Here is a 57,175-nt window from a genome sequence, read left to right on the forward strand (position 1 = left end):
TTCGTGAACAGCAGGCCCTTTATGTCAACGTCCTTTCTAGAAATTGTCGAATTGCCTGATGGCCGGATCGAACTGCGCCGTGCCGAGGACGAGGGTTCGCTGGTTACCCTGGATTTCTCCGAAGATGCCAAGGCATTTCTTCAGGGGCAGCATGTAGAAGTGGCCAAAGCCATGCTCAGCGTTGGTGTGCAGATGGCAGGTAAGCTGGTCGAAGGTGACTTCGAGCGAGATGAAGGGCCGCGGGTTTTGCACTGAACACGCCAGTTGGGCCATCACTGCAGTGCGTCACAGGCAAAGCCTGGACATCAGCCGAGGCGGATGTTCAGGCTTTGTGCATTTCCGCAGGTGGCGGCACGAACGAGCTGTTGGCGGATGCTGGCATTGACGTTGCCGAGCCAGCTGACCACCGTGTGGCTATGACCCAGGCGCAGCGCTTCGCAGGCCAGTTGCAGGGCGCTCTGGTTGCTTCCGGGTTGCAGTAGCAGGATGCGTTCGCGATTAAGGCCGGCGTCACGTAGCCAGGTTTGCGTGAGGCTCGCCGGCGGCGCGATCAGTGTCAGCCAGCGTGCGTCATCTTCTTCGCTCAGCTCGCGCAGGATAGGGGCCAACAGGCTCTGGCAGTGCCCTGGCGCGCCGCGCAGGGACAATTCACTGAACAGTTCTGGTTGGCCGGGCTTGCGCGACTGCTCGCGACTTTTCAGGCCTGGCAGTACCGGCTGTGCGAGAAAGGCTTCGAACAATGGCAATTGTGCGGGCTGCGATAAATGGGCGGACTGCTGCATGACGCCTCCTGGATCAGCGGCGAATGACGCCGACGCTCAAGCCCTCGATCACCAGTTCCTGATCTTTCAGGTCGACTTCGATGGGGGCGAATTCGGGGTTTTCGGCAATCAGCCAGACCTTGCTGCCCTCGCGCTTGAAGCGCTTGACGGTCACTTCGTCACCGATGCGGGCGACCACGATCTGGCCGTTGCGGGCTTCGCGGCAGGTGTGCACGGCGAGCAGGTCGCCGTCGACGATGCCGATATCCTTCATGCTCATGCCGTGAACGCGCAACAGGTAGTCGGCGCGAGGATGGAAGAAGGCTGGATTGATATTGCAGGATTCCTCGATGTGCTGCTCGGCGAGGATCGGGGCACCTGCTGCAACACGGCCGATGATCGGCAGGCCGCTGTCGTCAGGCTTGGCTTCGAGACCAGGGATGCGAATGCCGCGGGAGGCGCCTGGTGTCATCTCGATGGCGCCCTTGCGCGCCAAGGCCTTGAGGTGCTCTTCGGCGGCATTGGGCGATTTGAACCCTAGCTCTTGTGCGATTTCTGCGCGGGTAGGCGGGAAGCCGTTGTCTTCAAGGCAACGTTTGATGAAGGCCAGGATCTCGGCTTGGCGTGGCGTCAGTTTCAGCATGGCGAGTGGCTCTGTCTTTTTATACAGTGACTGGGATTATATACAGTACAAGGCCTGCTGCAAGCACCACGCTTGAAGAAAATCGCCTCGGTCTTCCGAGCGTCGTGCCCAGCCCTTGATATTTGTGGCTTGCAGCTTGAGCCCCAGCGCTTTAAAAAGGGCGACCGTCGGGTCACCGAACCTTGACATGCGCGTGCTTGAAACGTATGTTTCAAACAACTGTTTGTCAGGCGGATAAGTCATGGCCCAATCGGAAACCGTTGAACGCATTCTCGATGCTGCCGAGCAGCTGTTCGCGGAAAGAGGTTTCGCGGAAACTTCGTTGCGTTTGATCACCAGCAAGGCCGGGGTCAACCTGGCGGCGGTGAACTACCATTTCGGCTCCAAAAAGGCGCTTATCCAGGCGGTCTTCTCGCGCTTCCTCGGTCCGTTCTGTGCCAGCCTGGAGCGTGAGCTCGAGCGCCGTCAGGCGCGCCCCGAGCAGAAGCCGACGCTCGAAGAACTGCTGGAGATGCTGGTGGAGCAGGCCTTGGCCGTGCAGCCGCGCAGCAACAACGACCTCTCGATCTTCATGCGCCTGCTGGGCTTGGCCTTCAGTCAGAGTCAGGGCCACCTGCGCCGCTATCTTGAAGACATGTACGGCAAGGTGTTCAGGCGCTACATGCTGTTGGTCAACGAAGCGGCGCCGCGTATTCCCCCCATCGAGTTGTTCTGGCGCGTGCATTTCATGCTGGGTGCCGCGGCGTTCAGCATGTCCGGTATCAAGGCGCTGCGCGCCATCGCTGAAACCGATTTCGGCATCAACACTTCGATCGAGCAGGTCATGCGTCTGATGGTGCCGTTCCTCGCCGCCGGCATGCGTGCCGATAGCGGGGTAACCGACGAGGCCATGGCGGCCGCGCAACTGCGGCCACGCAGCAAGAGCGCAGTCACCGGCGCGCCAGCCAAGGCCTGAACACTGGGCGGGGCAGGGCGCTTCGGCTAAGCTAGCGCCCATGCCCGACCTTGATTTCCTGCACATCTCCCTCGCTGACCAACGCCTTTACGGATTTTCCCGGGGGACGTTGTGCGTGCGCCTGCACGTTTCCACTGCGCGTCTGGGGGCGGGTGAACTCAAGGGTTCTGGCTGCACGCCGCGTGGCCTGCATCAGGTCAGGGCGAAGATCGGCGCTGGATTGCCGCAAGGGGCTGTGCTCAGCAGCCGACGCTGGACCGGTGAAGTCTGGTCGCCCGCCTTGCACGCGCAATCTCCAGGCCGTGACTGGATCCTCACCCGCATCCTCTGGCTCAGTGGCTGTGAGCCAGGCGTCAACCGCCTGGGACGGGTCGATACCTTTCGTCGCTACATTTATCTGCACGGCACGCCGGACAGCGAACCGCTGGGCGTGCCGTTGTCCCATGGCTGCGTGCGCCTGCGCAACCGCGAGCTGTTGGACCTGTTCGAGCGCGTGCCGGTCCATTGCCCGGTGCGCATAAGCGAGGCTGCCTGCCCGCAATGGGCCTCTCTGGATATTCAATGAAGGACACCCTATGACTGCCAGCCTGCAAGGCTCCCTGATGGTGGATATCGCCGGTCAATGGTTGACCGCCGAGGATCGTCACCTCCTGCGCCAGCCCGAAGTGGCCGGTCTGATCATCTTTGCCCGTAACATCGACAGCCCACGCCAGGTGCGCGAGCTGTGCGCCTCGATCCGTGCTATTCGTCCTGACCTGATCCTGGCGGTCGATCAGGAAGGTGGTCGGGTCCAGCGTCTGCGTCAGGGCTTCGTGCGTTTGCCGGCCATGCGTGCCATTGCCGACAATGCCAACGCTGATTACCTGGCCGAACAATGCGGTTGGCTGATGGCCACCGAAGTTCTGGCGGTCGGTCTGGACCTGAGTTTCGCACCGGTACTGGACCTTGATCACCAGCGCAGCGCGGTCGTTGGCAGCCGTGCCTTCGAAGGGGATCCGCAGCGTGCCACGCAACTGGCCGGTGCCTTCATTCGTGGCATGAACACGGCTGGCATGGCGGCTTGCGGCAAGCACTTCCCTGGGCATGGCTGGGCGGAAGCCGATTCGCACGTGGCGATCCCCACCGATGAGCGCAGCCTGGAGCAGCTACGCCAGGCTGATCTGGTACCGTTCACTCGTCTCAGCGGCCAACTGGCAGCGGTGATGCCGGCGCATGTGATCTATCCGCAGATCGACAACCAGCCGGCGGGCTTCTCGCGGCGCTGGCTGCAGGACATCCTGCGCGGCGAGCTGGGCTTTGAGGGGGTGATCTTCAGTGACGACTTGTCCATGGCTGGCGCGCATGTGGTGGGCGATGCCGCCAGTCGCATCGAGGCAGCGCTGAGTGCCGGTTGCGACATGGGGCTGGTGTGCAATGACCGAGCTGCGGCGGAACTCGCGCTGAGTGCGGCGCAGCGCTTGAAGGTGCGGCCGTCGCCGCGCATCGCCGGAATGCGTGGGCAAGGCTTCGCACGCACCGACTATCGCCAGCAGCCGCGCTGGCTTGAGGCGCTGGGGGCGTTGAAGGACGCGCAGCTGGTGGATTGACCGCGGTGTTCCCTTCGCGGGCAAGTCGGGACGCGAAGGGGACGCCCCGGATTCAGCGCCCTCGCTTGCCCGGCAGCGGGGCGAACAGTGCCTCGATTTCTTCATCCCCCAGCCGCCACTGACCGGCCTGCCCGCCATCGAGCAGACCGGCCGCCAAGGCGGCTTTCTCTTGCTGCAACTGCTGGATCTTCTCTTCCACCGTGCCGCGGGTGATCAGCTTGTAGACGAACACTGGCTTGTCCTGGCCGATACGGTACGCGCGGTCGGTGGCCTGGTTCTCGCTGGCCGGGTTCCACCAGGGGTCGTAGTGAATCACCGTATCGGCAGCGGTCAGGTTCAGGCCTGTACCACCGGCCTTGAGGCTGATCAGGAACACTTCGCTGTCGCCGTTCTGGAACTGTTGAACCGGCGCGCGGCGATCGCGGGTGTCGCCGGTCAGCAGGCTGTAGCGAATGTCGCGCTTTTCCAGTTCCTGCTCGATCAGTGCGAGCATCGAAGTGAACTGGGAGAACAGCAGCACTCGGCGACCTTCGCTGAGCAGTTCCTCGAGCATTTCCATCAAGCTGCCCAGCTTGCCCTTGTCGGCTTGATTGCCCTTGGCTTCCACACCCTTGACCAGACGCAGGTCACAGCACACCTGGCGCAGCTTGAGCAAGGCATCGAGGATGACGATCTGGCTGCGTGAGGCGCCATTGCGGGCGATTTCATCGCGCACCTTCTTGTCCATGGCCACGCGCACCGTTTCGTAGGTGTCGCGCTGTGCATCGCTGAGGTCCACCCAGTGAACCATCTCGCTCTTGGCCGGCAGCTCTCGGGCCACCTGCTCCTTGCTGCGGCGCAGCAGGAAAGGGCGTACTCGGCTGGCCAGGTGGGCCAGCCGCTCGCGGTCGCCATGACGTTCGATGGGGGTGCGGTAATCCTGGTTGAAGCGTTTCTGATCGCCCAGCCAGCCGGGCATCAGGAAGTGAAAGATCGACCATAGCTCACCCAAGTTGTTCTCCATGGGGGTGCCTGTCAGGCAAAGGCGCTGGTTGGCCTGCAGCTCCCGGGCGGCCTGGGCGGCCTTGCTGGTACTGCTCTTGATGTTCTGTGCTTCGTCCAGCACCAGCACGTGCCAGGGTTGGGCCTGCAATGGCTCGAGGTCGCGTGGCAGCAGGGCGTATGTGGTCAGGATCAGGTCGTATTCGTGCAGTGCACCAAAGAACCGGGTGCGTCCGGGGCCGTGCAGGGCCAGAACGCGCAGATTGGGTGCGAAGCGCTGTGCTTCGTCCAGCCAGTTGGGCACAAGGCTGGTGGGCATCACTGCCAGGGCTGGATGGTTCAGGCGCCCGGCTTCTTTTTCCAGCAGCAGATGGGCAAGGGTCTGCAGGGTCTTGCCCAGACCCATGTCGTCGCCGAGGATGCCACCGGTGCCCATCTCGCGCAGGGCTTGCAGCCAGTTCAGGCCCTGCTGCTGGTAGGGGCGCAAGGTCGCGGCCAGCCCCCTGGGTGGCTCGACCTCCAGGTCACGCGCATCGCGCAGGCGCCGGCCGAGATCGCGCAGTTGTTCGCCACCTTCCCATTGCAGGGGCAGGTGCTCGATATCGTTCAGGCGTGCCGCATCGGCGCGCTCCATGCGCAACGTCGGCCCGCTGGCATCCTCGTGCAGATACAGCTCGCCGAGGGTGCCCATCACTGCCTTGATCCGGCCGTAGGGCAGGGCGACCCGCATGGCCGGGCTGTCCAGGCGACCACGGTTGAGGTCGATCAACAGGTGTTCATCGTCGCCGCGCCGCGCAAGTTCGCTGGGGCGCAGCAGTTCGGGGCTGCTGCGCAGCAACTGCAGGACGATCGGCAGCAGGCTGTGGCGCTGGCCGTCGACGACGATGCCCAGTTCCAGATCGAACCATTCGTGGCCGGGGGCTTCCTGAATGTTGGCGTACCAGTCTTCCACGTCGTGAAGGTTGAAGGCGAAGTCACGGTGGACGTCCACCTTCCAGCCTGCCTCGCGCAGTCGCAGCAGGTCTTCGCGGGCGAAGCGCAGCCAGGTCTCGTCGTCGGGCAGTTGGAACATTTCGCCGGCGCTGTCGGGCAGGGCCTTGCTCTGACGTGTGGCAGGCTTGAAACCGAGCTTGTGCAGGGTGTCGCGCAGGCGCTTTTCATGCTGTGGCTGGCGGCGAATATGCTGGCTGGTACTGTCCACCAGGCGGCTCAGCGGCTTGTCTTCGGGGCCGCTGGCGCGCAGCCCGTCGTAGTCGAACGACAGCGCCGCGCGATGCTGCATCTGGCGCTGCATGCGTCCGGTCTTGGGCGTGTAGGCGCTGAATTCCAGGCTGCCAAGGGTGAGGTGTGGTGTGGGCTCGATGTTGTCGAGCAGTTCCTGCTTGACCGTTGTCGGGGTCGGCAGTTGGTGGTTCAGGGCGTTGAGCTTGTGGCTGAGTGGCACGATCAGGTGTTCCGGTACATCGGGTGCGAGCGAGAGCTGGATGGCGGTGTGCGGGTCGAGACTGTGGGCGACGGTACCGACTTCTCTGGTCATGACGTCGAAGTAAAACAACGGCACCAGCGGCAGGACGCAGAGCAGCGGTTTGTCGGCGTTGTACCACATGCCGCGGTATTCGCCGCTGTCCAGGCGCACCCAGCGAAATTCCGCCTGGCGCTCCTGGCCGCGGCGCAGCAGCGGCAACTCGTCCATGTACATCAGGCGTCCGGTTTCCAGCACCCGTTGCAGTAGCTCGCCGCCTTCCTGGCCTTTTAGCACGTAGCCGCGCTCCTGGCCGTAGGGGGCGTTCTGTGCGGACAACTGGCGCAGGATGCGCAGGTCTTCTTCCTTGACGAACTTGGGCGGCTCGTAGAGCAGTTCATACAGCGATTGCACCCGGCTGTAGCGTATGTCGCCATCGGTGCGAGTGCCCTTGCGCACGCGCAGGGCGCAACCTTGATCGCCCAGCAGCATGAGCTGGTAGCAGACCATGCGGCCGCGTTTGTCTTCGTCAGGCTGGCGTGGGGTGGCGCGTTGCTCGAGGCCCTGCAGCCAGTGTTGCAGGTGGTGCGGCAGGTGATCGCTGGCCGCCGGTTGTGCCGCATGGCGGTGGGCTAGCGTGTAGAGCACGGCGGCGCAGTGCTTGCAGTTCTCGCCGACCGGGCAGGTGCACTGGCCGCGAACATGACAGTGTCCGGCGGAGTTGAAGGTGATGGTGATCCGCTGACGATAACGGTTGTCGCCGTTGCCGCTGCAGGTTGCCTCGATGCGTGCGTCGCCGTGGGAGAGAATCTCTACCCTGCCTTGCTCGGCATAGCGCTCACCGCGCTGCAGAGCGCCGGCGTCGAATTCGCGCTTCCAGCTCGGGTTTTCCGCAACCTGCTTCTGCACGTCACTCACGTGTCACTGCTCCATCATCTCCGGGTCCATCGTTGGCAGCTTGCGCATGCCAGCCGGTGCGACCCTGATCAGCAGCGCCAGGTGGCCCCCGTCGAGGAAGGTCAGCTGGCCGTTTTTCACGTTGCTGTTGCTTTGCTTGAATTGCTCGCTGCGCAGCACGCTGCCATTGCCGTCCAGGTCGTTGACCCAGAAGTTGGCCTCGATGCGGATGAAGCGGCCCTCGGCGATGCTCAGGTTGCCCTCGATGGGGAAGTGCCCGAACTGCTCGTCACCGGCGCCCACGGCGATGCGGCTGGGCTCGCTGCCCACCTGCTGCTGCCAAGCCTTGTGCAGCAGCACAGTGTAGTCGGCAGTGGCTTGCAGGCGGGTGGCTTCGTCGACCAGTGCCGGTGGGCGTTCGGCATCCTTGGCCAGGCGTGGGGCGCCGGCGCTCCAGTTCTCGGGGGCGAACGGGCTGGTCACGGCAGGCACTGCATTCTGCCGCAGGAGGAGGATTTCCACCTGATAAGGGCCTTCGGCGAAGGCCGTCACTGGCGCGATGAGCGACAGCAACAAGGTCAGGCAACGAATGGCACGCATGGAGCTTCCTTAATTTGACTGTGGGGCCAGGCGCTCGAACAGCGCCTCGAGGGTGTTGAAGCGTTCTTCCGGGCGTTCCATCGGCACCAGGAAGCGGAACTGGGTCGCGCCTTCGAACTTGTAGCGCTTGGGCTGGCCCTGGATCAGCTTGATCAGGGTCAGTGGTTCGACCGGCGTTTCGGCCTCGAACTCGAGCTTGCCGCCATTGGGGCCGGCATCGACCTTCTTGATGCCAAGCTTCTCGGCCTGCAGCTTGAGCAGCGTCAGGCGCATGAGGTTCTTGGTCGGCTCGGGCAGCAGGCCGAAGCGGTCGATCATCTCCACCTGCAGGTCCTTGAGGCCTTCCTCGTCGGCCGCCGAAGCGATGCGTTTGTACAGGATCAGGCGGGCGTGCACATCGGGCAGGTAGTCCTCGGGGATCAGCGCCGGCAGGCGCAGGTTGATCTCCGGGCCGCCGCCCAGTGGTTGCTCGAGATTGGGTTGGGTGCCCTTGCGGATCGCCTTGACCGCACGTTCGAGCATCTCCATGTAGAGGGTGAAACCCACTGCCTGGATCTGCCCGCTCTGGCCTTCGCCGAGCAACTCGCCGGCGCCGCGGATCTCCAGGTCGTTGGTGGCCAGCACGAAGCCTGCGCCCAGGTCCTGGGTGTTGGCGATCGCCTCCAGGCGTTTCTCGGCATCGCCGCTGATCTGTTGGCGTGGCGGGGTGAGCAGGTAGGCGTAGGCCTGGTGGTGGCTGCGTCCGACCCGGCCGCGCAATTGGTGCAACTGGGCCAGGCCGAACTTGTCGGCACGTTCGATGACGATGGTGTTGGCACTGGGCACGTCGATGCCGGTCTCGATGATGGTCGAGGCAATCAGCACGTTGAAGCGCTTGTGGTAGAAGTCGCTCATCACCTGTTCGAGCTCGCGCTCGCGCATCTGCCCGTGGCCAATGCCAATGCGCGCTTCGGGCACCAGCTCGGCGAGATCGGCGGCGCATTTCTCGATGGTCTTCACGTCGTTGTGCAGGTAATAGACCTGGCCGCCACGCAGCAGCTCGCGCAGCAGTGCTTCCTTGACCGTGCTCTTGTTCTGCTCCATGACGAAGGTGCGCACCGACAGGCGTCGAGCCGGCGGGGTGGCGATGATCGACAGGTCGCGCATGCCGGCCACGGCCATGTTAAGGGTGCGCGGGATTGGCGTGGCGGTGAGGGTGAGGATGTCCACCTCGCTGCGTAGCGCCTTGAGCTGTTCTTTCTGGCGTACGCCGAAACGGTGCTCTTCGTCGATGATCGCCAGGCCCAGGTCCTTGAAGCGCACATCGTCCTGCAGCAGCTTGTGGGTGCCGATGAGGATGTCGATCTTGCCTTCGGCAAGGTCTGCGGCGGCGGCGGCCACTTCCTTGGCGGACTTGAAGCGGCTCATCACCTCGACCGTCACGGGCCAGTCGGCAAAGCGATCGCGGAAGCTGTTGTAGTGCTGCTGGGCGAGCAGGGTGGTAGGTACCAGGACCGCGACCTGGCGGCCGCTGTGCACCGCGATGAAGGCTGCGCGCATGGCCACTTCGGTCTTGCCGAAGCCGACATCGCCACACACCAGTCGATCCATGGGCTTGGCGGCGAGCATGTCGAGGCGCACGGCCTCGATGGCAGCCTGCTGGTCGGGCGTCTCTTCGAAGGGGAAGCCGGCGCTGAAGGTGGCGTAGTCGGCGGCCGGGTCGGCGAAGGCGTAGCCCTTGCGCGCAGCACGGCGGGCATAGATGTCGAGCAGCTCGGCGGCCACGTCGCGCACCTGTTCGGCGGCCTTGCGCTTGGCTTTCTGCCAGGCTTCGGAGCCGAGTCGGTGCAGCGGCGCCAGGGCGTCGTCGCTGCCGGTGTAGCGGGCGATCAGGTGCAGGTTGGCCACCGGCACATAGAGCTTGGCGCCCTCGGCGTATTCCAGGGTGAGGAACTCGGCGGCCTGGCCGTCGATCTCCAGGGTGGCCAGGCCCAGGTAGCGGCCCACGCCGTGATCGATGTGCACCACAGGGGCGCCTTCGCGCAGCTCGGTGAGGTTCTTGATGACTGCATCGTTGGCCGCTTCGCCGCGCTTGTCGCGACGTCGGCGCTGCATCACGCGCTGGCCGAACAGCGGGCTTTCGGCCACAAGGGCCAGGCTCGGGTCATCCAGCAGCAGGCCGTCATCGAGCGGGGCGATGGTGATCGCCAGGCGCTCGCTGCCCGTGATGAAGTCGGCCCAGCCTTCGACGGTGTGCGGGCGCAGCTTCAGGCGTTCGAGCAGCTCCAGCAGCACTTCGCGGCGGCCTGCCGATTCGGCGGTGAACAGCACCCGGCCGGGGAACTGGTCGAGAAAGTTCGACAGCTCTGCCAGCGGCTGGTTGGCCTTGGCCTCGATGGCCAGGTTGGGCAAGGCGCGGGCCGGGAAGCGCTCGCGGCCTGCGCCCTGTTCGAGTTCGTCGGCGCTGACCACAACGCGCGGCCATTGCTTGAGGCGGGCGAAGCAGTCCTCGACCGGCATGAACAGCTCGGCCGGTGGCAGCAAGGGGCGGCTGAGGTCGCCGCGGCGCTCTTCGTAGCGCCCGCGTACGTCGTTCCAGAAGTGTTCGGCGGCCTGCTCGACGCCGGGCAGGGAGAATACCTGGGTGTCTTCCGGCAGGTAGTCGAAGAGTGTCGCGGTCTCTTCGAAGAACAGCGGCAGGTAGTATTCGATGCCGGCCGGAATGATGCCGCTGGTCAGGTCCTGGAAGATCGCGCTGCGCCGGAAGTCGACGTCGAAGCGCTCTCGGAAGCGGGCTTTGAAGCGTGTCACCTCATCCTTGTGCATGGGGAATTCGCGGGCCGGCAGCAGGCGGATCGAGTCGACCTTGTCGATCGAGCGCTGGGTCTCCGGGTCGAAGGTGCGCAGGGTTTCGATCTCGTCGTCGAACAGGTCGATGCGATACGGCGCCTTGCTGCCCATGGGGAACAAATCGATCAGCGCGCCGCGCACGGCGAATTCACCATGCTCGTAGACCGTGTCGACGCAGCGGTAGCCGCTGGCTTCCAGGCGGGTGCGCATCTGCTCGACGTCGATCTTCTGGCCCACGTCCAGCACCAGGCTGCTGCCCAGCAGGAAGCGGGTCGGGGCCAAGCGGTGCAGGGCGGTGGTGATCGGCACCACGAGAATGCCGTGGTCCAGCTGTGGCAGTCGGTAGAGGCTGGCAATGCGCTGGGAGATGATGTCCTGGTGCGGCGAGAACAGGTCGTAGGGCAGGGTTTCCCAGTCTGGGAACGGCAGCACCGGAAGCTGCGGGGCGAAGAAACGCAGCTCCTGTTCCAGGCGATCGGCGGCCTGGCTATCGGCAGTCAGCAGCAGGGTGAAGCGCCCGGCGCTGCTGGCGGCCTCGGCGATGGCGAGACTGAGGGCGGCACCTGGCAGGTTGCCCCAGGTTTGTTTGCCGGCCGTGGCCGACAGTTGCGGAAGGCGCAGAACTGACACGGAAGATCCGACTCCAAGCGTTGCGGCAAAGAGGTCAAGTGTACCGGCGACGCTGCTCGCTGTCAGGCTCGAAAGGGCATGACGGCTGGCTTTGCGGGTAGCGACAGGCGCTCATTGCCCGATACGCATCGGGGCGTCATAATGTAGCCCCTTTTTTCTGTCCCTACATGTGGAAGGTTCCCGTGACTCAGAAGCCCGACCAGTGTCTTGGTGAGTGGATCGATCGTGAAGCCCTGGCTGAAGCGATGATCCCGCTTATCGGTCAGCTCTACCGCAACAACAACGTGGTGAGCTCGATCTATGGCCGCAGCCTGATCAACCGTTCGGTTATCTCGATCCTCAAAGCCCATCGCTTTGCACGTCACCGTCAGACCGACGAGACCGAACTGTCCGTACACGAGACATTCCCCCTGCTCAAAGCCATGAGCGAGCTGAAACTGGGCGCCGCTTCGGTCGACCTGGGCAAGCTGGCCAACAAGTTCAAGCAGGAAGGCAACGGTCGCACTGCGGAGCAGTTCGTCCGTGAAGAGCTGGCTGAGGTGGTTGGCCAGCAGAACGCTTCGGCGCGCAAGGGCACCGACGTCGTCCTGTACGGCTTCGGCCGCATCGGCCGCCTGCTGGCGCGCATCCTGATCGAGAAGACCGGTGGTGGCGACGGCCTGCGCCTGCGCGCCATCGTCGTGCGCAAGGGCGCCGAAAACGACCTGGTCAAGCGCGCCAGCCTGCTGCGCCGCGACTCGGTTCACGGCCCGTTCGACGGCACCATCACCATCGATGAAGCCAACAACACCATCACTGCCAACGGCAACCTGATCCAGGTCATCTACGCCAAGAGCCCGAGCGAAGTCGACTACACCCAGTACGGCATCGACAACGCACTGATCGTCGACAACACCGGCGTCTGGCGCGATGCCGACGGCCTGGGCCAGCACCTGGCCTGCCCGGGCGCTGCCCGTGTCATCCTCACCGCACCTGGCAAGGGCGCGCTGAAGAACATCGTGCACGGCATCAACCATGGCGATATCGCTGCCGATGACAAGATCATCTCCGCGGCATCCTGCACCACCAACGCCATCGTGCCGGTGCTCAAGGCCATCAACGATCAGTACGGCATCGTCAACGGCCACGTCGAAACCGTTCACTCGTTCACCAACGACCAGAACCTGATCGACAACTTCCACAAGGGCAGCCGTCGCGGTCGTGCCGCGCCGCTGAACATGGTCATCACCGAAACCGGCGCCGCCACTGCCGCTGCCAAGGCACTGCCAGTGCTCAAGGGCAAGCTGACCGGCAACGCCATTCGCGTACCGACGCCGAACGTGTCGATGGCCATCCTGAACCTGAACCTGGAAAAGGCGACCAACCGCGAGGAGCTCAACGAGTACCTGCGCCAGACCGCCATGCACTCGGAACTGCACAAGCAGATCGACTACGTCAGCTCTCAGGAAGTGGTTTCGACCGACTTCGTCGGCTCGCGCCACGCCGGTGTGGTCGATGCCGAAGCGACCATCTGCAACGATAATCGTGTTGTCCTGTACGTCTGGTACGACAACGAATTCGGTTACAGCTGTCAGGTCGTTCGCGTGATGGAAGAGATGGCCGGTGTGAACCCGCCAGCGTTTCCACGCTGATAGGCTTGTAAGGCCATGAAAAAACGGGAACCTTCGGGTTCCCGTTTTTTTATGTCGTGTCTGTGCCGGCACTGCCACGGTAAACGCTGGTCCCACGGTAGACGCGGCACAGGCAACCGAGAGTCTGAATCTTGCGCAAAGCCTTACTGTTTATCCTGATGCTGCTATCGGCCTGTGACCAGCAACCCACGCTGGAGCGCCTGGGCGGTCCGACCATGGGCAGCAGCTACAGCATCCAGTATGTTCGCAACCCCGGCGGCCCGGCGCCGGACCAGGTGCGCGAAGCTGTCGAAACCATCCTGCACGGTATCGACGCGTATTACTCCACCTACCGTGACGACTCTGTCGTCAGTCGCTTCAACCAGTTGCCGGCCAATCAATGCCTGACCATCCCGCAGGACATGCTCGAGCTGGTCACCTTCGGCCAGCACCTGGCGGATGTGAGCGAGGGGGCTTTCGACCTCAGTGTCGAGCCACTGCTCAACCTGTGGGGCTTCGGCCCGCAGGCGCGTCAGGAGCAGGTGCCCGATCCTCAGGCCCTGGCCTTGGCCCGTCAGCGCGTAGGTTATCGTCACCTGCACATCGATGGCGGTCGCCTGTGCAAGGATGTCGCGCTGGAGCTGGACTTCAACAGCATCGCTGCCGGTCACGCCGTTGACCTGATCGCCGAGCGCCTGCGGGCGATGGGTGTCGACAGCTTTGTCGCCGAAGCCACCGGGGAGTTGCAGGCCGCAGGCCGCAAGCCTGATGGCAGCCCCTGGCGCATTGCACTGGAACTGCCGCGCGAGGATCGCCAGATCGCCCGCCAGGTAATTGCCATCGATGGCCTGTCGGTGTCGACCTCGGGTGACTACCGCAACTATTTCGAGGACAATGGCCGGCGCTATTCGCACACCTTCGATGCCCGTCTGGGGCGTCCGGTCGCCCACGGTCTGGCTGCAGTCACCGTGCTTGACCGCTCGGCACTGATCGCTGACGGTTACTCGACGTTGCTGCTGATTCTCGGGCCCGAGCGCGGCTGGGATTTTGCTGTGGCCCACGGCATCGCTGCCGTACTGGTGACCCGGGTCGAGGGTGGTTTCGTCTCCCGTTCCACACCCGGTTTCCAGCGGGTGTTGAAAGGCGGGTGAAAGGCAGGGCACGGATGATCGCGGCCAGGGAAGCGGCGAAATGACATGTAGTGCAGGCAAAGATGGCCTACGACGCGACCAAGGGTTAATGTGCGCGGCGTTCACGCTTGATTAGACTGCACCCGAATTTTTTCATGGCGCCCCGGCGACATGATGAGCCCCGCGGCCAGCCGGCCGGCGGGCCAGTTCTGAAGGAGTACGCATGGCTGTCTACAACTACGACGTAGTGGTGCTGGGTTCCGGCCCAGCCGGAGAAGGCGCGGCAATGAACGCCGCCAAAGCGGGGCGCAAGGTCGCGATGGTCGACAGCCGTCGCCAGGTCGGCGGCAACTGCACCCACTTGGGCACCATTCCGTCCAAGGCACTGCGTCACTCGGTGCGGCAGATCATGCAGTTCAACACCAACCCGATGTTCCGTGCCATTGGTGAGCCGCGCTGGTTCTCCTTCCCTGACGTGCTCAAGAGCGCCGAGAAGGTGATTTCCAAGCAGGTTGCCTCGCGCACCGGCTACTACGCGCGCAACCGCGTCGACGTGTTCGTCGGCACCGGCAGCTTCGCCGATGAGCAGACCGTCGAAGTGGTCTGCCCCAACGGCGTGGTCGAGAAGCTCAACGCCAAGCACATCATCATCGCCACCGGCTCGCGTCCTTATCGCCCGGCCGACATCGACTTCCACCACCCGCGCGTCTACGACAGCGACACCATCCTCAGCCTGAGCCACACGCCGCGCAAGCTGATCGTCTATGGTGCCGGGGTGATCGGTTGCGAATACGCCTCGATCTTCAGTGGCCTGGGTGTGCTGGTCGAATTGGTCGACAACCGAGGCCAATTGCTGAGCTTCCTGGATTCGGAAATCTCCCAGGCGCTGAGCTACCACTTCAGCAACAACAACATCACCGTACGCCATAACGAGGAGTACGAGCGTGTCGAGGGGCTGGACAACGGGGTGATCCTGCACCTGAAGTCGGGCAAGAAGATCAAGGCCGACGCCTTGCTGTGGTGCAACGGCCGTACCGGCAACACCGACAAGCTGGGCCTTGAGAACATCGGCATCAAGGTCAACAGCCGCGGCCAGATCGAGGTCGACGAGAACTACAGCACCAGTGTGCCGAACATCTATGGTGCCGGTGACGTGATCGGTTGGCCGAGCCTGGCCAGCGCCGCCCACGACCAGGGCCGTTCGGCGGCCGGCAGCATCGTCGACAACGGCAGCTGGCGCTTCGTCAACGACGTGCCGACCGGCATCTACACCATTCCGGAGATCAGTTCGATCGGCAAGAACGAGCAGGAGCTGACCCAGGCCAAGGTGCCGTATGAAGTGGGCAAGGCGTTCTTCAAGAGCATGGCCCGTGCGCAGATCGCCGGCGAGCCTCAGGGCATGCTGAAAATCCTGTTCCACCGCGAAACTCTGGAAATCCTTGGCGTGCATTGCTTCGGCTACCAGGCTTCGGAGATTGTCCACATCGGCCAGGCGATCATGAACCAGCCGGGTGAGCTGAACAATCTCAAGTACTTCGTCAACACCACCTTCAACTACCCGACCATGGCCGAAGCCTATCGGGTAGCTGCCTACGACGGTCTGAACCGGCTTTTTTGAGCGGCTCCGACCGGTGGCCTGAGCCGGTCGGGGAGACCGATTTCAGCCCTACCCGAGGGTGGTCTTGGCCAAACCGGGAAAGTCTGTAATCAGGCTGTCCACGCCAAAATCGGCGAGTCGGCGCATCAGCGCCGGCTCGTTGACCGTCCACACCGACACATGCAAACCCTGCTTCTGCGCCTTCAGCAGGCGTTCGGGGGTGCACAGCGTCCAGTTCAGCGCGAGCATCTCGCAGCCGTAGTTCTGTGCCACTTTCAGTGGGTCGAGCCAGGCGTATTCGGCAACCAGCCCACGCGCGATGTCGGGCACCAGTTCCTGCGCTGCTCCCAGCACTTCCCGCGAGCTCGAGGTGATGGTCACCTTGTCGAGCAGGCCGTATTGTTGTGCCAGCTCGCGAATGGCCAGCACCGTGCTTGCTGCACGGGTGCGCGAAGCACTCTTGACCTCCAGCTGCCAGTGGGCAAAGGCGCACTTCTCGAACAGTTCTTCAAGGCGCGGGATAGGGCAGGGCTGCACATGTCCGGGGCCGCCCTTGCGCGCGTCGTAGGTAACCAGGTCCGCTGCCGAGTGTTCGACGACCTTGCCGCGTCGGCCGGTGGTGCGCTTGAGGGTCGGGTCATGGATCACCATCAGCTCGTTGTCGGCCGACAGGTGCAGGTCCAGCTCGCAACGGTCGACGCCGTGCGACAGGCACTGGCGGAAGCTGGTCAGGGTGTTCTCGGGCGCTTCGCCCTTGGCGCCGCGATGGCCGTAGATCAGGGTCACGTTCGTTCCTTCAGGTCTAAAGGGAAAAGGCTCAGGATGCCGGGTCGTCGTGTTCGAGTTGCTGGCGCCGCTGTTGTTGCTGACGCTGCAGGATATAGCGGGCCAGGAGCTGGCGCTGGGCATCGGTCATGTCGATGAATTCGGTGCCAACCTCGAAGTCGCCTTCGGGACGTGGGTCGCAGTGGGTGACGCGGCCACGCAGCAGCAGGCCGTGGGCGCGAGGCATCAGTACCATCTTCACCTTGACCCGGGTGCCGGGCGCGATCTGCTGCGCCTGGGCGAATTCGACACCGCCTTCGGAGATGATCACCCGCTGCGGCTGGCCGATCTCGCCGATCAGCGTTTGTGCGACCACCGCGCTGAGCAGGTCGAGGCGTTTGTTCTGGGCGCGCAGGAAGGCGGCCAGGGTGCGGTCCTTGTCGCTGAGCTGGCGCAACAGGTGCTGGGATTCGAAGTCCGACAGGTGCAGCTCGCTGAGCAGGTTGAACAGTGGTGAATCATCCTGCAACAGTTCTGGTTCAAGGGCTTCGGCCGCGCTCAGGGGGCTGATTTCCAGTGCGATCCTGTCTTCGATGCGGTAGTATTCCCGGCGATCTTCTTCGTCTAATGTCGTCATGGCGAACCCATGGTTGCGGCGGTGGTCCGAGTGTAAAGCCGCCGTAGGCGCCTCGCCACCAGGACGTTCCCTTTCATCCGAACAAGCCCCGACATGTTCAGACCTCTCTTCGTATTCATCGGTACGCGTTACACCCGTGCCAAGCGACGCAACCATTTCGTCTCGTTCATTTCCCTGACCTCGATGATCGGCCTCGCCCTGGGCGTGGTGGTGATGATCGTGGTGCTGTCGGTGATGAATGGCTTCGATCACGAGATGCGCACCCGCGTCCTTGGCATGGTCCCTCACGCCACCATCGAGGGCGACCAGCCCATCGGCGACTGGCAGGCCCTTGCTCAACAAGTAAAGCAGAATCCGCACGTGCAGGCGGTCGCGCCCTTCACGCAGATGCAGGGGCTGCTTACCCATGACGGCAAGGTGCAGAAGATGCTGCTCAACGGCATCCAGCCGGACCGCGAGCGCGAGGTGTCGATCATCGACAACTTCCTGCAGCAGGGCAGCCTCGACCAACTGGCGCCCGGCGAGTGGGGCATCCTCATCGGTGACAAGGCCGCCACCAAGCTGGGCGTCAAGGTCGGTGACAAGGTCACCTTCGTCGCGCCCGAGGTGAGCATCACCCCGGCCGGGATGTTCCCGCGCATGAAGCGCTTTACCGTGGTCGGCACCTTCCACGTCGGCGCAGGCGAGATCGATGGCTTCCTGGGCCTGACCAACCTCTCCGACCTTTCGCGCCTGCACCGCTGGAAGGCCGACCAAGTGCAAGGCCTGCGCCTGAAGTTCGACGACCTTTTCAAGGCTCCGCGCGAGGCCTGGAGCATCGTCCAGCAGTTGGGCGAGCACCAGTACTACGCCCGCGACTGGACCCGCACCCAGGGCAACCTGTACCAGGCGATTCGCATGGAGAAATCGATCATCGGTCTGCTGCTGCTGCTGATCGTCGCGGTGGCCGCGTTCAACATCATTTCCACCCTGGTGATGGTGGTCAATGACAAGCGCGGCGACATCGCCATCCTGCGTACGCTCGGCGCCACGCCCCGGCAGATCATGGCGATCTTCATGGTCCAGGGCACGGTGATCGGCGTGGTCGGCACGCTGATCGGCGCAGTGGTCGGGATCATCGCCGCGCTCAACGTCAGTGCGGCGATCGCTGGCGTCGAGACCCTGATCGGGCACAAGTTCCTCAATGCCGATGTGTACTTCATCGATTACCTGCCGTCGCAGATCATCGCCCAGGACGTGTGGATGGTCTGCGGTGCGGCGCTGGTCCTGAGTTTCCTCGCCACCCTGTATCCGGCCTGGCGTGCAGCGCGCACCCAGCCTGCAGAGGCGCTACGTTATGAGTGAGTCGCGCATGAGTGATAAAGCCGTACTGAGTTGCCGCAACCTGGGCAAGTCCTATGACGAGGGGCCGGAGTCGGTGCAGGTGCTGTCGGGCCTGAGCCTGGAGCTGCACCCAGGGGAGCGGGTGGCCATCGTCGGTAGCTCCGGCTCGGGCAAGAGCACGCTGCTCAACCTGCTTGGCGGCCTCGACACGCCAACCCAGGGCAGCGTCTGGCTGGCCGGGGAAGAGCTTTCGGCGCTCGGCGAGCGTGATCGCGGCCTGCTGCGCAACCGCGCCCTGGGTTTTGTCTACCAGTTCCACCACCTGCTGGCAGAATTCACGGCCCTGGAAAACGTCTGCATGCCGCTGCTGATCGGTCGTACACCCATCCCGGAGGCGCGCCAGCGCGCAGAGGCGCTGCTCAAGCGTGTAGGCCTCAGCCATCGCCTGAATCACAAGCCTGCCGAACTGTCTGGCGGCGAGCGCCAGCGCGTGGCGATTGCCCGTGCGCTGGTCAATCAGCCAGGCCTGGTGATGCTCGACGAGCCTACCGGCAACCTTGATCACCATACCGCGCTGGGTATCCAGGAACTGATGCAGGAGCTGTCGACGGCGTCGCGCACGGCGTTCCTGGTGGTGACCCACGACCTGAGCCTGGCACGCAAGATGGACCGTGTGCTGAGCCTGGAAGACGGTCGTCTGATCTCGATCTGATTGCATGGGGCCGCCTGCGCGGCCCCAATCTACTGTTCAACTGGGTGTTCGCGTACATGTTCAGACCCTTGCCCTTGTTCATCGGTGCCCGCTACACCCGTGCCAAGCGCCGCAATCACTTCATCTCGTTCATCTCCATGACCTCGATGATCGGCCTCTCTTTGGGCGTGCTGGCGATGATCGTGGTGTTGTCGGTGATGAACGGTTTCCAGCGTGAAATGAGCTCGCGCGTGCTGGGGCTGGTGCCGCATGCCAGCATCCTTGGCGTACAGCCGCTGGATAACTGGCAGCGTGTTGCCGAGGCCGCGCTGAAGAATCCGGCGGTGATCGCCGCGGCGCCCCTGACGGAAATGGAAGGCATGCTCTCCTACAAGGGGGCGATGCAGCCGATCCAGGTCAGCGGTATCGATCCGGCGCAGGAGGGCAAGGTCTCCATTGTCGGCCAGCATATCGTTCAGGGTGCCCTGCAAGCGCTGCAGCCCGGTGAGTATGGCGTGGTGCTCGGGGAGCTGACGGCGCGCCGTTTTCGCCTGAACACCGGCGACAAGGTCACCCTGATCGTGCCGGAAGTGAGCAGTGCGCCCGGTGGTATTACCCCACGCATGCAGCGCCTGACCGTGGTCGGCATCTTCAAGGTCGGCGCCGAGCTGGACGGTTCGCAGGCCTACATCCACATGGCCGACGCCGGCGAGATGCAACGCTGGGCACCGGGCCAGGTGCAGGGCGTACGCCTGAAGCTGCACGACCTGTACGCTGCGCCGCAGGTGTCCAAGGCGATCGCTTCGGGCCTGGGCGATGCCTTCCGCGCCGATGACTGGTCGCACACCCAGGGCAGCCTGTTCAGCGCGATGAAGATGGAAAAGACCATGATCGGTCTGCTTTTGTTGATGATCATTGCCGTGGCGGCGTTCAACATCATCGCCACCCTGGTGATGGTGGTGAACGACAAGGGTGCCGACATCGCGATTCTACGCACCATCGGCGCGACGCCGGCGCAGATCATGGGGACCTTCATGGTCCAGGGCAGCCTGATCGGTATCGTCGGCACCCTGATTGGCGGGGTGTTGGGCGTGATCGGTGCGCTTAACGTCAGCGCCATCGTCGGTTGGCTGGAACGCACCAGCGGCCAGCATATCTTCACCTCCGACATGTACTTCATCAGCAGCCTGCCATCGCAGTTGCAGTGGGGTGATGTCGCGATCATCTGTATCGCCGGCCTGGTGATGAGTTTCCTGGCCACGTTGTATCCGGCGTATCGCGCATCGCAGATCGAGCCTGCGATGGCATTGCGTTACGAGTGACGTCGTGGTCTGCGCATGAAGGTGGGCGCGATCCCTGCGCTGGCGCGAGCGTAAACGAAGCCCGCGCCAGCCGTTGCACTGCCTCAGCGCTTCGGGGGCAGGTCAATCACAAAGCGTGTCCATCCCCCTTCACAGTGGGCGTGAATTCCCCCGCCATGGGCCTGCACGATGGACCGGGTGATCGCAAGCCCTAGCCCCGCATGTTCGCTGCTGCCTTCATGGCGTGTCGGATCCTCTCGATAGAACCGGTCGAACAGGCGTGGCAGGGCCTGCGCTGCAATCGCGGGGCCGGTATTGGCGATCTCTATGTGCAGCCCCGGTGACAGCGTCACTTCGATGGTCCCGCCAGGTGGAGTGAAGCGCAGTGCGTTGTCCAGCAGGTTGGACATGGCCCGGCGCAGCATGTGCCGGTCGCCCTCTGTCTGTGCTTCACCGCGGCGTCGCAGGATGATGCCGGCATCTTCGGCCAGCGGCGCGTAGTACTCCAGCAGAGCATCGGTCTCGGTCGCCAGGTCCAAAGCCTGTCGGCTGGGCATCAGCAGACCATGGTCGGCCTTGGCCAGGAGCAGCATGTCGTTGACCATCTGCGCCATGTGTTGGAGTTCCTCGAGGTTGCCGTGAAGGGCTTCGCGGTACTCCTCCAGGCTGCGGGGGCGGGTGAGGGTGACCTGGGTGTGGGTGAGCAGATTTGACAGCGGCGTGCGCAGTTCATGGGCGATGTCGGCGGAAAAGGCCGAGAGGCGTTGAAAGGCATCGTCCAGGCGTTGCAGCATGGCGTTGACGGTGTGGCCGAGCTCGGCGAGTTCTTCAGGCAGTTGTGCCACTGGCAGGCGCGTGGTCAGCGAGCGCGCATTGACGCTGGCGGCCACCGCGCCCATCTGGCGCAACGGTTGCAATCCGCGGCGCGCAGCCCAGGCGCCGAGGAGGGCTGTAGCCAACGCGCAGAGCCCGACGGTCAGCCAGATCAACTGCTGCATGCGTTGTAGAAAGTGCTGGTGGTGGGTGATGTCGAGAAACAAGGTGACCTGGGCGTTTGGCAACGCCTGGCACAGGCTGCGGTAGTCCATGCCGTCACTGTGCAGGGTGGCCAGGCCCGGCTGACGGGGTTCCTGCGGCAAGCCTGCGCGGCTGTCGAACCACAGCGTACCGTCGTTGCCGCGGATACGCAGGGCCAGGTCCGACTGGTGGCTGAGCTCGCTGCGCAGCGTCGGCAGGTGGACGTCCAACGCGGTGCGGGAGTCGACATCGGCCAGGTGCGCACGCAATTGCGAGAGGCGGGCGCTGAGCAACTGCTGGTCGAGCTCGACGAAGTGACGTTCACTGGCATGGCTGAACAGCAACCCGGCGCTCAGCGACACGGCGGCGGTGCAGGCCGCGAACAGCAGGGCCAGGCGCCCGCTGAGGGAGAGTCGGGGCATCAGTCGTGGCGCTCCTCGAGCACGTAGCCCATGCCGCGCACGGTATGGATCAGCTTGTTGGGGTGGTTGTCGTCGATCTTCAGGCGCAGGCGACGGATCGCGACCTCGATCACATTGGTATCGCTGTCGAAATTCATGTCCCACACCTGCGAAGCGATCAGCGATTTGGGCAGCACCTCGCCCTGGCGCCGCAGCAGCAGCTCGAGCAGGGCGAATTCCTTGGCGGTCAGGTCGATGCGGCTGCCGGCGCGCTCGGCGCGGCGACGGATCAGGTCCAGGCGCAGGTCGGCCAGGGCCAGGGTGGTGTCCTGGGAGGGGCTGGCGCCGCGGCGCAGCAGGCTACGTACCCGGGCCAGCAGCTCGGAGAAGGCAAAGGGTTTGACCAGATAATCGTCGGCCCCCAGCTCCAGGCCATGGACGCGGTCTTCGACAGCGTCACGCGCGGTAAGGAACAATACCGGCGTGTCCAGCCCCGCCTGGCGCACCGCCTGAAGGATCTGCCAGCCATCCCGGCCCGGCAGCATGACATCCAGGATCAGCAGGTCGTGGTCGCCGGTGAGCGCGAGGAATTGCCCCGTTTCACCGTCATCGGCCAGTTCCGTGGCAAAACCGGCCTCGCTCAGGCCCTGGCGCAGGTATTGGCCGGTCCTGGCCTGGTCTTCGACGATCAGCAGTTTCATGCACTGTCCATTGTCAAAAAGGTAAGCGCACAAGCACTCCAGTTTTCATAGAACAGCCCGGAGTGTCGTGCCGCAGCATTGGCTCAAATGATACGTGACGATCGGCAAGCGCGCCCAAGCTGACAAACTTGTAATCTGCCTGTCAGCTAGCCGCCAGTCCCATGACCCTAGAGTGGCTCCATCTCTAGCGCACAAACCGGAGTTGCCATGAAACACCTGATCCTCGCCGCCACCCTTGCCGTGGCCAGCCTGCCGGTCTTCGCCGATGGCGCCAAGACCTTCGGCTTCGGCGAACCGGCGCCGGCCTCCAAGGCCACCCGTACCGTCGATGTGGTGCTCAAGGACATCGCCTTCGAGCCCAAGAGCCTGCAGGTCAAGGCCGGCGAGACGGTGCGCTTCGTGGTGATCAACGAAGGCAAGCTGGCTCATGAGTTCAACCTGGGTGACAAAGCCATGCACGTCGAGCACCAGAAGGAGATGGCGGCCATGGCGGGCATGGACCATGGCAACATGGCCGGGATGGACCACAGCCAGATGGGCCATGGCGGCAACGGGCATGATCAGGGCAACACTGTGCTGGTCCAGCCCGGGCAGCGCGCCGAGCTGACCTGGACCTTCCGCAAGTCGGCGCCCATCGAATTCGCCTGCAACGTACCGGGCCACTATCAGGCGGGCATGGTCGGTCAGTTGACCATCGAGTGACATCATCCCCAAGGCGGGGTGCAAAACCGGTAGAATGGCGCCATTCCCGCGCTCTCAGGTCAGATACATGCATCCCGCCGCCGAACACTCCCCGCTGGGCAAGTCCAGCGAATACATCGCCACTTACACCCCGTCGCTGCTGTTTCCGATCCCACGCACGGCTAAATGGGCCGAGCTGGGTGTGACCGCGCAGACCCTGCCGTGGCAGGGCGTGGACTACTGGAACTGCTTCGAGCTGTCGTGGTTGCTGCCCTCCGGCAAGCCGGTGGTGGCCATCGGCGAGTTCGCCATTCCGGCCGACTCGCCTAACATCATCGAGTCCAAGTCGTTCAAGCTCTACCTCAACTCGTTGAACCAGACGGTGTTCGCATCGAGCGGCGAGCTGCAGGCGTGCCTGGAGAAGGACTTGTCCGCTGCTGCAGGCAAGCCTGTGAAGGTTCAGGTCCGAACGCTGGGTGAGGTCGAGCAGCAGGGTGTGGTGGCCTTGCCGGGCCAGTGCATCGATGGGCTGGACGTGAGCATCAGCAACTACGAGCAACCGCAGCCTGAACTGCTGCGCTGCGACTCGCAGCGTATCGTCGAGGAAACCCTGCACAGCCACCTGCTCAAGTCCAACTGCCCGGTCACCGGCCAGCCTGACTGGGGGAGTGTGGTGGTCGAGTACAAGGGGCGCGCGCTGGATCATGCCAGCCTGCTGACCTATCTGGTGAGCTTCCGCCAGCATGCCGACTTCCACGAGCAGTGCGTCGAGCGGATCTACCTCGACCTGCTGCGCCTGCTGCAGCCGGAGCATCTGACGGTGTATGCGCGTTATGTGCGTCGGGGTGGGCTGGACATCAACCCCTACCGCAGCAATCGGCCGATCAGTCCGAGCAACGGGCGGTTGGTGCGCCAGTAAGCGCAATGCTTGGGGGCGTTATACCCCCAGCGTAGCGCGAGGCCGCTCCCGCAGGTGATAACTGCAGGGGCGGCTCTTGGTGATGAAATCAGATTCCCATGCTGTGCAGCGAGTTGGCAATGCTGCGCAGCGTCGCCGTGAGGTCCGGGTGATCGGCTTCGAAACGCTCGATGGCCAGATTCACGCCATCGACCAGGTTGTTGTCTGGCGTGGCCTCTTCGAGCTTCAGTTGCGCTTCGATCTGTCGCGCTTCCTCATGCAGGCTGGCAAGTTCTTCTTCCGACAGCGGTACGTTTCGATCCAGTTGCTCGCGCAGGCTGTTGAGGCGCTCTTGCAATTCGCGGGCGGGCATTGGCTGTTCTCCATCAATGACTTGGCAAGCCATGGACCTCGGCGAAGCGGCAAAGGTTCTGGCCTGACTTCAAGCGTAATCCACTTGCTGGCGCTTTGCATGACCGGCATCAACGACGCTGTGTCAGGGTTTTTCACCCTTGCGTCGGCGCTGAGCGATGTCCGCAAGGCAGGTGTCCAGTGACTCCAGGTGGTCAATCACCGAGTGCACGCCCAGGCCGAACAGCTCGAGGGTAGCCTTGCCGCGGGCCAACTCCTGCTCCTGCGTGCTCATGGCTTGCCACCGACTCGATGCCAGGTCGCAGGAAGGGCTGCAGGCGGCAAGGCCGACGGTCCACAATCCGGCGTTCAGGCCCGACTGCAACAGGCGCGGCTCGCCACTGACCAGCACGCAGCCATCGAGGCGATCGCTGTTCAATGACATCAAGGCATGCCAGCAAGCATTCGGTGAGGGCCATGGCGAACCGTTGGCAACCTGGCCGGGCAGCCAGTCGGGGAGCACGCTGGCCAGGTGCTCGCCCTGATGCTCGCTCAGGTCGTCCAGCCAGATGCAAGGTACTTGCTGGCGCCGCAGTTGTTGGAGGGTGTCCAGGGCACCGGGGGCGGGCAGGGGGCTGCCGTTCGCGGCCTGGACCAGGCAACCGCGCAGGCCGAACAGCACAGCAGTGAGGGCGGGCGCTTCGTGCATGGCAACATCCCTGAAATACACCGCAGGCTAAACGCCCTTCATGACGGTCGGATGACAGTTGGAAGATGAAACTCTTGTTCACAAAATGTTGAACAAAGGTGTGTAATGCTGGCTGCCTGCCAGATTGCCTTTATACTGGCGCACTATCCAGCAGCGCCTTCAGGCGGCTGCCACCGTGAAATCCGATGGAGAAACATCTATGCAGAGGATCGGTGCCGGTGTGATCGAGCGAATCACCCAGGCCTGTGTCTGTGTCAGTCTGTTGCTGGCGCCTGTGGCCGCCACCCAGGCGGCGACCGAGGAAGATCCCTGGGAAGTGGTCAATCGACCGATCTTCAGGTTCAACGACACCATTGATACCTACGCCCTCAAGCCGTTGGCCCAGGGCTATCAGGCGATCACCCCGCAGTTCCTCGAGGACGGCATTCACAATGTCTTCCGGAATCTGGGCGACGTCGGCAACCTGGCCAATAATGTCCTGCAGCTCAAGCCTCGCGCCGCAGGCATCGACACGGCGCGGCTGATCGTCAACACCACGTTCGGTCTGGGTGGCTTCATCGACGTCGGCACTCGCATGGGGCTGCAGCGCAACGACGAAGATTTCGGCCAGACCCTCGGCTACTGGGGCGTGCCCAGCGGGCCATACGTGGTCATTCCGCTGCTGGGGCCGAGCACTGTGCGTGACGGCCTGTCCAAGTACCCGGACTCCTTCACCGAACCCTACCGCTATATCGATCATGTACCGACCCGCAACTCGATCTTCGCCCTGGACGTGATCGACACCCGCGCCAGCCTGCTGTCGGCAGAGAAGCTGATGCAGGGCGACAAGTACATCTTCATCCGCAACGCCTACCTGCAGAACCGCGAGTTCAAGGTCAAGGACGGGGAAGTCGAAGACGACTTCTGAGTCAGGCAAGCAGAAGAAGGCGACCGCAAGGGTCGCCTTCTTCGTTTTGGTGCAGTGTGAAAGTGATGCACCGTGCGTTCAGCTTCTCCCTGATTGACGGCACAATGGCCGTCGTTCTCATTCTCAAGGGTGGCTGGCCCCATGGCGGCATTCAAGCGCTCCGATCTGGCGGACCTGAACGTATTCTTCACCATTGCACGTCGCGGCAGTTTCGTCGATGCCGCCAACGAGCTCGGACTGACCGCCTCGGCGTTGAGTCATACGATGAAGAAGCTCGAAGATCGCCTCGAAGTCCGCCTGCTCAATCGCACCAACCGCTCGGTCGCGCTGACGGCCGCCGGCAGCGACCTCATGCAGTCCCTGGCCCAGGGCTTCGAAGCCATCGGCCACGGCCTCAATGCCCTCGAAGACCACCGCAAGGCGCCCGTCGGTCGCCTGCGCCTGAACATTCCCCATGACGCCGGGCGCCTGCTGATCCTGCCGGTGCTTGATCAGTTCCTGTCGCGCTTTCCCCAGGTGCACCTCGACCTGGTGATGGACGACCGCATGCTCGACATCGTTGCCGAAGGCTTCGATGCCGGCATCCGCTTCGGTGCAACCGTGCCCCAGGACATGATCGCCATCCCGCTGACCGGCGCGTTGCGTTGGGTTGTGGTTGGCGCGCCGGCGTATCTGGACAAGTACGGCCGGCCGACATCGCCCGCCGAGCTCATGCAGCACCGCTGTATCCAGATGCGTATCGGCGACGATTCGGTCTACCCCTGGGAGCTGGGTGACGGAGAACGGCAGGTGCGCATCGAAGGGCCGGGGCCGCTGCGCCTGAACGCCAGCGACATGGCCATTGGCACCGCAGTTGCGGGGTTGGGCCTGGCGTACTGCCTGGAAATGCGCGTGCGCGAAGAGCTACGCAGCGGTGCGCTGGAAGTGGTGATGCCGCAATGGGCCTCCAGCGACGAGCCGCTGGTGATGTACTACCCCAGTCGCCGCCAGACGCCACCCGCCCTGCGTCAGCTGATCGAGCTGATTCGAGCCGATCAGGGCCTTTCATGAGCCTGGTCTGACGAAATGATGAAAATGGTTCAGCATGGCGCTGAGTTCTTTTCTGTCTGAAGTTCACGCGTTTGCTGATTGAATGGATTCAGCGGTGGTCGCGCCGACAGGCTGCGCACTGCCTAGCATGTAACCAGACCAAGAGGTGGACTTGATGACTTATTTTGCCGATCCCGGTCGCTATGAGGGCGCCATGCCCTATCGTCGTGTTGGGCGCAGCGGCCTGGTACTGCCGGCCATTTCCCTGGGCCTGTGGCAGAACTTCGGCGGCGTGGATCAGTTCGAGACCGGTCGCAGCCTGCTGCGCCATGCCTTCGACCGTGGTGTCACGCACTTCGACCTGGCTAACAACTACGGCCCGCCTGCCGGCTCCGCCGAAGAACACTTCGGGCGCTGGATGGCCCAGGATTTTGCCGCCTACCGCGATGAGCTGGTGATCTCCACCAAGGCCGGCTGGCACATGTGGCCGGGCCCTTACGGCGGCCCGACCGGCTCGCGCAAGCACCTGATCGCCAGTTGCGAGCAGAGCCTGCGACGCATGGGCCTGGATTATGTCGACATTTTCTATTCGCACCGGGTCGATGCCGACACACCGCTGGAAGAGACCATGGGCGCGCTGGCGCAGTTGCACCGCCAGGGCAAGGCCCTGTACGTGGGCATCTCCTCCTATTCGCCGGAGTTGACCCGCGAAGCTTCAGCAATCCTGGCTTCTGAAGGCGTGCCGCTGCTGATCCACCAGCCCAACTACTCGATGCTCAACCGCGATATCGAGCAGGGCTTGCTCGGCACGCTCGACGATCTGGGAGTCGGCTGCATTGCCTTCTCGCCGTTGGCCCAGGGCATGCTCACCGACAAGTATCTGCAGGGCGTGCCAAGCGAATCGCGCGCCACCCGGGGTGGTTCGCTGCCGTCGCGCATGCTCGGCGATGACAATCTGGCGCGAATCCGCGGCCTCAACGACATCGCCCAGGCCCGCGGCCAGACCCTGGCGCAGATGGCGATCGCCTGGGTGCTGCGTGATTTGCGGGTGTCCTCGACGCTGATCGGCGCACGTACGCTGGCGCAGCTCGACGACTCCCTCGATGCGGTGGGCAATCTGCAGTTCACCCCTGACGAGTTGTCCGCCATCGACCGTCATGCCACAGACGGTGGTGTCGATCTGTGGAGTGTGTCGTCGCACATCGGTCGTCGCTGAAACCTGATCTTCTCCAGACCTGCCCGCGAGTAGCCAGGCATTTACATCCTGTAATTGTCTGGCCGCTCAAGGGCTTTTCTATACCCAACCGTATGCCAAACGGCCCTGCCAAATAACCGCTGGTGATTAGCACATCGAACTCGACCCTCGTATGCTTGAAACGCCCCGCGGATGGGAGTACCGTCTGCGCCTTACAGGGCACCACTGCGATTTGCCGGACAGGTTTTCTTGTCCTACACCTCAAAGAGAAGTGGTCACAGAGTATTCCAGTAGCCGTCCGTCGCCCTTGCCGATGTCCGCTACGCCAACCAATCGGCGCCGTTCGCCCACATGCAGAAAACCAGTGCAACGCTGCTGATCATCGATGACGACGACGTGGTCCGTGCAAGCCTCGCCGCCTATCTGGAAGACAGTGGCTTCAGCGTCCTCCAGGCCAGTAATGGCCAGCAGGGGCTCCAGGTCTTCGAAGAACACCAGCCCGACCTCGTGATCTGCGATCTGCGCATGCCGCAGATGGGCGGCCTCGAATTGATCCGCCGGATCACCGAGCACGCTCCGCAGTTGCCCGTGATCGTGGTATCCGGTGCGGGCGTCATGAGCGATGCGGTCGAGGCCTTGCGCCTGGGCGCGGCCGACTACCTGATCAAGCCGTTGGAAGACCTTGCCGTGCTCGAGCACTCGGTGCGCCGTGCGCTCGACCGTTCGCGCCTGGTGCTCGAGAACCAGCGTTACCGCGACAAGCTCGAAGCTGCCAACCGGGAGCTGGAAGCCAGTCTGCACCTGCTGCAGGAAGACCAGACCGCCGGTCGCCAGGTGCAGATGAACATGCTGCCGGAAAAGCCGTGGACTGCGGGCGATCTGTCGTTCGACCACCAGATCATTCCCTCGCTCTATCTCTCCGGCGATTTCACCGATTATTTCCGCGTCGACGAGCGCCGCATCGCCTTCTACCTGGCGGACGTGTCCGGCCACGGCGCGTCGTCGGCCTTCGTCACCGTGCTGCTCAAGTTCATGACCACCCGCCTGCTGTTCGAATTCAAGCGCAACGGCAAGATGCGCGAGTTCAAGCCGTCGCAGGTGTTGGCGCACATCAACCGTGGCCTGATCAACTGCAAGCTGGGCAAGCATGTGACCATGGTCGGCGGGGTGATCGACGAAGATACCGGCCTGATGACCTACAGCGTCGGCGGCCACTTGCCGCTGCCTGTGCTCTACACCCCGGGGCAGGCCCGCTATCTGGAAGGCCGTGGCCTGCCGGTGGGGCTGTTCGATGAAGCCACCTACCAGGACCATGTGCTCGAGCTGCCGCCGCGCTTCAGTCTCACGCTCATGTCCGATGGCATCCTGGACCTTTTGCCTGGGGATACACTCAAAGATAAGGAAGCGGCCTTGCCGGAAATCGTCAAGACCGCGGGGGGCAGCCTGGACGGGCTGCGCCAACGATTCGGATTGGCTACGCTTGGGGAGATGCCGGATGATATCGCCCTATTGGTGTTGAGCAGGAACCTTCAATGAGTACCGGTAGAATCCAGTTCGCCGAGCAGAGCGGTACCTTCGTGCTGAAATTCGTCGGTGAAGTGCGCCTGACCCTGTGTTCGGCGCTGGATGCGACGATCGAGAAGATCTTCACCGCACTGAATTTCTCGGCCATCGTCATCGACCTGACCGAAACCGAAAGCATCGACAGCACCACCCTGGGCCTGCTGGCCAAGCTGTCGATCCTGTCGCGGCAGAAGGTTGGCCTGCTGCCGACCGTGGTCACTACCAACCCGGACATTTCCCGGCTATTGCAGTCGATGGGGTTCGACCAGGTATTCAACATCGTCGACCGTCCGCTGCCATGCCCGGATTGCCTGAGCGACTTGCCATCGCAGGATCAGAACGAAGAGGTGGTGCGCTCCAAGGTGCTGGAGGCGCACAAGATCCTCATGGGCCTGAACGACTCCAACCGCGAAGCGTTTCGTGATCTGGTGAGTGCGCTGGAGCGTTCCTGATTCGGCGCCAATGGCGCCCCGGGATCCGCTAGCGGTCCCTCTCACCACACCGCACGAACTCCGTCGCTTCATCGCCCTCGGCACTCAGCTGGACAACCCGCGCCGGCCGCCCCTGCTCGTCGAAGAATACCTGCCCCAGGCCCGCACCATTCCACAGCCGCTCCCCGGCCTTGCTTCGGCTTGGCACGCGCGGCACCACCTCCATTGATCGGCGCTGGGTGAACCAGTTGAGCGGCGAGCGCGGTGAGTACAGCCAGCGGTTCAGACGGTCGAGCACATCCAGCAGGCGCACTGGAAAGGTGTTCTTGATCCCGCTGCTGGTGACCTGCCACAGGTGTGGACTGCGTTGGCGGTGGCGGATCAGCACTTCGTAGACGAATGAATAATGCACGTCCCCGGACAGGATCACGTAGTGTCCCGGCGTGCGGGAATGGCGGAAGATATTCAGGATCACCTGAGCGGCGCCGCGATGGGCCATCCAGTTCTCGGCATCCACCAGCAGCGGGTAGCCCAGTGCAGTAAAAATCCGCTGCACCGTCTCGATCAGCTTGACCCCGAAAATCGGCGCCGGTGACACGATGATCGCTGACGGATGATCGAGCAGGGCCTGCTGCAGTTCGCACAGCGCTTCCCAGTCAAGCAGCCCGGACGGCTTGCCCAGCTTGCTTTCGCTGCGCCAGCGTCGGGTGCGAGTGTCCAGTACGCGTAGTGGTGGGTCGCTGGGCAGGTCGTACTGCCAACCTTGGAAACGCAGCAGATCACCGATCAGTGTATCCAGAGCCTCACCGTCCAATGCGCCCTGCGGTGCATTTGCAGTCAGTGCCTGCAATCCCTCGACCAGCGTTGTGCAGCCCTTGGGGTCGTTGCCCCAGCCTTGGCACAGCAGGTAGCCGAGCAGGGCGTTGCCGATGATCCGGCGCGAGAAGGGGTGGCCATAGGCGGTCTGCTCCCATTGCGCCGACAGGTTCCAGTCATCGGTGATGTCGTGGTCGTCGAAGATCATCAGGCAGGGCAGGTGTGCCATGACGCGTGCCACTTGGCCCAGGCCGTCGCGGAACGCCTCGATCAGCGGCAGTTCGTGCTGGTAGCGCTGCTGGCGCCTGACAGAGAGCCCTTCGGGCGCCTCCAGCCCCACCAGTGTCCAGGGTGTGGGCGACCAGACTAGCAGGTACATGGCCATGACCTCGGCGAAGGTCACCAGATGATTGTCGGCATTGCTCGACGAGAAGATCGGCTTGCGCTTGCCCCGGAAGAAACGTCGGCGCAGCGGCTCATTGCCCTGCTGGGCTGGCAGCAGGTCGGCGCGATGGTAGTAGCAGGCGGGATGACGATAGAGCGCCTGGCCGCTGTCGACCAGCGCGCCGTCGAGAGGCTCGTCGAACAGCTTCAGGCGTTCGATCAAACTGTGGATGGCCTTGAGCGTGGGACCGGCCACATCGTCGGCATACACCTGGTCGCCGGTCATCATCAGCAGTGCCGGGCGTTGTTCAGGGGGTGGGTTGTCGAGCAGCAGGCGGTCGGCGCAGAGCAGGCCGTCGGCGGCGGGGTGATGGGGTTTGCGGCACGAGCCGTGCAGCAATGGATCGATACGCTTGCGCAACACGAAGCTCGGACGACTGGCACCTGGGTACAGCAGGTGCGGCGCCCAGTCGGCGATGCCCTGATCATTGTCCAGGTGCAGGTCGTACTCCAGCAGCACATCTTCGGGCAAGGGCTGGTCGAAGTGCAGGTTCAGCAGGTGTACATGAGCATGTTCGCCGATGGCGACGACCTGGCACTCCAGTTGGCTGCCGACGTGCGGGCAGTCCAGCACGAACTTGGGGTTCAGTGGTCGTGAAGCGACCAGCCAGATGGCCAGGCGTTGCGGTTCCAGGCGGCGCAGCACGGGGCCGGCTAGGACGAGGGGGAGGGTGGTGGTCATTGCTTCCATCTGTTGGGAGGCTGCCGGCCCCATCGCGGGACAAACCCGCTCCTACAGCAGCACCTATTCCGTGGCAGGGCACATGCTTCTGTGGGAGCGGGCTTTTACCGCGATGGGCCGGCAGCTTCTTTTTCGAATACACAAACGTAAACGGGCGGGAAATACTCAGTACTTCCCGCCCGTTCCACAACTCGGATATGTGTCAGCCTTTGTCGGCCATCAACGCCTCGAGCTTCTCCTGGTCGCGTGCAAACTGGCGAATGCCTTCGGCCAGCTTCTCGGTGGCCATGGCATCCTCGTTCATCGCCCAGCGGAACTGGCTCTCGTTCAGCACTTGCATGGCTTCGCCGGTATTGCCCGGCTTGAGGATGCGTGGCAGCTCGCCTTGGTCGTCGCTCAACTGTTGCAGCAGCTCCGGGCTGATGGTCAGGCGATCGCACCCGGCCAGTTGCTCGATCTGCCCGACGTTGCGGAAGCTCGCGCCCATGACCACGGTGTCGTAGCCGTTGGTCTTGTAGTAATCGTAGATGCGTGTCACCGACTGCACGCCTGGATCCTCGGCGCCGACGTACTCCTTGCCGGTGCTCTTCTTGTACCAGTCGTAGATCCGGCCCACGAACGGCGAGATCAGAAACACCCCGGCATCGGCGCAGGCCTGGGCCTGGGCGAAGGAGAACAGCAGCGTGAGGTTGGTCTGGATGCCTTCCTTTTCCAGCTTCTCGGCGGCGCGGATGCCTTCCCAGGTGGAGGCCAGCTTGATCAGTACGCGATCCTTGGAAATGCCGGCAGCTTCGTACAGGGCGATCAGCTGGCGGGCCTTGTTCAGCAACGCCGGCTCATCGAACGACAGGCGTGCATCCACTTCGGTGGAGATACGCCCGGGGATGACCTTGAGAATGCCCGCGCCCACGGCCACCGCGAATTTGTCGCAGGCCAGGTCGACGTTGCCCTTGGCATCAGCCTTGACCTGTTTGAGCAGGTCGGCGTAACCCGAGATGGCCGCGGCCTTGAGCAGCAGCGACGGGTTGGTGGTGGCATCGACCGGCTTGAGGCGGGTGATGGCATCCAGGTCCCCAGTGTCGGCGACCACGGTGGTGAACTGCTTGAGTTGTTCCAGCTTTGAGGTCATGGGCGTGCTCTGTCCTGATGCTCTGTCCTGTGAGTGTCTTGACATTACCCGAGCCCTGGCGGCCACTCAAGGCCAAACACCGGCTAAGGCTATCCTGCGTCATGCGGGCGCGGGCTGGCCCCGCGATGGCCACATGGCAGCCCCTGGATGGGGCATCGACTCCCCCTTCGAGTCCAGCCCCCGCCCAGGGTTCCCCTAGCGTCCGGCCAGCAACTCTGCCGCTTGCTCGACCACCTTCAGCGGCTCGGCCGCCTTGTGAATGTCTGCCGACAGCAACTGGCGGAACCGCCGCGCCCCCGGGAATCCCTGGCCCAGGCCGAGGATATGCCGGGTGATGTGATGAATGGCCCCGCCGCTTTCTACATGCGCCACCAGATACGGCATCAGCCGCGCCATCGCCTCGCTGCGCGTCACGACGGGCGCGTCGCTGGCGAACAGTTGTTGATCCACCTCGGCCAGCAGGTACGGATTGTGGTAGGCCTCGCGCCCCAGCATCACGCCGTCGAAGGTCTGCAGGTGCGTGCGGCATTCATCGAGGGTCTTGATCCCGCCGTTGAGCACCAGCTCAAGGTCCGGAAAGTCCTGTTTCAACTGCGCCGCCACTTCGTAGCGCAGCGGTGGCACCTCGCGGTTCTCCTTTGGCGACAGGCCCTCGAGGATCGCGATCCGTGCGTGCACGGTGAAGCTGCGACAGCCCGCGTCGCGCACCTGGCCGACGAAGTCGCACAGCTCGGCATAGCTGTCGCGGCCATTGATGCCGATGCGGTGCTTGACCGTCACCGGAATCTCGACCGCGTCGAGCATCGCCTTGACGCAGTCGGCCACGAGCGCCGGGTGGCCCATCAGGCAGGCGCCGATCATATTGTTCTGCACCCGGTCGCTGGGGCAGCCGACGTTGAGGTTGACCTCGTCGTAGCCCGCCTCCTGCGCCAGACGAGCGCAGGCGGCGAGTTCAGCCGGGTTGCTGCCGCCCAACTGCAGGGCCAGCGGGTGCTCGGACTCGTCATGACGCAGGAAACGCGCCGCATCCCCGTGGAGCAGGGCGCCGGTGGTGACCATTTCGGTGTAGAGCAGGGCGCGTTGGGAGAGCAGGCGCAGGAAGTACCGGCAGTGGCGGTCGGTCCAGTCCATCATGGGGGCAACGCTGAACCGGCGGGAGGGTTCAGGGCGCGTGGTTTGTGGGTTTGAGGCTATTTCTAGGGGCATTCTGTTCTACACGGTTTGTACCATTTTCCGGGGTTTTCAGGTGTTTTGGTGTGACAGTGGCGCGATTTACCACCGCCAATCAACCTTGTACCACCGGAAAATATGGCAACGATCAAAGCAAGGAAAAAGGCCGATGAAACGGTCAGCTAAACCGTCCAGATCGGCCTCAAGATAAAAGGTGTCCTAGTCTACCAAGAGTGTCAGGCGTTCGCCCGAACGCAAGTCAGATACCAACACAGGCGCAAGAGCTGTCCGAGGACTGGCTGAGGTTCTTTCAATCAATCCGCAGGTAATATCAATTCAGGACCCTGCTTGCGGACACTGCCTACATCCTTACGGACTGCATGCCACTTGAAATCGCCTGCGGCTCGGCAGCAGGTCCGCATTATCTCTTCTGCGCGCTCCATCGATGTATCTGGCGAGATCCACTCACGAGCAATCTCGGGCGAGAGCACAAGAGGTTTGCGGTCGTGTATATCGACGAGACCTTGGTCAGCTGCAGCGGTGATGATCACGAAGCCGTCGCGTTCGTCTGGTTCAAGTGCTAGATGAGCTTCAGCCAGCGCCGCGAAGAACAGCGGAGCCTCGTCCGCTGCCTGGATGTAGTAGGGTTGCTTGCGCTTTGGGTCCGCAGGATCGGCTATCCACTCGTACCAGCCATTCGCCGGTGCCAAGGCTCGGCCATTCGGCCAAAGCGACTTGAAGAACTTTCCCGTCACCACCGTTTCTGCCCGCGCATTGATCGGGTCAGGACGCTTCCCCTTCGCCCAAAACGGTGCCCATCCCCACTTCACCCGATCTACTCTCAACCCTTCCGGCGCAGGTCGAATCACCTCCACTCGGGTGGAGGGGGCGACGTTGTATCGATTGATCTGCTCGTGGTCATAGCCATTGATCACGACCAGGTCGAGGCTCAACTGCCGCAGGTAGTTGTCCATGGATTCGTAGATTGAGTAGCGCCCGCACATACCTCACCTCGCTCGTTCGTCGGCTTCCACCCCCCTCACGTTGACGGGGGAAAGATCTGACAGTTAACTGTACATATATACAGTTATCTATCTGGAATAACCCCTCATGACCATCACTTTCCTGGGAGTCCCGACCGGTGGCCCTGCATTGCTGCCCGTGTACTCGTTTCGAGTGCCTGCAGGCTTCCCCTCGCCAGCGGCGGATCATCTGGAGCGTCAGATCTCGCTTGATGAGCTATTCGAGCTACGGGCGCCCCATGTGTACCTGGTGCAAGTGGAGGGCGACAGCATGCAGGGCGCTGGCATTTTTTCCGGCGACCTTCTTATCGTAGACCGTAGCAAGGACGCAGAGCATGGCGACATCGTGATCGCTGCGATCAACGCTGAGCCTGTCTGCAAACGCCTGCACAAGCGGGGTGGGGTGGTGATGCTTCTGTCCGAGAACCCCAGCTATCCACCCCGGTACGTGATGGAGGGCGATGACCTGGTCATCTGGGGTGTGGTTCGCTACAGCGTGCGCGATCATGCGCAGTGACCAGGTGTTTGCGCTGATCGATTGCAACTCGTTCTACGCGAGCTGCGAACGCGTGTTCCGGCCGGATCTGGCCAAGACCCCTATCGTGGTACTGAGCAACAACGACGGCTGCGTGATCGCGCGCAGCTATGACGCCAAACCGTTCGTGAAGATGGGAGAACCGTACTTCCAATGCCGCGAGAGGCTGAAGCGGCACGGCGTGGTGGCGTTCTCCTCTAATTACGCCCTGTATGGCGACATGAGTGAGCGCGTGATGTCGATCATCGAATCGATGGTGCCTGCGGCTGAGGTCTATTCGATCGACGAATGCTTCGCCGATCTCACAGGCGTGGAGGGTAGCTTGACCCAGTTCGGCCGCGACGTGCGCGCCAGGGTGCTGCAGCGTACCGGCATACCGGTAGGTGTCGGCATCGCCCGCACCAAGACCCTCGCGAAGCTGGCCAACCATACCGCCAAGCGGCTGCAGGCGCACACGGGCGGAGTGGTCGATATCACGGCGGATTTCGAGCGTGACTGGGTGCTGCGTAATACCGAGATCAAAGAGGTGTGGGGTATTGGGCGGCGGATGACCGAGCACCTGCAGAGCATGGGGATTCAGAAAGCCATGGACCTGGCAAAGGCTGACCCGCGTATGTTGCGAGACAAGTTCAGCGTGGTGGTGGAGAAAACCGCGCGCGAGCTGGCTGGCGTTCCCTGCCTCGAACTGGATGAGGCAGCACCCCCGAAGCAGGAGATCTGCTGCAGCAGGATGTTCGGCAAGCGGCTGAGTGAGCTTGCCCCGATCAAGCAGGCCGTGGCCACCTACACCGGCCGAGCGGCTGAAAAGCTGCGGGCGCAGGGCTCGGTATGCAAGCGCATGCGGGTGAGTATCCGTACCGGCATGTTCAATCCTGATGAGCTGCATCATGCGCAGGGGGCGCTTGTGGAGCTGCCTTACCCAACGAACGATACGCTGCTGCTCACCAGGGCGGCGACAAGCGCGGTGGAGCGTGTTTTCAGGGAGGGCTATCGGTATAGCAAGGCAGAAGTCCTGCTACTGGATTTGCGACAGCCTGGTGAGTTCACAGACGATCTCTTTGCGATCACTCAACCTGTGGCATGTGATCGATTGATGTCGGTGTTGGATGAGATCAATGATCGGTATGGTCGGGGGGCGGTAAGGACTGGCAGTGTCCCGCGCGCCCCCGATTGGGGTATGCGCCGGGAAATGATGAGCCAGTCATATACGACCCGTATCGACCAGCTTTGGCGGGTGTACTAAAGTCTTTAGATCATGATGATGGGCTTAATGGAGGGCGCTCACAATGGAGTATCTGAGCGCCCTCTTAGATACGGGGTTTTTACTTCAACGCATCCACGTTAGACAGAACAGTATTCGTAAGTGGTGGCGATTTTAGCAGGTCTCTCGATATGTCTGGATTTGGGAGAGCAGTCTTTATAAGAGTGTCAAGGCGCTCGAACCAAGTAGCGTCGTTGGTAGAGAACAAGTTGTATAGCGCCTCGTTCTTTGTTTTGCATCCAAGCTCTTTGTACTTTAGGCCGCAATATTTAGACGCTGCGGTCAGGATGTGCCATCTAAGCTTGGAGTATTTGCCGTCGAATTTTTTGTTGGAGGTAAGGATTTTTAACCGGTATTGACAGTAACAGGCAGTGTAATAGTCATCCTCATGCGCCCCTGGTGCAAAGACTTCATTAAGTAAGTCGCCAGTTAGCCGATTCGGATAGCGGCTAGAGTAGTCCGGTCGCATCATTACCATGGCGGAATAACAGCGTGCAGTCTCGCGGACATCAAAAATACGAACCGGAACTACGTTTTCAGATTTATATTGACCTTTGCGGCGCTCAAAGTAAATTCGGTTCGGTTCTGTGGCGCCGCGAGCATTAAAGTATTGTTCAAGCTTTCTGAGAGCTGTAAGTGTTGAGATGAATTGAGCGTCTTCGACTTTCGATTGACGGTTTGTAGCCCGGACGATGTCATCTATGATCGCGGGCTCATCCGCTTCAATTAATTTGATCATAAGGCTTACTGAATTATCGACTTTATCGTCAAGCGATATCAGTATATTGGAGGTCTGGCAGCCATTGACAATTTGGAAATCTCGAATATAGATCTCCTGTCCGGCGGGACGCACGCTGGACGCTACAATTGTGACACCGTTATTCATTAAGCCGAAGCGTGGCTTCTTATCAACGTCGCTTAGGGTTTCTGCAATTTCCGAGTTGACATCTACGTCGACACCCAAAAAGTCTCGTACGTTTTCCTCAAAAAGTTTCTTACGTGGAGAGCCAGTTTGGTCTTTCAAAATGGCATCTATAAAACTGCGCGCCGTAACGGTTGCAACATAAGCATTGTTAATGTTAGGGGCGGCTGGGAAAGGCGCATAGCCTATGGTGGCAAGCTTAGCTTCCATAGGGCCGTCGGCTGATAGCCAATATTCATGAATCACTTCACGGTGCGCCATAATGAGCCGGGTTTCATTTGAATAACCCATTTTCTTTAGGGCAGTTTCACCAACTTGAAATGCGGCATTGATTTCAACAGCTTCTGTGTCAGGCGCCGCACTAAAGAAGTATGCATGGATGTCGGGTAGTCCGCCGCGAATTCGGCCAATGTTCTCAAATATCTTCTTGAACATGGTTTTAAATTCGGCTAGATAAGGACTGTGCGGTTGGGCTGGGGTTTCCGACAAAAAATCCACGATGGCTGCAACGAATGAGTCAATCTCTTGTTTTGACCAAGTGGTGGAACGTTTTGCTTGGGTGAAAACAATTGTGACGGTGTACTCACGCCTCGAACTCTGAAAGATTTCGTCTAGTTCTTCAGGGGTAAAGACGGCACGGTCATCTAAGAATAGTATTGCTCCGTCGATTCCGGGGTCGGCGCCTTCATAGACAAGATCGCTGACTTCAACACTGTCGCCTGTGTATCTGGCAAAAGCACAGTAATTTACAAAAGCTTCAAAGTTCTTGGATTCATCGAATGGTGCTCCAAAATCCTTGCAAAAAGTATCGAAATAGGATTTCGTGACAAGATGCATTCTCATTCCTTTATGTGATGCGAGCCATTTTATGGACTGCGGGCTTCCAGTGGCACCTTGATACCATGGATTTCGATCAGGGTGAATAGATGGGAGAAGCGACGGCCGAAAATTGGAAAAATGGATGGTACAAAAATGGTACAAGGATAATAATTTGTCATTTAAGGCCTTATTATATAAGGGCTTAAAGAAGACTACGCCCAATCCATCATTGGTGCAACGTTGAACCGGCGGGAGGGTTCAGGGCGCGTGGTTTGTGGGTTTGAGGCTTGTGAAGCAGTGCGTTCGTTCAACGTATTCAGTACCGATTACCGACAATTTTGTCGCGTTGTACCCTTCGCTCGGGGCGCTGTACCAACAAAACAGCGACAGGAGGCGTTCAAGACGCCAATTTACCAAGAGCACCACGTATTTGCCTGTATAGCCTTGCTTGCCGCGGCCCCGGTGGTCAGTCCGGTATGGAACCATTGCCTGCGAAACAACCTACGGCTTGGGTAGCTCCCAGCTGATTTTGCCGAACGTTCGCCTTAAGATAAGTTATTCGTCCCAACCAACCCGCGCCATGTCGAAACCCACAAACAGCCCGCACCGAAGGGAAGACTCATGCATCCATACGACATGCCCCAAGCCGAAGCGGAGAAGATTCACGTCGAAATCGCCAAACTGATGGCAGAGACTCGCGAGCTCAATGCCGAAGCAGGCAAATTGACCCGAGAAACCTTCTGGTACCCGATCGGCATCGCGACCGGTCTGGTGACAGCAGTGGCGGGCATCACCGCATTGACAATCAAGGCCTTTGCCTAAATCTCCGGCCCCGCAATCGCGGGGTCTCCTGCATCAAGGCCAATGGCCTGCATTTCATCAAATGGTCTACAAAGCTGGCGCCAGCGCCATCGATGGTCAAAGCTGCAGGTTCCCCTTGCATTGATAAAGGACTTCGCATGCCCATCCGACGCTCACCGATCGCCGCTGCCATCGCCTTGTCATTCCTGTCGTTTTCCGCCCTTGCCGCCAACCTGACTCCCGACGCGCTACTGAAAAAGGCCGAAGCCGAGCAGAAGGCCTATCTCGCCACCGTCAAGCAACTGGTCAATGTCGATACCGGAACCGGGCAGGCGCCGGGGCTGAAAACCGTCAGCGCTCTGCTGGTCGAGCGGCTCAAGGCGTTGGGTGCCGAGGTCAAGACCAGCCCTGCAAGCCCCTCGGCGGGCGACAATATCGTCGGCACCTTCAAGGGCACCGGCAGCAAGTCGTTCCTGCTGATGGTCCACTACGACACGGTGTTCCTGCCGGGCACCGCTGCCAAGCGGCCGTTCAAGGTCGAGGGCGAGCGTGCCTATGGTCCTGGCGTGGCGGATGCCAAAGGTGGTGTGGCGATGATCCTGCATTCGCTGAAGCTGCTACAGGACGAGAAGTTCAAGGGCTTCGGCACCTTGACCGTACTGTTCAACCCGGATGAGGAAACCGGCTCCAGCGGCTCGAAGGCGATTATCGCGGAGCTGGCGCGCAAGCATGACTACGTGTTCTCGTACGAGCCACCGGACAAGGATGCGGTGACGGTCGCGACCAATGGCATCAATGGCGTATTTCTCGAAGTGAAAGGCAAGTCTTCCCACGCAGGCTCCGCACCCGAGGCTGGGCGTAATGCCGCCATGGAGCTGGCCCACCAGATGCTGCAGTTGAAGGACCTCGGTGACCCGGCCAAAGGCACCACGGTCAACTGGACGATGGTCAAGGCGGGCGACAAGCGCAACATCATTCCCGCCAGCGCCACGGCCGAGGCGGACATGCGCTACTCGGACCTGAGCGAAAGCGACCGAGTGCTGGCCGACGCGCAACGCCTGGTGCAGAAAAAACTCATCGACGGCACCGAAGTGACGGTGCGCCTCGACAAGGGCCGCCCGCCGCTGGCGAAGAACGCCGGCTCCGAGCAGTTGGCGAAAACCGCCCAGGCGCTCTATGCGAAGATCGATCGCAACATCGAGCCAATCGCCATGCGTTTCGGGACCGATGCGGGCTACGCCTATGTGCCCGGCAGCGAAAAGCCTGCAGTGCTTGAAACCATGGGCGTGGTAGGGGCGGGGCTGCATGCCGATGACGAGTACATCGAGCTGTCGAGCATCGCGCCGAGGCTTTATCTGACAGTGGCATTGATCCAGCAATTGTCTGAGGCGGCGAAGTAAGCGCGCGTAGGATCAGGTGGTTATAGTCCTGCGATCACTGGCGATGCCGGTTTGATTTGCCGGGGTGTCTGCTTCGCGGGCAAGTCGGGGCGCCGAACCGCCGCCCCTACAGGGGCGGGCAGTGTATTGCAGGCTTTGTGGCCGCGGCAGTTACTCAAGGCGACTGATTTCTGGCGACTTCCAGGTCGTTCATCAATGCCTTGGCCATGGCGCTCAGATACCTCAGGGCGACCATGGCGGCAGGCGCGATTGATTCATCACCCATTTCGCTCAGGTCGCGAACGCATCCCAGCAGTAGCGAGACTTCGTCGAAAGCCTGGCCGACGGGAATGCCGGGTTGCACGCGAAATATCCCTAGCGCAGTGGCGATGCCGGGTGTGGTGCCTTCATTCATCGGCAAACCTCTTTCACATCCGCCTCAGTGCATGTTCGATCAAGGCGCGAGCCGTTTCGGCGGCGTGCGCTGCGTTGGCGAGCATGTTCAGGCCAGGAGTACCGGCCAGGGCCCGGCAGTGTTCGTCGAGGGTTTCGCTGACGCCGCGCAACAGTTCGCTGGCGTGAGCCAAGGCGTCGGGCGGAATGAGGTCGGAATGGATGGAGAAGTAGCGGTTGTTGACGAGTTTGAGTCGGGGTGGATCGGGGACGATCTTTTTCATGGCTAACTCCCATTAAGCAAAGTAGCCACCTTCATCATCCCTCTCACAGGATAAGGGTGGCAGCGGTGCGTGGGGTGAGAGACCGGCGAGAGTTAGCAAAAACCGGCCAGGCAGAAGCCTGCCCACGCACTGCTGCCATAGCAGTGCCGCCAACTCTTCAGTAAAGCCGGGCTCTCACCCCCGGTCGCCATAAGGGCGACCCGGGGAAATTAGCCCTGATGCTTATCTTCAACAACAGAGAAACGGCTGCGTGCCGCGTAGGATAATTCCCAGGCGGCCTTGAGCTGAAGTATTGGCGGAGAGATTCGGAATTTTCTGGTGTAGTGGAGGGCAGCGGCGGTTCAGCGCCCCGACTTGTCCCCGGAACACGGGCGTAGCCCGTGCCAGGCAGCGCGGTGTTTTTTTCGCGGGCAAGCCCGCTCCCACGAGGCCCACGCAGGTTTTGACAACCCTGCATCGCAGGCCAGCAGGCGCGGGCGGCCTTGCCTCAGCCGTAGGCGAAGTTGTACTCCTCGTCGCGATCCTCCTGGGTGATCGGTCCGCCGGTCAGGTCGTACTTGTCCAGCACCGGCTTGAGCTCGCCGAAGAACTGGTCCTGCATCTTCTCGCGCTTGGCTACTTCGATGATCGGCAACACGATCCCGGCCACCAACCCGATACCCGCCGTGGCCCAGCCCAGCACGCCGGAGAAGGCGCCGGCGATGGCGCCGACATCGGCCAGGCCGAACAGCCCCGCACCGCCTTCGATGATCGAGGTGATCGCTGCACCTGTACCCAGCGCGCCGGTGGTCAGCGAGAAGCCGGCCCCGACCTTGTCACCGGCGAAGGCGCTGTTGACGCCGCTGATCAGGCCCAGCACGCCGCCGATGAAGCTGCCCGCACCGCCGATGACCTTGCCCAGGTTGCCCAGGCGGTTGATACCGTCGGTGTTCTGCACCATCTTGCCGGTCGGGAACTCGCCGATCGGCGCGGGTTTGGACGGATCGACCGGGGTGGGTTTCCAGACCATGCCATAACCGGCTTCCTTGGCGTACTTGGTGCCGCCCTCGATGATCAGGCCGGCGAACTGCATGCCTGCCGAAACCCGCGAGGCGTTGTCGGTCGGGCTGTTGCCCCCGGTGGCGGAGCGTGCGGCCAGCACACCACCGGCGAGCAGGGCGCTGCCGATGTGCAGCAGGCCTTGCTTGTACGACTCGCTGACATTGAGCTTCAGACCGTCGATCGACTTGGGCAGGACGTCGCTGATCTTCTCGCCCTGGCGGTTGGTGTCCCACACCGAGCGCAGCATCGAGATCACATCCTGCGGGCGGATCGGCGCACCGCTGGAGTCCTTGAACATGTCCGGATCGTCGGCCATGGCCTTGTCGATGATGGCCTTGGCCTTGTTTTCATCGAAGTTGCCGCTACCGTCGCCAAAGATGTCCTTGAGCGTGTTGTTGTCGGCCCCGTCGATCAGTGAATCGGACACTGCCTGGTTGATGCGCTGGCCGACTTCGGAGGCTTCCTGCGGCGTCACCTTGTCGCCGAGGAACTCTTTGAACAGCGCGGCATTGGAGGCGTACTGGCCGATGACGGTCATCGGGTCGCCGCCCTTGGACAGGCCATCCTCCAGGTCCTTGCCGTTGAGGATATGTTCGCGGAAATACTGCTCGATATCCCCGGACTTGCCCGACTTGTCGGCGATCGATGCCAGGTCGACGTTGCCGTCGCCGCCCAGGGCGAGGTCGGTCAGGGTGGCATCGGTGCCGGCCAGGGCCAGGGCGTCGGGCAGCGACAAGGGGTTGCCATTGGCGTCCTTGGTGGCCAGGGCGGTGTTGATGATGTTGCCGCTGTTGATCTGGCTGTCCTGGCTGTGTTGTAGCGCTTTCTTCATCGCCGGGTCGGCGTTGATGATGTCGCGCATGCCCGGGCCCTGGTTTGCGGCCATGTAGGCCTTGACGTCCGCGTCGTTGCCCAGCTTGGAGATGGCATCGTCCAGTTGCTTCATGACCTTGGACTTGGTCGGGTTGAGGTGGTACTGGCTGTCGGCGGTGATGCCGGCATACAGGTCGCCGTCGACCTTGTCGCTGGCCTGCAGGCGCGCACGCGCGTCAGTGATCTCCAGCATGGCCGCGGCCTTGGTCTTGCCGTCGTAGTTCTCGGGGTGCTCGAGCACGTCCTTGGTCAGCTTGGAGGTGTCCACGCCCGCCAGAGAGCCGCGAATCGAGGCGTTGCTGAGCATCATCAGCACGCCGTGGTCGTCCTTCGGTGCCTGGTTTTCCAGCCAGGCGCCGATGTTCTTCTGCTGGACGATGCCGTCGGAGGAGGCGGTCGCGGGGTGGTCGCCGGCCGAGTCCATCACGTGCCACATGCCCGGGTTGGACCAGTAACCGGCAGCGCCGGTCAGCTCGGGGCTCAGGCCGCTGTCGGACTTGATCGCGTTGAGGTTGTCGGTGGTCAGGCTGCCGTTGTTGGCACGCTGGTTGTCGCCCCACATGGCCGGGCCGGCGCTGCTGACCAGCGAGATGTTGGCCATGACGATGGCTGCGGACTTGGCGTTTTCCTTGGCCAGGTCGGATGCGTCCGGATTTTTCGACAGGAACTTCGAATAAGCGGAGGACGCGGCCGACAGGTCCTTGTTCTGCTGGCTGATGAACTTGTCGACATCGGCGTGGGTGATGATGCCATCGCTCTTGCCCAGGCCGCCGCTGTCCAGGGCGTTCATCAGGCTCGGGCTGCCCGCCAGGTACTTGAGCGTGGCCTGCGCCTCGGGCGGCAGGTCGCTGGGCGGGTTGGAGAAGTCGATCTTGCGGTCGTGCAGGCCCCATTTGTCCCAGTTGTCGCTGAGCATCTTGGATGCGGCACGCGGGCGCTCCAGGTCTTTTTCGGCTTGAGAGGGTTTGTCGGCACCCTTGTTGCCGGTGATGGTGTCCCAGTCGCGCACACCGCTGGCGTACTTGGAATTGTCGATCCAGCTGGTGTCGACCGCGCCGTCGACACCGAAGATGCCATTGGACTCCTTGCTCATCGAGGCATAGAGATCCGGGCTGATGCCTTGGGAGACGATGATCTTCTCGCCGCTTTCGGTTTCGTAGCGGATCAGGCCGTGGCCCAGCTCCTCGGGTGTGCCGATGGCCTTGATGCCGTCGGCGGGCTCGTCGGTCCTGGCCAGGCGATAGCCTTCCTGCTCGCTCTTGTTGATCAGGGTGAGGGCTTCGCCGTCGGACTTCACCTGGTCAAACAGGGCATGGTTGGTCTCGTTGGCGACGATCACCTTGTCGCCGGACTGGGTTTCGTAGCGAATCAGGCCGGGACCGACCTCGTCGGCAGGGCCGATGAACTTGTAGTCGTCCATGCCCGGTGGCACATCGCCGGCCTGGGCGATGCGATAGCCCTCGGCCTTGCTCTTGTTCAGGGCGTCCACGGCGTCGGTCTTGCTGGCCATGCCGTCGAACAGGTAGGGGGTCATCTGCTTGATGATGACGATGTCGCGTCCGTCGCGGGTCTTGAGGTCCAGCACGTTGTCGGAGAGCTTGGTGATCGAGGCGATGTTGGCCAGCGGGATGCCGGTGTTGCCGATATCGGCGAGGTTGGGATCGTTGAGGTGCTTGATGACTTCCGGGTCGTGGGTGGCCAGTGCGGCGGCGATCTCTGCTTCTTTCTTGTTGTCGACCGTGGCGGCGACGACGAAGCGTTTGTTGCCGGCCGGCGTGGGGTCTGGCGTGTCCTTGAAGTTGGAAAGCGAGCGGGTGACCGCGGTTTCGAAACGGGCAAGGGGATTGTCAGAGGACGTTGTGCCAGGGGCGTCGGTGTTTGAGGTTTTCATGGGGCCGGACCTAGTGATACAGGAGGATTCCGACGATAAGGAGGCGATAAGTCATATTTGTTTCAAATTGTAAAAGAACCGTGCGAAGCGTGAATTTATTATCGTTTTCACGCGTTTGCTAAATGGTGTGATTGCCGCAGCGGAAGTTGTGAATTTAGTTGCCTGTCAAGTGAAGTGTTGTTTGGTAAATAGCCATTGTTAGCGGCAAGCTATTAACTAAGTGAAATGTTGTGAAATTACTCCTAACTATCTTTCCCGGATTGGCACTGCGCTTGTGGAGGTGAGCTTATGTGCAATCTCGCACGCGTCGGTTTCAGGATGCGCCCTGTCGCTTGCGCGCTACCGCTTTCGGCCAACGGTGCCATTCTTATCAGGATGTCCGACGACCGAGTGCGCACAGACGCACCGGCTTGGACGAGGAGGGCGACCGTGATCCTGTGACCGTGACAGGCCCGGTGCGCCGCAGCAGAACACCGCCGGACACCTGCCCGCACCTCGGGCGGATCCGGGTTGCCGAGGTCCGCTGTATGCCTGAAGAGACGCTTGACCTGCCCTTGATCCAGCGCGTGCTGGACAACCACAAGGAGGTGCCCGGCGCGCTGTTGCCGATCCTCCACGCCATCCAGCAAGGCCTGGGCCATGTACCCGACGAAGCTGTCCCCGAGATCGCCCATGCGCTGAACCTCAGCCTCGCCGAGGTGCGTGGGGTGATCAGCTTCTACCATGATTTCCGCACTTCGCCCCCGGCACGCCACACCCTGCGCCTGTGCCGCGCCGAGTCGTGCCAGAGCCGCGGCGCCGAAGCCCTGGCCGCGCAACTGCGCGAACAGCTCGGGCTGGACGACCATGGCACTACTGCCGACGGAGCATTGAGTCTGCGCCCGGTGTACTGCCTCGGCGCTTGCGCCTGCTCGCCGGCGCTGGAGCTGGACGGCCAGGTGCATGCGCGGCTCACGCCCGAGCGTCTGCAGGCTTTGGTGAAGAGCTGCATGGTGGAGGCGGGCGCATGATCAAGCTGTGTATTTCCTGCGATTCGCTGGCTCGCGCAGTGGGCGCCGATCAGGTCGCCGAGGCGTTCGGACGTGAGGCCGGGCAGCGGCAACTGCCGCTGCAGATCCAGCGCACCAGCTCGCGGGGCTTGTATTGGCTCGAGCCATTGCTGGAGCTGGAAAGCGCCGAAGGGCGCCTGGGCTTCGGGCCGGTCATGCCGGAAGATGTGCCGCACCTGCTGGAGGCCCTGGACAAGGGGGGCGAGCATCCACTGGCATTGGGCCCTGTCGAACAGATTCCTTACCTGAAGACCCAGCAGCGCCTGCTGTTCGCCCGTGCAGGCATCACCCGGCCATTGTCGCTGGACGACTATCAGGCCCATGGCGGCTTCGAGGGGTTGCGCAAGGCTGCATTGCTGGATGGCGATGCAGTGGTTGCCGCGGTGCTCGATTCCGGCCTGCGTGGCCGAGGCGGGGCCGCGTTTCCGGCGGGTATCAAGTGGCGCACCGTGCGCCAGGCACCGGCCGGGCAGAAGTACATCGTCTGCAACGCCGACGAAGGCGACTCCGGCACCTTCGCCGACCGCATGCTGATGGAAGGCGATCCGTTCCTGTTGATCGAGGGCATGATCATCGCCGGCCTCGCGGTCGGCGCAAGCAAGGGCTACATCTATGTGCGCTCCGAGTACCCGGACGCCATCCGAGTGCTCAACGAAGCGGTGATGCTGGCCCGCGAAGCCGGCTATCTGGACGTCACCGGCAGCGGCGTGGCTTTCGAGCTTGAGGTGCGTGTGGGGGCTGGCGCCTATATTTGTGGCGAAGAGACGGCGCTGCTGGAGTCGATCGAAGGCAAGCGCGGCATCGTGCGCGCCAAGCCGCCGCTGCCGGCGCTCGAGGGCCTGTTCGGCCAGCCGACGCTGGTGCATAACGTCCTGACCTTGGCTTCTGTGCCGATCATCCTGGCAAGAGGTGCAGCGTTCTATCGCGACTTTGGCATGGGCCGTTCGCTGGGCACCTTGCCGTTCCAACTGGCGGGCAACGTGCGCCAGGGCGGGTTGGTCGAGCGTGCCTTTGGCCTGACCCTGCGAGAGCTGGTCGAGGGGTATGGCGGTGGTACCGCCAGTGGTCGTCCGCTGAAAGCTGCGCAGGTCGGTGGCCCGCTGGGTGCCTGGGTGCCGCCGTCGCAGTTCGATACGCCGCTGGACTACGAGGCCTTCGCTGCCATCGGCGCGATGATCGGCCATGGTGGTGTGGTAGTCGCCGACGACACGCTGAACATGGCCGGCATGGCGCGTTTCGCCCTGCAGTTCTGCGCCGAGGAATCCTGCGGCAAGTGCACCCCCTGCCGGATCGGATCGACCCGCGGCATGGAGGTGGTGGATCGCCTGATCGCCAGCAGCGACCCTGCTGCGCGCGAAGACCAGGCGCACCTGCTGCGCGATTTGTGCGACACGATGCAGTACGGCTCGCTGTGCGCGATGGGCGGGATGACCGCTTACCCGGTGGCCAGCGCCCTCAAGCACTTCCCCGCCGATTTCGGTCTGGCCAGCTCGGAGGCCGCGCAATGATCAACTATTTCGACCCCGCCAACAGCGACATCGACCTGGGCACGCCTGCTCGCGACAGTGAGCTGCAGGTCAGCCTGAACATCGACGGCCGTGCGATCAGTGTCCCCGCAGGCACCTCGGTGATGCGCGCCGCCGCGCTGCTGGGCACCAGCATCCCCAAGCTGTGCGCCACCGACAGCCTCGAAGCCTTCGGCTCGTGCCGCATGTGCATGGTCGAGATCGACGGTATGCGCGGCTACCCAGCTTCATGCACCACGCCGGTCAGCGAAGGCATGGTGGTGCGCACCCAGACGCCGCGCCTGGCCGACCTGCGGCGCAATGTCATGGAGCTGTACATCTCCGATCACCCGCTGGACTGCCTGACCTGCTCTGCCAATGGCAACTGCGAGTTGCAAACGGTCGCCGGCCAGGTGGGCCTGCGCGAGGTGCGCTATGGCTATGACGGCGCCAACCATCTTGACGAGGCCAAGGACGTCTCCAACCCGTACTTCGACTACGAGCCCAGCAAGTGCATCGTCTGCAGCCGCTGTGTGCGTGCCTGCGAAGACATTCAGGGCACCTTCGCCCTGACCATCAATGGTCGAGGCTTCGAGTCGCGGGTGGCAGCGGCCGGTGGCGAGAATTTCCTCGCCTCCGAGTGCGTGTCGTGCGGCGCCTGCGTGCAGGCCTGCCCGACAGCGACCCTGACTGAGAAGAGTTTGGTCCAGCTCGGCCAGCCGGAGCGTGCGGTGATCACCACCTGCGCCTATTGCGGGGTGGGCTGCTCGTTCCGCGCCGAGATGAAGGGCGATCAACTGGTGCGCATGGTCCCGGACAAGAACGGCGGCGCCAACCACGGTCACGCCTGCGTCAAGGGGCGCTTCGCCTGGGGCTACGCCACCCACCCGGATCGCATCACCACGCCGATGATCCGCAAGCGCCTTGAAGACCCATGGCAGGAAGTCAGTTGGGATGAGGCGCTGGCCTATGCCGCCAGTGAGTTCCGACGCATCCAGCTCAAGTACGGACGCGACTCGATCGGCGGTATCACCTCCAGCCGTTGCACCAATGAAGAAGCCTATCTGGTGCAGAAGCTGGTGCGTGCCGCCTTCGGCAACAACAACGTCGACACCTGCGCGCGGGTCTGCCATTCGCCGACCGGTTATGGCCTGAAGCAGACCCTGGGCGAATCGGCCGGCACCCAGAGCTTCGACTCGGTCATGCAGGCCGACGTGATCCTGGTGATCGGCGCCAACCCGACCGACGCTCACCCGGTGTTCGGCTCGCAGCTCAAGCGCCGCCTGCGCCAGGGCGCGCGGCTGATCGTCATCGACCCGCGCCGCATCGACCTGGTCGACTCGCCCCACGCCCGCGCCGAGCTGCACCTGCAACTGCGTCCGGGCACCAACGTCGCCATGCTCAATGCCTTGGCCCATGTGATCGTCGATGAAGGGCTGCTCGACCAGGCCTTCATCGACGCGCGCTGCGAGAGTGCCGAGTTCACGCGCTGGCGTGAGTTCGTCAGCCTGGCCGAGAACTCACCCGAGGCGCTTGGGCCGGTCTGCGGCGTGCCTGCCGAGCAGATCCGCGAGGCGGCACGGTTGTACGCGGGCGCTGGCAATGCGGCGGTCTACTATGGCCTGGGCGTCACCGAACACAGCCAGGGCAGCACGGCGGTGATGGGCATCGCCAACCTGGCCATGGCAACCGGCAACATCGGTCGCGAAGGCGTGGGCGTCAATCCGTTGCGTGGTCAGAACAACGTCCAGGGCTCATGCGACATGGGTTCCTTCCCTCACGAACTGCCAGGCTACCGGCATATCTCCAACGAGACCGTGCGCAGTGAATTCGAGCAGGCCTGGGGCGTGACCTTGCAGCCTGATCCTGGTCTGCGCATTCCCAATATGTTCGAGGCCGCGCTCGATGGCAGCTTCAAGGCGCTGTACTGCCAGGGCGAGGATATCGCCCAGAGTGACCCGAACACCCAGCACGTCACCGCGGCACTGATGGCCATGGAGTGCGTGGTAGTGCAGGACATCTTCCTCAACGAAACCGCCAAGTTCGCCCATGTGTTCCTGCCAGGCAGCTCGTTCCTGGAAAAGGACGGTACCTTCACCAACGCCGAACGCCGCATCTCGCGGGTGCGCAAGGTGATGGAGCCGCTGGCCGGCAAGGCCGACTGGGAGGCGACCGTGGCCCTGGCCAATGCCTTGGGCTACCGCATGGACTACCGGCATCCGTCCGAGATCATGGACGAGATCGCCCGCCTGACGCCGAGCTTCCACCGCGTCAGCTATGCCGAGATCGACCGCCATGGCAGCCTGCAATGGCCGTGCAACGAAGCCGCGCCCGACGGCACCCCGACCATGCACATCGACCAGTTCGTGCGCGGCAAGGGGCGATTCATGCTCACCGGTTATGTACCCACCGACGAGAAGGTCAATGCCCGTTATCCGTTGTTGCTGACCACCGGCCGCATCCTCAGCCAATACAACGTCGGTGCCCAGACCCGCCGCACCCACAACGTTGCCTGGCATGATGAGGATCGCCTGGAGATCCACGCCAGCGATGCCGAAAGCCGCGGCATCCGCGACGGCGACTGGGTTGGCGTGGGCAGCCGTGCGGGGCAGAGCGTATTGCGTGCGCGGGTCAGTGCGCGGGTGGCGCCGGGCGTGGTGTACACCACCTTCCACTTCCCCGAGTCCGGTGCCAACGTGATCACCACCGACAACTCCGACTGGGCCACCAACTGCCCCGAGTACAAAGTCACGGCGGTTGAGGTGGTGCGGGTGTTCCAGCCCTCTGAATGGCAGAAGCGCTATCAGCATTTCAGTGACGAACAGCAGCGCTTGCTCAAGGAGCGACGTCAGGTCGAAGGACAGGAAAAAGCCGAGGTCCGCCGATGAGCAGTGACAACCTGGTCAAGATGGCCAACCAGATCGCACACTACTTCGACAGCGAGCCGGACCGGGCGCTGGCGGTGCAGGGGGTGAGGCAGCACTTGCAGAGTTTCTGGACCCCAGCGATGCGCCGGCAGTTGAGCGAATGGATCGAGGCCCATGCGGGGGAGGGGCTCGATTCGAAGGTGCGGGAGGCGTTGGGGTAACGTGCGCGGTGGTGCCTGTGGGGGCGGGCTTGCCCGCTCCCACAGGGATTGGGCTGGACTTTAGATCCTGAACAAGACAGTTATCCCTACACGGATCGAGTCGGATTCGTTGCATGTGCGATCCAGCCGGCACGCCCAACATGAAACCTCCGTCATCTTCGCCAACCCCGGCCGGTGCTAGGCTCGAGTAAATACTCGCCACGGAAACCCCACCATGGAAATGAACTGGCACCAGGCCCTGCAAGAGAGCCTGAGCTGGCTTGCAGTCGCTTCATTGATCACCCTTGTCGGCTTCACCGCCGCCGCTTTCCTGGCGGTGCGCTTTACTCGCTGGGGCCAGCAGTTCTGGCAACTGGCAGGCGATTACTTCAGCTTCAGGCGCAGTTGGCGTCCGCTGTTGGTGTTTGCCCTGCTGCTGTTCCTGGCGCTGTTCTCGGTGCGCATGAACGTGCTGTTCTCGTTCTGGTACAACGGTTTCTATAGCGCCCTGCAGGGCCTGGACCAGACGGCGTTCTGGTACCTGCTCGGGGTGTTCGCGGTACTGGCAACCATTCATGTGCTGCGTTCACTGTTCAACTACTACGTCACCCAGTCGTTCAACATCCATTGGCGGGTCTGGCTGACCGAGCGCCTGACCGCCGACTGGATGCATGGCGATGCCTACTACCGCGGGCAGTTCCTCGAAGAGCCGGTGGACAACCCGGACCAACGTATCGAACTGGACGTCAACGCCTTCGTTACCGGCTCGGTGTCGCTGGCCCTTGGGGCAGTGAGTGCGTTGGTCTCGCTGGTTGCCTTCACCGGCATTCTCTGGGGGCTGTCGGCGCCATTGGCAGTGGCTGGTGTCGAGGTGCCGCGGGCGATGGTGTTTGCGGTGTACGTCTATGTGCTCATCGCCACCTGGATCGCCTTCCGCCTCGGGCGGCCGTTGATTCGCCTGAATTTCCTCAACGAGAAGCTCACGGCGAACTTTCGCTACGCACTGATGCGCTTGCGCGAGAATGCCGAGAACATTGCCTTCTACCAGGGCGCGCAGGTCGAGCGGGGCACGTTGCTCGGGCGCTTCTTCGCCTTGATCGGCAATGTCTGGGCACTGGTCTGGCGGAGCCTGAAGTTCAACGGTTTCAACTTGGGTGTCAGCCAGGTGGCGGTGGTGTTCCCGTTTATCCTGCAGGCGCCGCGTTTCTTCAGCGGAGCGATCAAGCTGGGTGACGTGATGCAGACGTCGCAGGCGTTCGGGCAGGTGCAGGATTCGTTATCGTTTTTCCGGGAGTCCTACGACACCTTTGCCAGCTACCGCGCGACCCTCGATCGTCTCACCGGTTTTCTCGATGCCAACCACCAGGCCAGCGAGCTGCCGCACGTGGCAACTCGCGAGTTGCCGCGGGCCCTGGATATCGCAGGTTTGCAGGTGCTGCGCCCGGATGGCCACCGGTTGATTGCCGACCTGAGCCTGAACCTGCAGGCCGGGCAGGCATTGCTGATCAAGGGGCCTTCGGGCAGCGGCAAGACCACGCTGCTTCGGGCCCTGGCGGGATTGTGGCCTTATGCAGAAGGGGCGGTCGCGAGGCCTTTGGGGGCGCAGGCGCTGTTCCTGTCGCAGCGGCCTTACCTGCCGTTGGGGGATCTGCGCACCGCCATCGCCTACCCGGCCCAGGTCGGTCAGGAGCAGGATGCACGGATGCAACAGGCATTGCGGCAAGTGAACCTGGCGCATCTGGCCGAGCGCCTGGAGGAAAGCCGCGACTGGACGCGCATCCTGTCGATCGGCGAGCAGCAGCGCCTGGCGTTCGCCCGAGTATTGTTCAACCAGCCGCACGTGGTGTTTCTCGATGAGTCCACCTCGGCGATGGATGAAGGTTTGGAACATGCCTTGTATTCGCTGCTGCGCAACGAAATGCCGGAAACCTTGCTGGTGAGTGTCGGGCACCGCAGCACGCTGGCTGGCTTTCACAGCCACCGGCTGGAGGTCGATGGAAAGGGTGGTTGGGCGTTGTTCGAGCAGGACGCGGTGGTGCTGTCCTGAGTATCGGCAGCAGATGAAAAAGCCCCCTGGCATCGCTGCCAGGGGGCTTTTTTCATGCGGCGCGGGCCTTACATGTTGGGGTAGTTAGGGCCGCCGGCACCTTCTGGGGTGACCCAGGTGATGTTTTGCGACGGATCCTTGATGTCGCAGGTCTTGCAGTGCACGCAGTTCTGCGCGTTGATCTGGAAGCGCTTGCTGCCGTCTTCCTGGGTGACCACTTCGTAGACCCCGGCCGGGCAGTAACGCTGGGCCGGCTCGTCGTACAGCGGCAGGTTGGTGGCGATCGGCACGTTCGGATCGGTCAGCTTCAGGTGGCAGGGTTGTTCCTCTTCATGGTTGGTGCTGGAGAGGAACACCGAGCTGAGCTTGTCGAAGCTGAGCTTGCCGTCGGGCTTGGGGTAGTCGATCTTTTTCGCGTCGGCAGCCAGCTTCATGCAGGCGTAGTCGGGCTTGGTGTCGTGCAGGGTGAACGGCAGCTTGCCGCCGAACCAGTTCTGGTCGACATAGTTGAACGCAGCGCCGAACAGTGGCCCGAACTTGTGCATGGCCGGGCCGAAGTTGCGGCTGGCGTACAGCTCTTCATACAGCCAGCTGGCCTTGAACGCCTCGACATAGCTGTTGAGGGCGTCGCCACCTTCGCTGCCGGCGAACAGGGCATCAGCCACTGCATCGGCGGCCAGCATGCCGGACTTCATCGCCGTGTGGCTGCCCTTGATCTTGGCGAAGTTCAGGGTGCCCAGGTCGCAGCCGATCAGCGCGCCGCCGTTGAACACCATCTTCGGCAGCGAGTTCAGACCGCCCTTGCAGATGGCACGGGCGCCGTAGCTGATGCGCTTGCCGCCTTCCAGGTACTGGCTGATCACCGGGTGGTGCTTCAGGCGCTGGAACTCGTCGAACGGCGACAGGTAGGGGTTGGCGTAGGAAAGATCGACGATCAAGCCAACTACTACCTGGTTGTTCTCCAGGTGATAGAGGAACGAGCCGCCGGTGTTCTCTGCGCTCACCACATCCAGCGGCCAGCCGGCGGTGTGCACCACCAGGCCTTGCTCGTGCTTGCTCGGGTCGATCTCCCAGATTTCCTTGATGCCGATGCCGTAGTGCTGCACGTCGGCTTCGCTGTCCAGGTCGAAGCGCTTGATCAGCTGCTTGCCGATGTGGCCGCGGCAACCTTCGGCGAACAGGGTGTACTTGGCGCGCAGCTCCATGCCGGGGGTGTACAGGCCGTCCTTGGGCTGACCTTCGCGGTCGACACCCAGGTCGCCGGTGACAATGCCACGGACTACGCCGTTCTCGTCGAACAGCGCTTCCTGAGCGGCGAAGCCCGGGTAGATTTCCACGCCCAGGTTCTCGGCCTGCTGGGCCAGCCAGCGGCACAGGTTACCCAGCGAGATGATGTAGTTGCCCTGGTTGTGCATGGTCTTGGGCACGAACAGGTCCGGCACCTTGACCGAACTGCCCTGGTCCTTGAGCACATAGATGTCGTCGCGCTTGACCTCGGTGTTCAGCGGGGCGCCGAGTTCTTTCCAATCGGGGAACAGCTCGTTCAGCGCGCGGGGTTCGAAGACCGCGCCGGAGAGGATGTGGGCGCCGACCTCGGAGCCTTTCTCGACCACGCAGACGCTGATCTCGTTACCGGCTTCGGCGGCCTTCTGCTTCAGGCGGCAGGCGGCAGACAGGCCCGCCGGGCCTGCGCCGACGATGACCACGTCGAATTCCATGTATTCGCGTTCCACAGGTTCTCTCCTACTCAAGGCTCATCGCGTTGCTTGTCTTATGGGTGTCGGATGCCCGCTCACGGTCGGGGCAGCTGTAGCCGTGCCGGTGGCGGACTACACCGTTTTGTCTTGGCCGCGCATTATATCTACACCACTTGGCGGGTCCAATACAAACGTTTGTTTGAATTTGCCGCAGCCCAGTAAAATCACAGGAGGGCGGCTGGAGGCTGGCCAATTTGCCGTATTGACCGGATTGGGTGTTACGGTCAAGATACGAGCGGTTTTACGCTCGCCGTAGGCTGACCGTCGGGCGCAGGTGCACCTCTAAAAACCAGGCGTAGAGCAGGGAATACAGGCCGAAACCCTTTTTGTAGTGGAGTCTACACGCCACGACAGAAAATGACCCGCGGGTTTTGCCCCGCCAGTCCGTACAGGACTGATCGGTCATGGCAAATTTCGCTCGACCCGGAACGTTTTCAGAGGTGTCCTTGTACCCACGCGCATTCGCCGGGCACGCCCCAGGCGACATTCTTTTCACCGGAGAGTAACGAGGAATCCATGAAGGTTCTTGTAGCTGTCAAACGAGTGGTCGACTACAACGTCAAGGTTCGCGTCAAGGCGGACAACTCCGGCGTCGACCTTGCAAACGTCAAGATGTCCATGAACCCCTTCTGCGAAATCGCCGTGGAAGAAGCCGTACGCCTGAAAGAGAAGGGCGTTGCGACCGAGATCGTCGCCGTTGCCGTCGGCCCGACCGCCGCCCAGGAGCAACTGCGTACCGCCCTGGCACTGGGTGCCGATCGTGCCATCCTGGTCGAGACCAGCGAGGAACTGAACTCCCTGGCCGTGGCCAAGGCGCTGAAGGCCATCGTCGATAAAGAGCAGCCGCAGCTGGTCATCCTCGGCAAGCAGGCCATCGACAGTGACAACAACCAGACCGGCCAGATGCTGGCTGCGCTGACCGGCTACGCCCAGGGCACCTTCGCCTCCAAGGTCGAAGTGGCTGGCGACAAGCTGAACGTCACCCGTGAGATCGATGGCGGCCTGCAGACCGTCGCGCTGAACCTGCCGGCGATCGTCACCACCGACCTGCGTCTGAACGAGCCGCGCTATGCGTCGCTGCCGAACATCATGAAGGCCAAGAAGAAGCCGCTGGAGACCGTGACTCCAGATGCGCTGGGCGTATCCACCGCCTCCACCACCAAGACCATCAAAGTCGAAGCGCCTGCTGCACGCAGCGCCGGTATCAAGGTCAAGTCGGTGGCCGAACTGGTCGAGAAGCTGAAGAACGAAGCGAAGGTAATCTAAATGACTATCCTGGTTGTCGCTGAACACGAGAACGGTGCCGTAGCCCCGGCCACCCTGAACACTGTCGCTGCTGCCGCCAAGATCGGTGGCGACGTCCACGTGCTGGTCGCAGGCCAGAACGTCGGCGGCGTAGCCGAGGCTGCGGCCAAGATCGCTGGCGTTGCCAAGGTGCTGGTTGCGGACAATGCGGCCTACGCCCACGCCCTGCCGGAAAACGTAGCGCCGCTGATCGTCGAGCTGGCCAAGGGCTACAGCCACGTGCTGGCCCCGGCCACCACCAACGGCAAGAACATCCTGCCGCGCGTCGCTGCGCTGCTGGACGTCGACCAGATCTCCGAGATCGTCTCGGTCGAATCCGCCGACACCTTCAAGCGTCCGATCTATGCCGGTAACGCCATTGCCACCGTGCAATCGAGCGCTGCGGTCAAGGTCATCACCGTGCGTACCACCGGCTTCGACGCCGTGGCCGCCGAAGGTGGTTCGGCTGCGGTGGAAGCCGTTGCTGCTGCCCACGACGCCGGCAAGTCGGCTTTCGTTGGCGAAGAGCTGGCCAAGTCCGACCGTCCCGAGCTGACCGCCGCCAAGATCGTCGTTTCCGGCGGCCGTGGCATGGGCAACGGTGACAACTTCAAGCACCTGTACGCCCTGGCCGACAAGCTCGGCGCCGCTGTCGGCGCTTCGCGCGCTGCGGTCGACGCAGGCTTCGTGCCGAACGACATGCAGGTCGGCCAGACCGGCAAG

48 protein-coding genes (1 of these 48 cut by a window edge) are annotated in these 57,175 nt (G+C 62.5%); 28 read left to right on the forward strand and 20 right to left on the reverse strand.

What is annotated here, in order from left to right; genetic code table 11:
* Positions 1-21: 21 nt before the first annotated feature.
* The gene (locus IAE40_RS05615) at positions 22-255 is read left to right on the forward strand and encodes a hypothetical protein (protein ID WP_011534820.1); all 234 of its coding nucleotides are present in this window, start codon (positions 22-24) and stop codon (positions 253-255) included.
* A 50-nt stretch (positions 256-305) separates the two neighbouring features.
* Here the strand turns inward: IAE40_RS05615 and sulA are convergent, their stop codons facing one another.
* The gene (gene sulA / locus IAE40_RS05620; protein ID WP_197891606.1) at positions 306-782 is read right to left on the reverse strand and encodes an SOS-induced cell division inhibitor SulA; all 477 of its coding nucleotides are present in this window, start codon (positions 780-782) and stop codon (positions 306-308) included.
* A gap of 13 nt (positions 783-795) precedes the next feature.
* Positions 796-1,404, reverse strand: a complete 609-nt coding sequence (gene lexA, locus IAE40_RS05625) for a transcriptional repressor LexA (protein ID WP_054894445.1) — start codon at positions 1,402-1,404, stop codon at positions 796-798.
* 241 nt (positions 1,405-1,645) lie between these two features.
* On the opposite strand from lexA, the gene IAE40_RS05630 reads away from it, so the two are divergent.
* The 3 genes from IAE40_RS05630 to nagZ are packed head-to-tail and all read left to right on the forward strand — an operon-like array spanning position 1,646 to position 3,945.
* Positions 1,646-2,359: a TetR/AcrR family transcriptional regulator gene (locus IAE40_RS05630; protein ID WP_153774549.1), complete on the forward strand. Its 714-nt coding sequence runs from the start codon at positions 1,646-1,648 to the stop codon at positions 2,357-2,359.
* A gap of 40 nt (positions 2,360-2,399) precedes the next feature.
* Positions 2,400-2,924: a L,D-transpeptidase gene (locus tag IAE40_RS05635; protein ID WP_200602805.1), complete on the forward strand. Its 525-nt coding sequence runs from the start codon at positions 2,400-2,402 to the stop codon at positions 2,922-2,924.
* A gap of 22 nt (positions 2,925-2,946) precedes the next feature.
* Complete coding sequence (nagZ, locus tag IAE40_RS05640; RefSeq protein WP_178117574.1) at positions 2,947-3,945, forward strand: beta-N-acetylhexosaminidase; 999 nt, start codon at positions 2,947-2,949, stop codon at positions 3,943-3,945.
* 52 nt (positions 3,946-3,997) lie between these two features.
* On the opposite strand, the gene IAE40_RS05645 is transcribed toward nagZ, so the two are convergent.
* From IAE40_RS05645 to mfd, 3 genes are all read right to left on the reverse strand, one after another.
* Positions 3,998-6,898, reverse strand: a complete 2,901-nt coding sequence (locus IAE40_RS05645; protein WP_371926323.1) for a DEAD/DEAH box helicase — start codon at positions 6,896-6,898, stop codon at positions 3,998-4,000.
* 411 nt (positions 6,899-7,309) lie between these two features.
* Positions 7,310-7,885, reverse strand: a complete 576-nt coding sequence (locus IAE40_RS05650; protein WP_200602806.1) for a CsiV family protein — start codon at positions 7,883-7,885, stop codon at positions 7,310-7,312.
* 9 nt (positions 7,886-7,894) lie between these two features.
* Complete coding sequence (gene mfd / locus IAE40_RS05655; protein ID WP_200602807.1) at positions 7,895-11,344, reverse strand: transcription-repair coupling factor; 3,450 nt, start codon at positions 11,342-11,344, stop codon at positions 7,895-7,897.
* Between the two features lie 167 nt (positions 11,345-11,511).
* On the opposite strand from mfd, the gene IAE40_RS05660 reads away from it, so the two are divergent.
* The 3 genes from IAE40_RS05660 (at position 11,512) to sthA (ending at position 15,702) form a co-directional block, all read left to right on the forward strand.
* A complete protein-coding gene (locus IAE40_RS05660; RefSeq protein WP_054894439.1) occupies positions 11,512-12,975 on the forward strand; it encodes a glyceraldehyde-3-phosphate dehydrogenase in 1,464 nt (487 codons plus the stop codon).
* A gap of 131 nt (positions 12,976-13,106) precedes the next feature.
* Positions 13,107-14,105: an FAD:protein FMN transferase gene (locus tag IAE40_RS05665; protein ID WP_200602808.1), complete on the forward strand. Its 999-nt coding sequence runs from the start codon at positions 13,107-13,109 to the stop codon at positions 14,103-14,105.
* Positions 14,106-14,307: 202 nt separating this feature from the next.
* Positions 14,308-15,702, forward strand: a complete 1,395-nt coding sequence (gene sthA / locus IAE40_RS05670; RefSeq protein ID WP_054894437.1) for a Si-specific NAD(P)(+) transhydrogenase — start codon at positions 14,308-14,310, stop codon at positions 15,700-15,702.
* Positions 15,703-15,750: 48 nt separating this feature from the next.
* On the opposite strand, the gene IAE40_RS05675 is transcribed toward sthA, so the two are convergent.
* Positions 15,751-16,467, reverse strand: a complete 717-nt coding sequence (locus IAE40_RS05675; protein WP_125929357.1) for a glycerophosphodiester phosphodiesterase — start codon at positions 16,465-16,467, stop codon at positions 15,751-15,753.
* A 31-nt stretch (positions 16,468-16,498) separates the two neighbouring features.
* On the reverse strand, positions 16,499-17,083 hold the full coding sequence (locus IAE40_RS05680; RefSeq protein WP_153774541.1) for a PilZ domain-containing protein: 585 nt from the start codon (positions 17,081-17,083) through the stop codon (positions 16,499-16,501).
* A 93-nt stretch (positions 17,084-17,176) separates the two neighbouring features.
* Between IAE40_RS05680 and IAE40_RS05685 the strand changes: the two genes are divergently transcribed.
* The 3 genes from IAE40_RS05685 to IAE40_RS05695 are packed head-to-tail and all read left to right on the forward strand — an operon-like array spanning position 17,177 to position 20,419.
* Complete coding sequence (locus IAE40_RS05685) at positions 17,177-18,427, forward strand: lipoprotein-releasing ABC transporter permease subunit (RefSeq protein WP_054894434.1); 1,251 nt, start codon at positions 17,177-17,179, stop codon at positions 18,425-18,427.
* A gap of 7 nt (positions 18,428-18,434) precedes the next feature.
* A complete protein-coding gene (gene lolD, locus IAE40_RS05690) occupies positions 18,435-19,118 on the forward strand; it encodes a lipoprotein-releasing ABC transporter ATP-binding protein LolD (protein ID WP_172964760.1) in 684 nt (227 codons plus the stop codon).
* Positions 19,119-19,174: 56 nt separating this feature from the next.
* Entirely contained in the window at positions 19,175-20,419 is a 1,245-nt protein-coding gene (locus IAE40_RS05695; RefSeq protein WP_197891617.1) for a lipoprotein-releasing ABC transporter permease subunit, read from the forward strand.
* 83 nt (positions 20,420-20,502) lie between these two features.
* Here IAE40_RS05695 and IAE40_RS05700 read toward each other — a convergent pair whose 3' ends face one another.
* Positions 20,503-21,840 (reverse strand): heavy metal sensor histidine kinase, encoded by a 1,338-nt coding sequence (locus IAE40_RS05700; protein WP_153774644.1) that lies wholly within the window; start codon positions 21,838-21,840, stop codon positions 20,503-20,505.
* Entirely contained in the window at positions 21,837-22,517 is a 681-nt protein-coding gene (gene cinR, locus IAE40_RS05705; protein WP_065861984.1) for a two-component system response regulator CinR, read from the reverse strand. The genes IAE40_RS05700 and cinR overlap by 4 nt, the downstream gene beginning before the upstream one ends.
* A gap of 207 nt (positions 22,518-22,724) precedes the next feature.
* Between cinR and IAE40_RS05710 the strand changes: the two genes are divergently transcribed.
* Together IAE40_RS05710 and queF are read left to right on the forward strand one after the other, a co-directional pair.
* The gene (locus IAE40_RS05710; RefSeq protein ID WP_054894430.1) at positions 22,725-23,219 is read left to right on the forward strand and encodes a cupredoxin domain-containing protein; all 495 of its coding nucleotides are present in this window, start codon (positions 22,725-22,727) and stop codon (positions 23,217-23,219) included.
* 67 nt (positions 23,220-23,286) lie between these two features.
* A complete protein-coding gene (gene queF / locus IAE40_RS05715; protein WP_153774538.1) occupies positions 23,287-24,117 on the forward strand; it encodes an NADPH-dependent 7-cyano-7-deazaguanine reductase QueF in 831 nt (276 codons plus the stop codon).
* An 88-nt stretch (positions 24,118-24,205) separates the two neighbouring features.
* Here queF and IAE40_RS05720 read toward each other — a convergent pair whose 3' ends face one another.
* Positions 24,206-24,469 carry a DUF4404 family protein gene (locus IAE40_RS05720; RefSeq protein ID WP_063545619.1) on the reverse strand — a complete coding sequence of 88 codons (264 nt, stop codon included), beginning with the start codon at positions 24,467-24,469 and terminating at the stop codon, positions 24,206-24,208.
* Between the two features lie 123 nt (positions 24,470-24,592).
* Positions 24,593-25,156 carry a phosphonoacetaldehyde phosphonohydrolase-related protein gene (locus tag IAE40_RS05725; protein WP_200602809.1) on the reverse strand — a complete coding sequence of 188 codons (564 nt, stop codon included), beginning with the start codon at positions 25,154-25,156 and terminating at the stop codon, positions 24,593-24,595.
* A gap of 199 nt (positions 25,157-25,355) precedes the next feature.
* Between IAE40_RS05725 and IAE40_RS05730 the strand changes: the two genes are divergently transcribed.
* The 5 genes from IAE40_RS05730 to rssC all read left to right on the forward strand — a co-directional run bounded on the left by IAE40_RS05730 (position 25,356) and on the right by rssC (position 30,302).
* On the forward strand, positions 25,356-26,063 hold the full coding sequence (locus tag IAE40_RS05730; protein WP_200602810.1) for an MlaA family lipoprotein: 708 nt from the start codon (positions 25,356-25,358) through the stop codon (positions 26,061-26,063).
* A 141-nt stretch (positions 26,064-26,204) separates the two neighbouring features.
* Positions 26,205-27,113 (forward strand): LysR family transcriptional regulator, encoded by a 909-nt coding sequence (locus IAE40_RS05735; protein WP_197891625.1) that lies wholly within the window; start codon positions 26,205-26,207, stop codon positions 27,111-27,113.
* Positions 27,114-27,267: 154 nt separating this feature from the next.
* Positions 27,268-28,308 (forward strand): L-glyceraldehyde 3-phosphate reductase, encoded by a 1,041-nt coding sequence (gene mgrA / locus IAE40_RS05740; RefSeq protein WP_200602811.1) that lies wholly within the window; start codon positions 27,268-27,270, stop codon positions 28,306-28,308.
* Between the two features lie 330 nt (positions 28,309-28,638).
* Positions 28,639-29,823: a two-component system response regulator RssB gene (gene rssB, locus IAE40_RS05745; protein ID WP_153774534.1), complete on the forward strand. Its 1,185-nt coding sequence runs from the start codon at positions 28,639-28,641 to the stop codon at positions 29,821-29,823.
* Positions 29,820-30,302, forward strand: a complete 483-nt coding sequence (gene rssC, locus IAE40_RS05750; protein ID WP_054894422.1) for an anti-sigma factor antagonist RssC — start codon at positions 29,820-29,822, stop codon at positions 30,300-30,302. The genes rssB and rssC overlap by 4 nt, the downstream gene beginning before the upstream one ends.
* 28 nt (positions 30,303-30,330) lie before the next feature.
* Here rssC and IAE40_RS05755 read toward each other — a convergent pair whose 3' ends face one another.
* The 4 genes from IAE40_RS05755 to IAE40_RS05770 form a co-directional block, all read right to left on the reverse strand.
* Positions 30,331-32,223: an alkaline phosphatase D family protein gene (locus IAE40_RS05755; protein ID WP_200602812.1), complete on the reverse strand. Its 1,893-nt coding sequence runs from the start codon at positions 32,221-32,223 to the stop codon at positions 30,331-30,333.
* Positions 32,224-32,425: 202 nt separating this feature from the next.
* Complete coding sequence (gene tal / locus IAE40_RS05760) at positions 32,426-33,352, reverse strand: transaldolase (RefSeq protein ID WP_200602813.1); 927 nt, start codon at positions 33,350-33,352, stop codon at positions 32,426-32,428.
* Between the two features lie 195 nt (positions 33,353-33,547).
* On the reverse strand, positions 33,548-34,558 hold the full coding sequence (dusA, locus tag IAE40_RS05765; protein ID WP_200602814.1) for a tRNA dihydrouridine(20/20a) synthase DusA: 1,011 nt from the start codon (positions 34,556-34,558) through the stop codon (positions 33,548-33,550).
* Positions 34,559-34,836: 278 nt separating this feature from the next.
* Entirely contained in the window at positions 34,837-35,526 is a 690-nt protein-coding gene (locus IAE40_RS05770) for an SOS response-associated peptidase family protein (protein WP_200602815.1), read from the reverse strand.
* A gap of 106 nt (positions 35,527-35,632) precedes the next feature.
* Here IAE40_RS05770 and IAE40_RS05775 point away from each other — a divergent pair, with 106 nt between their 5' ends.
* Positions 35,633-36,061 carry a LexA family protein gene (locus IAE40_RS05775; protein ID WP_200602816.1) on the forward strand — a complete coding sequence of 143 codons (429 nt, stop codon included), beginning with the start codon at positions 35,633-35,635 and terminating at the stop codon, positions 36,059-36,061.
* Positions 36,051-37,322 (forward strand): translesion error-prone DNA polymerase V subunit UmuC, encoded by a 1,272-nt coding sequence (gene umuC / locus IAE40_RS05780; protein WP_200602817.1) that lies wholly within the window; start codon positions 36,051-36,053, stop codon positions 37,320-37,322. Before IAE40_RS05775 ends, umuC begins: the two co-directional genes overlap by 11 nt.
* Before the next feature lie 79 nt (positions 37,323-37,401).
* On the opposite strand, the gene IAE40_RS05785 is transcribed toward umuC, so the two are convergent.
* Positions 37,402-39,099 carry an AIPR family protein gene (locus IAE40_RS05785; protein WP_200602818.1) on the reverse strand — a complete coding sequence of 566 codons (1,698 nt, stop codon included), beginning with the start codon at positions 39,097-39,099 and terminating at the stop codon, positions 37,402-37,404.
* A 618-nt stretch (positions 39,100-39,717) separates the two neighbouring features.
* Here IAE40_RS05785 and IAE40_RS05790 point away from each other — a divergent pair.
* Both IAE40_RS05790 and IAE40_RS05795 read left to right on the forward strand, forming a co-directional pair.
* Positions 39,718-39,903, forward strand: coding sequence for a hypothetical protein (locus tag IAE40_RS05790; RefSeq protein WP_200602836.1), 186 nt, complete (start codon positions 39,718-39,720; stop codon positions 39,901-39,903).
* 137 nt (positions 39,904-40,040) lie between these two features.
* On the forward strand, positions 40,041-41,282 hold the full coding sequence (locus IAE40_RS05795) for a M20/M25/M40 family metallo-hydrolase (RefSeq protein WP_200602819.1): 1,242 nt from the start codon (positions 40,041-40,043) through the stop codon (positions 41,280-41,282).
* A 154-nt stretch (positions 41,283-41,436) separates the two neighbouring features.
* Here IAE40_RS05795 and IAE40_RS05800 read toward each other — a convergent pair whose 3' ends face one another.
* The 3 genes from IAE40_RS05800 to IAE40_RS05810 all read right to left on the reverse strand — a co-directional run bounded on the left by IAE40_RS05800 (position 41,437) and on the right by IAE40_RS05810 (position 45,743).
* Complete coding sequence (locus IAE40_RS05800) at positions 41,437-41,676, reverse strand: DUF3077 domain-containing protein (RefSeq protein WP_197891634.1); 240 nt, start codon at positions 41,674-41,676, stop codon at positions 41,437-41,439.
* Positions 41,677-41,689: 13 nt separating this feature from the next.
* Positions 41,690-41,938, reverse strand: a complete 249-nt coding sequence (locus IAE40_RS05805; protein WP_197891635.1) for a hypothetical protein — start codon at positions 41,936-41,938, stop codon at positions 41,690-41,692.
* Between the two features lie 487 nt (positions 41,939-42,425).
* Complete coding sequence (locus tag IAE40_RS05810; RefSeq protein ID WP_197891637.1) at positions 42,426-45,743, reverse strand: type III effector HrpK domain-containing protein; 3,318 nt, start codon at positions 45,741-45,743, stop codon at positions 42,426-42,428.
* Positions 45,744-46,270: 527 nt separating this feature from the next.
* Between IAE40_RS05810 and IAE40_RS05815 the strand changes: the two genes are divergently transcribed.
* The 5 genes from IAE40_RS05815 (at position 46,271) to IAE40_RS05835 (ending at position 53,411) form a co-directional block, all read left to right on the forward strand.
* Complete coding sequence (locus IAE40_RS05815) at positions 46,271-46,753, forward strand: formate dehydrogenase subunit gamma (protein WP_197891638.1); 483 nt, start codon at positions 46,271-46,273, stop codon at positions 46,751-46,753.
* On the forward strand, positions 46,750-48,300 hold the full coding sequence (locus tag IAE40_RS05820) for a formate dehydrogenase beta subunit (RefSeq protein WP_200602820.1): 1,551 nt from the start codon (positions 46,750-46,752) through the stop codon (positions 48,298-48,300). Before IAE40_RS05815 ends, IAE40_RS05820 begins: the two co-directional genes overlap by 4 nt.
* Complete coding sequence (gene fdhF, locus IAE40_RS05825; RefSeq protein ID WP_200602821.1) at positions 48,297-51,185, forward strand: formate dehydrogenase subunit alpha; 2,889 nt, start codon at positions 48,297-48,299, stop codon at positions 51,183-51,185. The genes IAE40_RS05820 and fdhF overlap by 4 nt, the downstream gene beginning before the upstream one ends.
* Positions 51,182-51,385, forward strand: coding sequence for a formate dehydrogenase subunit delta (locus IAE40_RS05830; protein WP_125929374.1), 204 nt, complete (start codon positions 51,182-51,184; stop codon positions 51,383-51,385). The genes fdhF and IAE40_RS05830 overlap by 4 nt, the downstream gene beginning before the upstream one ends.
* A 214-nt stretch (positions 51,386-51,599) precedes the next feature.
* The gene (locus tag IAE40_RS05835; protein WP_200602822.1) at positions 51,600-53,411 is read left to right on the forward strand and encodes an ABC transporter ATP-binding protein/permease; all 1,812 of its coding nucleotides are present in this window, start codon (positions 51,600-51,602) and stop codon (positions 53,409-53,411) included.
* 68 nt (positions 53,412-53,479) lie between these two features.
* Here IAE40_RS05835 and IAE40_RS05840 read toward each other — a convergent pair whose 3' ends face one another.
* On the reverse strand, positions 53,480-55,144 hold the full coding sequence (locus tag IAE40_RS05840) for an electron transfer flavoprotein-ubiquinone oxidoreductase (protein WP_063545594.1): 1,665 nt from the start codon (positions 55,142-55,144) through the stop codon (positions 53,480-53,482).
* Positions 55,145-55,684: 540 nt separating this feature from the next.
* On the opposite strand from IAE40_RS05840, the gene IAE40_RS05845 reads away from it, so the two are divergent.
* Together IAE40_RS05845 and IAE40_RS05850 are read left to right on the forward strand one after the other, a co-directional pair.
* A complete protein-coding gene (locus tag IAE40_RS05845; protein WP_063545593.1) occupies positions 55,685-56,434 on the forward strand; it encodes an electron transfer flavoprotein subunit beta/FixA family protein in 750 nt (249 codons plus the stop codon).
* Positions 56,435-57,175, forward strand: the 5' portion of a protein-coding gene (locus tag IAE40_RS05850) for an electron transfer flavoprotein subunit alpha/FixB family protein (protein WP_054894265.1). The gene runs 189 nt beyond the window's last position; the window shows 741 of its 930 coding nt (coding positions 1-741); its start codon is at positions 56,435-56,437; the stop codon falls past the right edge of the window. It abuts the gene before it with no gap.

It is taken from the genome of Pseudomonas sp. S44 (assembly GCF_016624805.1).
In the GTDB taxonomy this organism is placed as follows: domain Bacteria; phylum Pseudomonadota; class Gammaproteobacteria; order Pseudomonadales; family Pseudomonadaceae; genus Aquipseudomonas; species Aquipseudomonas machongensis.

What these genes read in the sequence shown, in the direction of transcription:
- IAE40_RS05615 (WP_011534820.1), top strand. Translation starts at nt 22, where the DNA reads ATGTCAACGTCCTTTCTAGAAATTGTCGAATTGCCTGATGGCCGGATC.
- sulA (WP_197891606.1), bottom strand. Translation starts at nt 782, where the DNA reads ATGCAGCAGTCCGCCCATTTATCGCAGCCCGCACAATTGCCATTGTTC.
- lexA (WP_054894445.1), bottom strand. Translation starts at nt 1,404, where the DNA reads ATGCTGAAACTGACGCCACGCCAAGCCGAGATCCTGGCCTTCATCAAA.
- IAE40_RS05630 (WP_153774549.1), top strand. Translation starts at nt 1,646, where the DNA reads ATGGCCCAATCGGAAACCGTTGAACGCATTCTCGATGCTGCCGAGCAG.
- IAE40_RS05635 (WP_200602805.1), top strand. Translation starts at nt 2,400, where the DNA reads ATGCCCGACCTTGATTTCCTGCACATCTCCCTCGCTGACCAACGCCTT.
- IAE40_RS05645 (WP_371926323.1), bottom strand. Translation starts at nt 6,898, where the DNA reads ATGGTCTGCTACCAGCTCATGCTGCTGGGCGATCAAGGTTGCGCCCTG.
- IAE40_RS05650 (WP_200602806.1), bottom strand. Translation starts at nt 7,885, where the DNA reads ATGCGTGCCATTCGTTGCCTGACCTTGTTGCTGTCGCTCATCGCGCCA.
- IAE40_RS05660 (WP_054894439.1), top strand. Translation starts at nt 11,512, where the DNA reads ATGTGGAAGGTTCCCGTGACTCAGAAGCCCGACCAGTGTCTTGGTGAG.
- sthA (WP_054894437.1), top strand. Translation starts at nt 14,308, where the DNA reads ATGGCTGTCTACAACTACGACGTAGTGGTGCTGGGTTCCGGCCCAGCC.
- IAE40_RS05680 (WP_153774541.1), bottom strand. Translation starts at nt 17,083, where the DNA reads ATGACGACATTAGACGAAGAAGATCGCCGGGAATACTACCGCATCGAA.
- IAE40_RS05685 (WP_054894434.1), top strand. Translation starts at nt 17,177, where the DNA reads ATGTTCAGACCTCTCTTCGTATTCATCGGTACGCGTTACACCCGTGCC.
- lolD (WP_172964760.1), top strand. Translation starts at nt 18,435, where the DNA reads ATGAGTGATAAAGCCGTACTGAGTTGCCGCAACCTGGGCAAGTCCTAT.
- IAE40_RS05695 (WP_197891617.1), top strand. Translation starts at nt 19,175, where the DNA reads ATGTTCAGACCCTTGCCCTTGTTCATCGGTGCCCGCTACACCCGTGCC.
- cinR (WP_065861984.1), bottom strand. Translation starts at nt 22,517, where the DNA reads ATGAAACTGCTGATCGTCGAAGACCAGGCCAGGACCGGCCAATACCTG.
- IAE40_RS05710 (WP_054894430.1), top strand. Translation starts at nt 22,725, where the DNA reads ATGAAACACCTGATCCTCGCCGCCACCCTTGCCGTGGCCAGCCTGCCG.
- queF (WP_153774538.1), top strand. Translation starts at nt 23,287, where the DNA reads ATGCATCCCGCCGCCGAACACTCCCCGCTGGGCAAGTCCAGCGAATAC.
- IAE40_RS05720 (WP_063545619.1), bottom strand. Translation starts at nt 24,469, where the DNA reads ATGCCCGCCCGCGAATTGCAAGAGCGCCTCAACAGCCTGCGCGAGCAA.
- IAE40_RS05725 (WP_200602809.1), bottom strand. Translation starts at nt 25,156, where the DNA reads ATGCACGAAGCGCCCGCCCTCACTGCTGTGCTGTTCGGCCTGCGCGGT.
- IAE40_RS05730 (WP_200602810.1), top strand. Translation starts at nt 25,356, where the DNA reads ATGCAGAGGATCGGTGCCGGTGTGATCGAGCGAATCACCCAGGCCTGT.
- IAE40_RS05735 (WP_197891625.1), top strand. Translation starts at nt 26,205, where the DNA reads ATGGCGGCATTCAAGCGCTCCGATCTGGCGGACCTGAACGTATTCTTC.
- mgrA (WP_200602811.1), top strand. Translation starts at nt 27,268, where the DNA reads ATGACTTATTTTGCCGATCCCGGTCGCTATGAGGGCGCCATGCCCTAT.
- rssB (WP_153774534.1), top strand. Translation starts at nt 28,639, where the DNA reads ATGCAGAAAACCAGTGCAACGCTGCTGATCATCGATGACGACGACGTG.
- rssC (WP_054894422.1), top strand. Translation starts at nt 29,820, where the DNA reads ATGAGTACCGGTAGAATCCAGTTCGCCGAGCAGAGCGGTACCTTCGTG.
- IAE40_RS05755 (WP_200602812.1), bottom strand. Translation starts at nt 32,223, where the DNA reads ATGACCACCACCCTCCCCCTCGTCCTAGCCGGCCCCGTGCTGCGCCGC.
- tal (WP_200602813.1), bottom strand. Translation starts at nt 33,352, where the DNA reads ATGACCTCAAAGCTGGAACAACTCAAGCAGTTCACCACCGTGGTCGCC.
- dusA (WP_200602814.1), bottom strand. Translation starts at nt 34,558, where the DNA reads ATGCCCCTAGAAATAGCCTCAAACCCACAAACCACGCGCCCTGAACCC.
- IAE40_RS05770 (WP_200602815.1), bottom strand. Translation starts at nt 35,526, where the DNA reads ATGTGCGGGCGCTACTCAATCTACGAATCCATGGACAACTACCTGCGG.
- IAE40_RS05775 (WP_200602816.1), top strand. Translation starts at nt 35,633, where the DNA reads ATGACCATCACTTTCCTGGGAGTCCCGACCGGTGGCCCTGCATTGCTG.
- umuC (WP_200602817.1), top strand. Translation starts at nt 36,051, where the DNA reads ATGCGCAGTGACCAGGTGTTTGCGCTGATCGATTGCAACTCGTTCTAC.
- IAE40_RS05785 (WP_200602818.1), bottom strand. Translation starts at nt 39,099, where the DNA reads ATGCATCTTGTCACGAAATCCTATTTCGATACTTTTTGCAAGGATTTT.
- IAE40_RS05790 (WP_200602836.1), top strand. Translation starts at nt 39,718, where the DNA reads ATGCCCCAAGCCGAAGCGGAGAAGATTCACGTCGAAATCGCCAAACTG.
- IAE40_RS05795 (WP_200602819.1), top strand. Translation starts at nt 40,041, where the DNA reads ATGCCCATCCGACGCTCACCGATCGCCGCTGCCATCGCCTTGTCATTC.
- IAE40_RS05800 (WP_197891634.1), bottom strand. Translation starts at nt 41,676, where the DNA reads ATGAATGAAGGCACCACACCCGGCATCGCCACTGCGCTAGGGATATTT.
- IAE40_RS05805 (WP_197891635.1), bottom strand. Translation starts at nt 41,938, where the DNA reads ATGAAAAAGATCGTCCCCGATCCACCCCGACTCAAACTCGTCAACAAC.
- IAE40_RS05810 (WP_197891637.1), bottom strand. Translation starts at nt 45,743, where the DNA reads ATGAAAACCTCAAACACCGACGCCCCTGGCACAACGTCCTCTGACAAT.
- IAE40_RS05815 (WP_197891638.1), top strand. Translation starts at nt 46,271, where the DNA reads ATGCCTGAAGAGACGCTTGACCTGCCCTTGATCCAGCGCGTGCTGGAC.
- IAE40_RS05820 (WP_200602820.1), top strand. Translation starts at nt 46,750, where the DNA reads ATGATCAAGCTGTGTATTTCCTGCGATTCGCTGGCTCGCGCAGTGGGC.
- fdhF (WP_200602821.1), top strand. Translation starts at nt 48,297, where the DNA reads ATGATCAACTATTTCGACCCCGCCAACAGCGACATCGACCTGGGCACG.
- IAE40_RS05830 (WP_125929374.1), top strand. Translation starts at nt 51,182, where the DNA reads ATGAGCAGTGACAACCTGGTCAAGATGGCCAACCAGATCGCACACTAC.
- IAE40_RS05835 (WP_200602822.1), top strand. Translation starts at nt 51,600, where the DNA reads ATGGAAATGAACTGGCACCAGGCCCTGCAAGAGAGCCTGAGCTGGCTT.
- IAE40_RS05845 (WP_063545593.1), top strand. Translation starts at nt 55,685, where the DNA reads ATGAAGGTTCTTGTAGCTGTCAAACGAGTGGTCGACTACAACGTCAAG.